We start from the raw sequence: 56,565 nt of genomic DNA on the forward strand, positions 1-56,565 counted from the left end.
TGCCGCCAGCGTTCAATCTGAGCCATGATCAAACTCTTCAATTTAAGATTTTGTTCGGCTCAATGAATACTGACTTCAAAACTACTAATGTAATTTTAAAGCTATTATCGTTCCAACAGAACGATAATGAATTGACTGTGCTGAATCTTTCGATTCAATGGTCACTTCGTTTCATTGAAACCTAATTTGATACCGCTTTCCGTTAAAAAAGAAATATCTAATTGGATTATCACCAACGAGTGCCCACACAGATTGATAGGTCTATATTGTTAAAGAGCTTGCTTCGTAAGCTTTGCTATCGAAGCGGAGGCGTATTCTAAGGAATTAATTCTTAGTGTCAAACACTTTTTTAAATTAATTTTTAGAAGCTTTTCTTTCGCCTCATTGCCAACCGCTTTTGCGTTTCCGCTTTGCCCTGACAACGGAGGCGCATTATAGGGAGATGATTTTTCTTGGCAACCCTTTTTTAGAAAAAAACTTAAAAAAAAGCGTTGAGTGATGAAATCTCACTCAAACGCTTATTTTTAGCACTTAGTTGTTAACTGCAAGTAGCAAATAGGCAATCAATATGTGTCTATCCAAGATTCTTCAAAGCTCGCGATATCCAGACCCAGTGACTTCGTCGCTTCGATTCGCTCAATTGCCTCTAATTCTTTATTTACACTGCTCATCGTTAATGTGTTGTTGTCTAACTCAAACACCTGACTTTGAGTCATATAGTAGAACTTAAGTATCGTCAGCGCTTTTACGTCGTGCTCAGCAGAAGCGGCTTTAATGCTTTTCAGTTTGCGAAAGATCTTGTTGTGCAGTTGCTTGAGTTTCCAGACATACAACACTTCTTCCATATAAAGGCGTGTTTTGAATTGGTTCAACAAAGACAGTGAAGTAGCTAAGGCAAGTACAACACCAATTAAGTTCCAATGAAAGTTCCCCGTCGACTGTTCAGGTACTACATCTGTATTACCGAACAAAACGATCAATAGCGTACTAAAAGCAAGAGAAGAGATAGCAAGCAAGGCAACAAAGCCACCAATCACTAAGTTGACCTTCTTTCTATAGACTTGTTTGTTTATTTTTTTGATTTCCATATACCGCTCCTAACAGGTTGCCTCTATTCTAACCAGCACACTCCGCACGACAATCGAAGCTTTGTAAGTAAGTTCACATTTGCTATTAAACTCGCATCCCTTCCCTGCTTGGGTATATACTTCCGCGCATTCACTCTTCTTATATAGAGGCTAAATTCATGCGCTCTTTTGTTTTACGAGCTCGCGCGGCGCCAACCACCAGCAAAGCACTGTTAGAAGGTGTTGGTAATGAAGCGCATACAGAGATTCTTGCTCATACTATGATGAACACTATGTTCGTTGCTCAATCACACCGTGAAGATGTGGTTGTTCACTTGGTTTTAGAAAGCACAAAAGATTTCTCACGCACCATTACTATTCGCTCCAACGACATCACCAACATTGGCGGTTTCCATGAGTCAACCTTGATTGCAGCAGTGGCTCGCGCTTTGGATGCTTCGGTTGGTATGGGCAAAGAGCAACTTCGTGAAGTCGAACCTGGAATCACCGTTCGTACAGTCAGCTTTGAACGCCTAGTGCAAGAACTGGCAGAAGATCACCAACTATATATGTTGGATAAAAAAGGCGAATTTGTTCGTGATGCAGAAATCGGTGGAAACCCATGTTTCTTGCTAACTGACCATATTCCGATGCCGAAGAAGTCTTTTAACAGCTTAAAGCGCCTTGGCACAGAGAAGATCAGCCTAGGTCCTAAGATGCTTTTCGCTTCTCAGTGTGTGGTATTGATCCACAATGAGTTGGACATCCGTGAATTTTAATTCTCGCGAGTTAATCATTCCATAAAAGAAAGAGGACTCCATTGAGTCCTCTTTTTTGTTTCTATAGGAATGCTAAGTTTACTTACCGCCAATGCTCAAACGAGCAAAGCGAACGTCTGGCGAGAAGAAAGTTCGGCTATCGTTAATCAGCTGAGTATCACCTACTGCCTCAACTTCTTGCAGCATCTTGTAGAAGTTACCCGCTACAGTGATACCACGTACTGGTTGAATGCGCTCACCATCACGGCACAAGAAACCACTCGCACCAAATGAGAAATCACCACTCACTGCATCCGCGCCAGAATGGACACCTTGAAGTTCGACTAACTCTAGGTACTCACCCGCTTTTACTTCTGACGCACTGCTGTTACCTGTCGCAATCACTTTGTGATTCGCTGATACGTCTAGGCTCGATTTTGCACCGCGAGCGGCACTTGCTGTCGAGACTGCGCCCAAATAACTTGCGGTCTGGCTGTTGTGTAGCAAGGTTTTCAACTCACCATTAGCAATCATCACATTATCTTGAGTAGCGAAGCCTTCACTATCAAAACTCGCGATTGCCATACCATTTAGCATGTAAGCCGTATCAGTAAAGGTAATCAAATCACTCGCAACACGTTGACCAAGCTTGTCACCCAGTGGCGTAATGCCTTTCATCGCGCTTACGCCAGAGAAAGCACTGCCAAAAGCACCGAATAAACTTGCTAGCGCATTAATGTGGAAAATAGCAGGGTAGTTACCTGTCGCAACCGGTGCGCCTTCAAGAAGATCACGAGCAAGGTTGTAGCCACCTTCGATACAGTAAGCTGGATTCAACTCATCAAAACGGCGACCCAGTGACATTCTCCCCGCCATTGACTGTTTGCCGTCTTTTTCAAACAAGGTATACGCGTAACAAGTGAACGAGCGCTCGAAGTGTTGACACAATGTGCCTTGAGTATTGGCAATGATCAGCTGTGTTTCGCCATCGCTGTAACCATTGTAAGGTGCGCTAGAAGCGTGAGGCAAAGCCACTACGCCTTGCTCAAGAGCGAGAGACAGTTCGATTTTTTCGTCAACAGAAGTTGTATCTTCTTGCGCAATCTCAGCAACATCAGTCGCGATTTGGCTGTTCACGCAGTTAATAGTCTGATGTTCATCTTGCTTGGAAAAGCGAGCGCTTTGCAGTGCGTTGGTCAACATCAAATCTAAGCTTGGTTGCTCTAGCGACTCAGAATAGCTTGTTGCAACGCGCGCATCTTTCACAACACGAACACCCAGAACTTGGCTTGAGCTTACTTTGTACTCATCCAGCTTTCCTTGGTTCGCTTTCAAAGAAAAGCTACTGTTGCGGTTTACAATGACGTCCGCTTCTGCACCTTGGCGTTTTGCTTCTGATAGGACGTAATCAACCGCATTAAGAAGTTGTTGTTCTTGGCTCATTAGTTACCGCCTCCTACCAGAATGTTATCGACTTTCAACGTTGGCTGACCGACTGTTGTTGGCACTGAACCACTCACGGAACCACACATGCCCGGCGCAAGCGCCATGTCCTTACCAACCATGCTGATTTCTTTCAACACTTTTGGCCCCGTGCTGATCAGCGTTGCTGTTTTCAGAGGCTTGGTGATTTTGCCATTTTCAATGAGATAAGCTTCACGAACAGCAAAGTTAAACTCACCCGTACCCGGTTGAACCGAGCCACCGCCCATCTTCTTCGCATAGATACCACGCTCGATGCCTGCCAGCATGTCATCAAGTGAATGCTCGCCTTCTTCGATAAAGGTGTTACGCATACGCGAGGTTGGTGCGAACTTGTAGTTTTGACGACGACCAGAACCAGTAGGTTCGTAACCTGTCTTCATGCCACCCATTTTATCGACCATAAAGCTGGTTAGCTTACCGTCTTTGATCAATTGAGTGCGCTGAGTCTTCATGCCTTCGTCATCAACATGAATCGAGCCCCATTCGTTGGTCATGGTGCCATCATCGACTGCATTCACTGCGGTGTGAGCAACCATTTCGCCCATCTTGTCGTGGAATACTGAAGCTTTCTTCGCAACCGAAGTGGTTTCTAGCAAGTGGCCACACGCCTCATGGAAGATTACTCCGCCAAAGCCGTTACCAATTACCACTGGCATTTCACCCGATGGACAAGCATCCGCGCCAAGTTTTACTAGCGCTTGCTGCGCGATAGTTTGACCTAGCTCTTTCGCATCAAGTTGTTCACTGAACTCCCAACCAGCAAGTGCACCAGGGCCTTCCATACCAGAAGATTGCTCATTACCTTTTTGCGCGACAGTATTACCAGCAACACGAATATAGTGGCGAGTATCGTCTACGTGTAAACCCTCTGAGTTGAAGATAGACACTTGTTGTTCACGCTGAAGCACGCTGCCGATGAACTGGCTGATATGTTCACTCTCTGCACGTGCTGCTTGGTCAACTTGCAATAGGAAAGCAATTTTAGAATCTAGGTTCGCGTCTTTGCCAAGTGGCATACGACAACCATGTTGAATTGGGTAGCGGTTCAGATTGAGAGAACCAACTGATGCGATTTGCTCACGCTTGTCTTTTGCAGCAAGCAGTGATGTTACGCGTTTTAGTTCGGTTTCATCGGTGCTGTTGGTGTAACCGTAAAGCACTTTATGACCGAAGAAGAGACGAATACCGATACCAAAATCGATACCCGAGTTAACCTTATCCACCTCACCAGATGCGATCTGGACAGTGTTGGTTTGATGATGTTCAACGAATAGCTCAGCGAAATCAGCCCCTAAAAAGAGGGCATGATCGATCACCGCTTTCGCTGTTACAGAATTAAGCATGAAATCTCCTTGCTCGTTGATCGTCCTAGCCTTCCCCATCTTTGAGTTAGACCCTGTTTATTAAAATCATGACCTAAATCGGATGACTCAAAGACATATTGGCAACGCGTTAAATGTTAACACTTTTTTAACCTTGTTTTGTACTAATCCTTGCTAAATCAAAGAACGATCCGTTACGTATTATGTCGATATATCACTATTAGATAGTGTCTTGGACTGCCAGTTTCAATGCAGCACGTCATTTACACTAAATTCTGCCACCACATTGTTGTTGGATTCACAAAGTAATTAGGGTTCCAGCTAGACAACAAGCGAAAGAGTCCCATGAGCATAGTTAGCCTATGTGATTGGGCAAGTAAGCGCAGTTAACAACGCTGGAGCTCTAATTACGAAGAGAATCCAGTTCTCATATTTAAATGATGACTCTCTCTTATTATGAAAAAACACGTGCACCGTAACTGAGTGAACTGCTATTATCTTGACGAAATAGTCGGGGGGCCCTTGCAGTTTATGCATCGGCTGAGATCGAAATTCGAGACCCGTTGAACCTGATTCAGTTAGCACTGACGTAGGGAACTATCATCACTTTGCTACTAGCCTGCTTGAGTTTTATCGTCGCAGCTAGCCTCAATGGATCCGATCACCGATCTTTCCTTGCGATGGCCAAGTCAGTTCCTATACGTCTGTAATAGGAGCGACCATGGCGCAGCAGTCAAGCCAAGAAAAACCATCAACACAACCAAAAACAACTTCATCAAACACACCCATTGTGTTGACGATCGCAGGTTCTGATAGCGGTGGCGGCGCAGGCATTCAAGCCGACATAAAAGCGATGTCCGCAACCGGCAGTTTTGCTTGTTCGGTGATTACCGCAATCACTTCGCAAAATACCCAAGGCGTTTCTGCGATTTTCCCCATTCCTCTCGACCATGTAGAGAGCCAACTCGATTCGGTATTTACCGACCTCAACATCGTTGCAGTCAAAGTGGGCATGTTAGCCGACTCCAACATCATCAAAGTCGTTGCCAACAAAATTAAACAATACCAGCCAAAACACCTCGTGATTGACCCTGTCATGGTGGCCACCAGCGGCGATCTATTACTGGAACAGTCGGCAATCAGCACTTTAAAAGAAGAATTGATTCCGCTCGCAGACATCATTACCCCTAACCTACCTGAAGGTGCTGCATTGACAGGTAAACCAGTTCCTCAATCAGAGTCTGAAATGAACGATATGATTGCTGACTTGCGCGCATTAGGGGCAAAAGCGGTGCTGTTAAAAGGCGGTCATCTGGAAAAGGACGAAAACAGCAACGATCTACTGATCATGCCAGACAGCTCTGAACTGATTAGCGCTAAACGCTTTCCAACCAAAAACACCCATGGCACAGGCTGCACACTGTCTTCTGCTATCGCGTCTTACCTTGGTCAAGGCAACAACCTGCACAAAGCGGTGCACCTAGGTAAGCAGTACATCAGCCAAGCTATCGCACACGCTGACGAATTGGATGTCGGTAAAGGTCATGGTCCTGTGAACCATTTTTTTGCAGGTCACACGCATGTGCGCTAATGCACTCGGCATTCAGCTTACCGAAGCAAGTCTGCAATACAAAGACAGCCAAACACCAACATTAGCAGGGTTGAGTATGACCATCCCTGCTAATCAATGGACGGTGTTACTTGGTCGCAGTGGTTGCGGAAAAACGACGATCCTTCGTTATCTAGCTGGGTTGTTAGACGACAAAGTCGAATGGCATGGCGAGTTAACCACCACGGATGGCATCACCTTACACAAGCGTATTGCCTACATGGCGCAGCAAGACTTGTTGCTGCCGTGGTTAAATGTGTTAGACAACGTCTGCCTAAGTTCTCGATTTTCTCAAGACCAAGCACCAGAACAAAATAAACAACGTGCACTGACTTTACTCAGCCAAGTGGGACTCGCCGATTACGCGGATGCTAAGCCAGCTCAGCTCTCTGGCGGCATGAGACAACGTGTTGCCCTTGCTCGCACTCTGATGCAAGACAAGCCTCTAGTTCTGATGGATGAGCCTTTCTCTGCGTTGGATGCGGTTACTCGCCATAAGTTGCAAACCTTATCTGCCGAATTATTGAAAGATAAGACGGTTGTTCTGATTACCCACGACCCACAAGAAGCGGTGCGATTGGCTCACCAACTCTATGTACTGCAAGGCACACCTGCACAAGCTCAGCACTTGGTTGTTCCGGATTCCAAGCCGCCACGAGTTCTCGATGGAGAGTGCGCGGCGCTACAACAAGCGATTTTGGATCAATTGGAGAAAGACTATGAGTGATATGACTCAGTACAACTCCGTTTCGGCACGTATTAGTAAAAAAGAACGCGTGACCCATCCAGCTCTGCGCTTAGTTATCAGCACAGCGGTGATCTTGGGATTGTGGCAGTTGGTTGTTGTGGTATTCGATATGCCAAGCTTCATCTTACCTTCACCAATTGAAGTGCTGGATAGATTAGTCACTCGTTACGATGTCTTGCTTAAACATACTTGGGTTACCGCGCAAGAAATCTTACTTGGTTTGGCGCTTGGATTATCGATGGGTTTGCTGTTCGCATTGCAAATGCTGATGTTTGAGCCACTGAAGCGTTGGTTACTGCCTATTCTGATTGCTAGCCAAGCGATCCCTGTGTTCGCCATCGCGCCAGTGCTCATGCTTTGGCTCGGTTACGGCATTGCATCGAAAGTAGTCATGGCAGCGATCATCATCTTTTTCCCCGTCACGACATGTTGCTACGACGGCTTACGCAATACACCAACAGGTTACCTCGATCTTGCCAAGACCATGGGCGCGTCTAAATGGCAGCTACTTCGTCATATTCAATTGCCAGCCGCACTACCAACTTTAGCCTCAGGTATTCGTGTTGCCGTCGTTATTGCGCCAATTGGAGCAGTGGTCGGTGAGTGGGTAGGTTCAAGTGAAGGCTTGGGTTACCTGATGCTCCAAGCTAACGCTCGCATGATCATTGATGAGATGTTTGCGGCGCTGTTTATCCTCGCCGTGCTGTCTATCGCACTCTACTTCATCACCGATAAATTATTGAAAAAAGCCATCCCTTGGGAAAGCAAGTAATTGCCGAAAATAACCAAAGGAAATTGGGAAAGAAAGGAAAAGCCCCGTGAATAAAAAAAAACTTATGAGCGCTGCTGCTCTACTCGCTTCAGTGGTATCAACCAACGTCCTTGCCGCTGAAAAAGAGATGACACTGATGTTGGATTGGTTCGTCAATCCAAACCATGGTCCTATCGTGATTGCCAAAGAGCGCGGTTACTTCAAAGAACAAGGTTTGAAGGTCAACATTCAAGAGCCTGCAGATCCAAGCACACCACCTAAGTTGGTCGCTGCTGGCAAGGTCGACATGGCGATTTCATACCAACCGAGCCTAACTATCGATGTCGCAGCTGGTTTGCCACTAATCCGCTCTGCGACTTTGATTGCTACGCCACTCAACACGCTGATGGTGTTGGACAACGGTAAGAATGAAAACCTTGGCGACTTGAAAGGCAAGAAGATAGGTATTGCGATCGCAGGCAACGAAGAAGCGACAATCGGCACCATGCTAGCTCAAGAGAACGTGAAGTTTTCTGACGTACAAATCATTAACGTAGGTTGGGCACTGTCTTCGTCTCTTGCGTCTGGCAAGGTGGATGCGATTTGGGGCGGTCTACGTAACTTCGAAACCAACCAACTTGCATTAGAAGGTTATAAAGCTAAGGCCTTCTTCCCTGAAGAACACGGCGTGCCAGCGTATGACGAGTTAGTCTTCGTAGCCAATGCAAAAACCTACGACAAAGAAGCCATCAAGGCATTCAACAAAGCGCTAGAGCAAGCAACCACTTACATCGTTAACCATCCAAAAGAGTCGTGGAAAGAGTTCGTGGCTTATTCACCAGACACCCTCAACAACGAGCTTAACCAACGCGCTTGGAGTGACACGCTAACACGTTTCGCTCTTCGTCCATCTGCAGTAGATCTGAAACGCTACGATGATTATGCCGAATTCATGTATTCACAAAACATCATCGAAACACTGCCAAAAGCGAAAGACTACGTACCGAGCTTTGACTAATTCTACTGACCTTAGGATCTAAGCCTAGGGTCTTTTGATAACGAGATACCCATAATGAAATACCAAGATTTGATCGACGCTTGCCGCCTAGATTGGCAAGAATACACTGAGCATGCTTTCGTGCAGCAATTGGCACAAGGCACTCTGGCTCAGCCTTGTTTTCTGCATTACCTAAAACAGGATTTTCTTTTCCTAAAGCAGTACGCCCGAGCTTACGCATTAGCGATCTACAAAGCGCGTACTTTGGATGACATGCGCCGGGCGCTCCCAAGCGTACATGCATTGCTCGATTCTGAAATCGCCCACCACGTGACTTACTGTGAGCAATGGGGACTGACAGAATCCGACCTAGAAAACGAGCCAGAAGATTTCGGCACTGTGGCTTACACCCGCTACGTATTGGATGCTGGCATGACGGGCGATCTTGTTGATCTTTACGCAGCACTTGCTCCTTGCTCTATCGGTTATGCCGTTATCGGTAAGATGCTGATTGAAGATGAAAAGACAGTACTCGAAGGCAATCCATACGCAAGTTGGATCAACCTCTACGGTGGTGAAGTGTTCCAATCTGGTGTCGCAAAAGGGGCAGAACACTTTAACCAGTTATTGGCGGAAATCGATATCAACAGCCAACGCGGTCAAAACCTGATTCAGGTATTCAAAACCGCAACGCGTATGGAAGTGGCATTCTGGCAACAAGGTCTGAACGCTCAGCAAGATTAATCGGAGAGTCTCATGTTAATTGAACAAATCACCCAAGCATTAACCGCAGTACGCCAGCAAAAGCCATTAGTCGTCAACATCACTAACTACGTGGTGATGAATAACACAGCAAACGCACTATTAGCGATCGGCGCTTCTCCAATCATGGCGCACTCCAAACAAGAGATGGCAGAGATGATGTCGTTCGCTGGCGCACTGGTTATCAACATCGGTACCCTAGACAGCGTTTGGACACCGCGTATGAGCTATGCCGTAGAGCAAGCCAATGCCAATGGTAAAATCGTTGTACTCGACCCTGTCGGTTGTGGAGCAAGCTCACTGCGTACCGAGACATCACGTGAGATCGCACGCCTTGCAAACAAGTTGATCATTCGTGGTAACGCTTCAGAAATCATTGCTCTCGCTGGCGAGCAAGCACAAAGCAAAGGCGTCGATGCACTAGACAGCAGCGACGCAGCACTTGGCGCAGCAAACTTCTTAGTCTCAGAGTATGGTGCGAGCGTAGTGATTTCTGGCGAGACTGATTACATCGTCACGAAAGGGCAAACCGTGCAGCTAAACAACGGTCACGAGATGATGCTATACGTAACCGGAATGGGTTGTACACTAACGGCTCTGACAGGCGCTTTTGCTGCTGTTGGTGATAACACCGGACTTGCTGCAGCGGCGGTACTGGGCGTTGTTGGCGAGATTGCAGCGGAACAAGCTCGCGGTCCAGGTAGCCTGCAAATGAACCTGTTGGATGAGCTTTACCAGTTGAATGAAGAAACGCTGGCCAAACGCCTAAAACTGCAAGTGAGCTAAGCTTTTCTCTATCAAATACCGGCCTCTCATTCCATCTAGATGAGAGGTCCAAAGGAAACAGAATGAACGCCTATCGTTTATATTTGGTCACCGATGACCAACAAGATTTAACCACACTAAAACGTGTCGTGAGAAAAGCCGTGGAAGGTGGCGTGACCATGGTACAAGTCCGCGAAAAACACGGCGATGTGCGTGCATTTATCGAACGTGCTCAAGCTGTCAAAGACATCCTTAAAGATACCGATGTGCCTTTGATCATCAATGACCGCGTAGATGTTGCACTGGCAGTTGATGCTGATGGGGTTCACCTCGGGCAATCAGATATGCCAGCAACCGTTGCTCGTGAGTTGATTGGACCAAACAAAATTCTCGGCTTATCCATCGAGAATGAACAGCAGCTCGCAGAAGCGGACTCTCTGCCAATTGATTACATCGGTTTGAGTGCGATATTCGCGACGCCAACCAAAACCAACACCAAAAAACACTGGGGTATTGACGGTTTGAAGATGGCGTTAGGGACCACTTCGTTACCGATTGTTGCCATTGGCGGCATTAACGAGAGTAACATCCCGCAGCTCAGTATTACAGGTGTTCACGGCTTGGCTTTGGTTTCAGCAATTTGCCATGCTGAAGACCCAAAAACAGCATCGGAATATCTGTTGGGTTTGATGAGTTAGAGACTCAGCCCATAGAAAAATAAAGCGCTTACGGATGAGTGCATTTGCATTTTAACACTTCTTAATACCAACCATCAGCGATGGGTCACATCAATACCAGTTTCACATTCGAATTGACACAGCGTTGATAAGTTTTTCACATCAATTGTCGTAAGATAGCCGCCTATTATCGACTGCTATATAACATTCTATGAAAACAAAAAAATATGGTTTGATGATGCTCGCCTTGTTCATTTTTGGCATCATCCCGCTTTCTCTGTTTGCCTCGTATCACGATCTTACTTCTCACGTTTCTGATGGCACTGGCATTTTCATTACGCTACTAACAGATTCGGCAGGTAGTAAAGGCTTTTTAATTACCTTGACGTTGTTGGTGTTGTCCCTTTATCGCTTTAAACCATCTCGCACCGACTTGATGCCAAAGCTTGCTATGTTGGGATTATTGTTGGTGATTGGTTTTGCCAGCAAAACAGGCTTAAAGCTGATGACAGAAAGCCCACGTCCTTACACAGAACTATTAGCAGCTGAGCAGTTAGTTGAAACTCCAGAAGCGTTTTATCAACTAGAAGCAACCCAGCAAGCCGACATGATCGGACAGATTTCAGAACAAGTCAGCGAATGGCGCACTCGCCACTGGCAAGGTGAAACGGATTACTCTTTCCCATCAGGCCATACGATTTTCGTTTCAATCTGTTTAGCCTTCTTCGGTGGGTTATTTTTACAGAATAAGTGCTATTTTTCTGCTGCAACTTTGTGGGTGTGGGCAATGGGCGTAGCATACAGCCGTTTGTGGCTCGGCATGCACAGAATTGAGGATTTGATCGGTTCAGTGGTGTTTGTCGCTGTAGTATTTACATTGCTGCCCACATTTCAAATTACTAAAAAAGCGCCTTTTGTTAGCTTAGCGACCAAGTAAAAGTCTTAAAAATAGATAAAAAAGAAGCCAGCAACTTGCTGGCTTCTTTCATTTTAGACATTGGGTTTTAAGCGTTCTTAGGCGGTGTAAATGCCGTTAGTTCTAGGATTGGCCCTTCGTATTTCTCGATACGAACCAACGCAGAGTTTGCCGCGCAGCCGTTCGAAAGACGAGAAGTTGGAATGTCTAACGTTAGAACATTACAACCACCATTTTTACAAATGCCTGTTTTAGGATCCAGATCTGGCCAACCACCTTCGTGGATACATACTGAGCCTTGCTTGATACCATCAGTCACCAATGCACCAACCAGAACTTGACCACGGCCATTAAAAGCACGAACAAGATCACCAGTCTTAATGCCACGCGCTTTTGCGTCTTCTGGGTGGATAGAAATCGGCTCACGGTCTGCAATCGCGTACTCTTCACGAATCTTCGCGTAGTTGAACTGGCTGTGCAAACGATGCGCCGCGTGCGCCGTCATTAACTGAAGCTCACCATTCGTTGCATTACCCGTGTACTCTGTTGGCTCCATCCATGTTGGGTGTGGAGGACAATCTTCCAGTTGGTAACCCTCGATAGTACGCGAGAAGATTTCGAACTTACCACTTGGTGTACCTAGCGGGTTCATGATTGGATTCTCACGGAACTCGGCATAACGAACAAACTGAGCGTTCTTCTCGTTCCACTTCATTTCGATCAACTGGTTATCTTCCCAGAATTTGCTGAAGTTTGGCATTGCGATACGCTGCGCACGGCCACCTTGTTGCGCGACTTTGTAGAAGCCGAACAACCACTCCATTTCTGTCTTGCCTTCGGTGTAAACGTCACGACCGCCAGGAGCAAGCAGCTCTGACATATCCGCAAAGACATCGAAGTCGTTACGCGCTTCACCTTGAGGCTCAACCACTTGTTTCATTGGCACTAGGTGTTGGTTACTGTAGTCACCTGTCATGGTCATATCGTTACGCTCGAACGAAGTGGTGATAGGCAGAACAATATCCGCATGCTTCGCTGCCGCTGTCCAGTATGGTTCAGAGATAACAATAAGCTCAGGTTTTTGCCACGCGTTGATCAAACGGTTGGTATCTTGGTGGTGAGTAAAGTTCGCACCGCCTGCCCACCAAATCATCTTGATCTCAGGGAACGTTAACTCATGACCATTATGGTGGTAGCTCATACCTGGGTTTTCTAGTGCTTCAACAATACGTGCCACTGGGAACGCGTTAACAGAACCAGAAACCGCCCAGTCGTTACCAGCAGAAGAACCGCCACCTAGTGATGCTGAAATCGCAGGAAGCACACCCGCATCACGTGCAGGGTTACCACCGTTTGAGTAATGGTAAGAGAAACCAAAACCACCACCCGGAAGACCAATTTGACCCAGCATAGTTGCTAGCGTCACCAACATCCAGTGACGTTGCTCACCGTATTGCTGACGCTGCATACCCCAGCCCGCCATCAGCATTGTGCGGTTTTTGCTGAAGATGTCAGCAAGCAGCTCAAGTTGCTTAACTGGCACACCACAAATATTAGATGCCCACTCTGCAGACTTCTCAACGCCGTCTTCTTTACCCATTAGGTAAGCTTCGAATACGTCGTAACCTGTGGTGTATTTCGCTAGGAATTCTTTGTCGTGTTTACCTTGCTTCACAAGCGTATGCGCGATACCCATCATCATCGCCACATCCGTCATAGGGTGCGGAGCGATCCACTGTGCGTTGTCGCCGAAGAACTCAATAGTCTCCGAGCGCATCGGGTCGATAGCGATAACCGTCTTACCCGACTTCTTAAGCTGATGGAAGAATTCAAGACCCGCACAGTCTGTTGAGCTCCAAGCGATTTTTAGTGTGTTGATTGGGTTAAGACCCCAAAGCACCACAACGTCACTGTGCTCAAGAACCACAGGGTAAGTCGTTTGCTGTTCATAAACTTCGATAGAGCCCACTACGTGCGGCATGATTACCTGTGCAGCGCCCGTAGAGTAGTCACCAAGGTGGCCCGAATAACCGCCAGCCATACTCATGTAACGTTGTAAAAGCGTTTGTGCTTTGTGCAGTACGCCACTTGAGCGCCAACCGTAAGAACCTGCGAATACAGACTCAGCACCGTGCTCTTTACGAATTCGCATGTGTTGTTCGTGAATCAGTTTGTAAACCTCATCCCAAGAGACGCGAACGAATTCGTCACTACCACGCACACCCTCAGGTGCTGATGGATTCGCTAAGAAGCCTTTACGAACCATTGGGTATTTAACACGAGCCTTAGTATGAACTTGGTCAGGGCCTGTCGTTTGTAGGCTATTCGGTACCGTTTGTGGCAATGCGTTCGTGGTTGAAACCAGCTTACCGTCTTTCACTTCACATAGCATTGGGCCCATGCGACCCGCTGTTAGTACACCTGAACCACGCTTATCAGAAGCAAGTGCGCTCATTGGCGTCAATGAAGTGAAAGCCAGAGCACCAGCAGTTAGACCAGTGCCTTTTAGAAATCCGCGACGAGTTAAATTAGTCATAATCTTATCCTTCTATTTCTCTATTAGTGACCAACCACATCTTTCGCGTGGTGCTGGAAGAACTTAGTCAAAATTTCTAGGTTTTCAGCTGAAATATCAGTGCGATCACCCATACTCTTCGCTACAGGACCCCATGCGTTCACAGTAAAGTGATTTGAAGGAATTTTCGCGTGACAAGTTGCACAGTAAACGTTGTCCAACTCTTCTGCGTATGACCAAACCGGTTCTAGCGTATCAACCACTGGAGAATCAATCGTTGCCGTTAGAGAAACAGGACGCCACTCGTTGCCGTACACGTCTGCTTTAAACTCGCCAGCTTCAACTGCTTGTTGGCCTTGTTCAGATAGTGTCGCAACAATCGCGCGTTGACCTTCACCCATGTAAAGCACTTGCTCTGCGCCTTTCATTTGGAATGCGTTAATCTTAACCGTGCGGTTTTCACCTTCCGCTTTCACAACGTCCAGCTTGGTTGTTGGGTTCACCGTACCAAAGTCGCCCATGCTGATAGACGTCACTGGGTAAACCACTTTCGCATCGGCTGCTGTTTTGGTTGTGAAGCTCATGAGTGTTTCAAACGCTTTGCTATCAAGTTCCGCTTCTGGAGCGAAGTGCGCTACGCCTTTGTGACAATCGATACACGTTTGGTCATTCGCTTTGCCGTATGCGTGCATCTTCGCCGCATCACGTGATTGTTCGAACTCTTCCATCGCATCGAAATCGTGACAAGAGCGACAGGTTGCCGAATCATTTTCACGGAACTGCTCCCAAACCATCTCTGCAAGTTCAGACCGGTGTGCTTCGTACTTCTCAGGAGTGTCGATCTTGCCAGTGACAAACTCATGGTAAATGTCTTTTGAAGCTCGGATCTTAGTGATCAAATAATCCATTGGCTCTTTCGGAATGTGACAGTCCGAACATTCTGCACGAATACCTTTAGCGTTACTGAAATGCACTGAGCCTTGGTACTCTTTGTAAGGGATTTCCATAGAGTGACAAGAGAGACAGAACTCAGTGTCCGATGTGTAATGCATCACTGCTGCGGTACCACCTAGTGTTAGCCAGCCCACACCAACCCCTGCAGCAACCAGCAAAGCGATATATCTTTTTTTAATCGACATAATTAGAAACAAACTCTCACATTTAGTAATTTATTTTCGTAATTTACCTCTTTAGTAGTACGGATTATTGATCCACATCATGCGTGTATTACAACTTATGTCTCAGGCATGAAATTCTGTAATTTTCGTTCTGTATTCGACTTTATCAAAATCTTATTTCGCTCCAAAAGCATTCGTCAGACAAATAGAACAAAGGAATGCAACGACTTGATTATATATGGCAATGAGTGACACACTGAGGAGAAAATACATAAAAGAGAGCGACATAGATAATGTTGACAACACCAAGACTTGCACTAAAGCCACTCCAACCTAAACACTGGTCGCACTTCCAACGTTTACTGCACGATCCACAAATCATCTCACTCTGTTTCGACCCGCCGACCGAAGAGGAAATGCGCCAAAAATTCGAATCACGCCTGCCAACATGGACACCGCAAAGTGAACATTGGTTATGTTTGGTGATTTATGAAAAACAAAGCTCGCGACCAATTGGTATCACAGGCTTTGTCTTACAAGACGGTACGGCGGAAGTGGGGTATTTACTTCTGCCAGAATTTTATGGCCAACAATTTGGCACCGAATCCCTTGCCGGCGTGATTGAGTGGGCAACTAACAAACACAGAATTTCCACATTTTCGGCCACCGTAACAGAAGGCAATATTGGATCTGAGCGAGTGCTGGAAAAGTGCGGATTCAAACTTGTCAAAACCATACCTGAAGCCTATGAAATAGGTGGGAAAAAGTACGCTGATAGGCTCTATTCATTACAAAAATAATATTAACGATAAAAACAAGGACGTATTTTGCAGAAAGTAGTCATCATCACAGGAGCAAGCCGAGGCATCGGAGCCGCGACCGCCAAATTACTCGCCAAACAAGGTTATGCCGTATGCGTTAACTATCGCGTTCAAGCCGATGCTGCCGCGCAAGTTGTTCGTGACATTGAGGAAAGTGGCGGTAAAGCCATCGCCATCAAAGCGGACGTCTCCAATGAGCAGCAGGTACTCTCATTGTTTGAACAAACCGAACAAGCACTAGGCACAGTGACTCACCTCGTCAACAACGTTGGTATCTTATTCACTCAATCTCGTCTTGCGGACATGAGTCTTGAGCGATTCCAAACCGTGATGAAATCCAACGTCACAAGCTGTTTTCTCTGTTGCCGAGAAGCAGCAAAACGATTTGAATCTGGCAATGCGATTGTTAATGTTTCTTCTGCGGCATCCCGCTCCGGCGCGCCGTTTGAGTACGTTGATTACGCCGCCTCTAAAGGCGCAATGAACTCTCTCACCAAGGGGTTATCTTTAGAATTGGCCGAGAAGAATGTTCGTGTAAATGGTGTTCGCCCCGGCTGCATCTATACCGATATCCATGCCGATGGCGGCGAGCCGAATCGAGTCGACAGGCTCAGTGAAAAAATCCCTCTCAAGCGAGGTGGCACGGTAGATGAAGTGGCCAATGCCATCGCGTGGCTACTCAGTGATGAGGCTACTTATGTAACAGGTTCGTTCATCGACCTTGCTGGCGGAAACTAAGGGACAATAATGAAAATCAGATCAGCGACACCCGACGATCTCAACGCGCTCTTTATATTAAACACGCAAATTAGCGAACTTCACTTTCGTCATGCGCCACAAACTTTTGTACCGCCTTCTGCAGAAGACAAAACCTTTCTCGCAAATGCGCTGGCCGATGATGGTCGATTGGTACTCATTGCAGAAGAAGATCAACAAGCACTTGGTTTTATCACTGCGACCATTACCCAAAATGAAACCATCAGCTTTTTAATCAAAGACCCGATTTGCCGTATTGGCACCATCGTCGTCGATGAAAATCAGAAGTCAAAAGGCGTTGGCCGAGCCTTAATGACGGCCGTTGAGCAGTGGGCACGCGAGTCAGGTGCAACTCAAGTCCGCTTGGAAGTCATGGAGTTTAACCACAATGCGCAGCAATTTTACGACAAACTGGGCTTTGTTCCCAACTCCCGTCTTATGATGAAATGTTTGTAACGATCACGGCATTTAAGCGTATTTCACCGTTAAAGCTAACGTGAATCGCATTTATCTTTCTTACTTTTCTTCCCTTTTCGAAAAGACGATATGATGTACGGATATACCCAAGTGACTTCAAGATGCAGGATTCAGAGCGTTGTCATTGATTCGAGGTCAAGGAAAATAACGCAGCTCTTTCCAAGTTGTTTGAAGCAGAGATCGAGTCAATGACACGCTCCCAAAGAGCGAGTTGTCTTGGCTTGTATACTTTGTTGTCGATTCTTGATTTGGGCCCACCAAACCTTTAAATCGCCGCCGCGTCTACAAACCAAGTCATTCTCGCTGGACCAAGCATCTCGAGGTTACTTGGGTATAAAGGAGATTCGAACATGATTTATCTTTTCGATTGGGGAAACACCTTGATGGTCGATTTTCCTCACGCACAAGGAAAAATGTGCGATTGGGAACACGTTGAAATCGTTCCTCAAGCCAAAGAAACTCTGGCGGAGCTCACACAAGATCACGAGGTTTATATCGCGACCAGTGCATCAGACTCCGCAATGGAAGATGTGCAAAAAGCCTTTCAACGAGTTGGACTCGACCAATACCTCTCTGGCTATTTTTGCTTTGCAAACCTTGGTATTGCCAAGAATCAGCCTGATTTTTATCTTGCGGTCGCAGAGCAATTGAGCGCTGAACCAAGTCAACTCACCATGGTTGGTGACTTGCCCGAAAAAGACATTTACCCAGCAATGGACGCAGGCTTAAACGTCATTTGGTTCAACCCTAAAAACCTCCCTGCGCCAAGCAAACCAATCCCAAATCAAATACGTTGTTTGTCCGAGTTACTACGCACCTGATCAACATACACGCAAATACACTTAAGCCGCTAAACTTTATGCACCAATCAAGGAAGATGAATGCAGATTAGACCGATTACAGTCAACGACATTGACCACTTTATTTCGCTCTGGAATCGCGTTTATGAGGAAGGCGAATACTTACGCTCACCTGCGCCGGACAAAGCGATGCTGAGTGAGGTAATCACTCGTGTAGAAAAAGAATCCATTCCCCAATTTGTGGCCTTCGATGGAAAACGCCTAGTTGGCAGTATCGAAATCTTCCCGGCCGAAATGTGTGGCTACGAAGGAGGAGAGTTCGCTAAAACGGGCATTCTCGGCATTCATATTGACCGCCACTATCGAAACCAAGGGTTAGGAAAGAAGCTAGTCACCACCGCCATTCAAAGTGGCTGGGGATATGGCTATGACACCATTGCGCTTCACGTTTATAAGAGCAATCGGCGAGCGATTACCTTGTATGAAAAATTTGGCTTCGAGCATTGTGGCGAGTTAGGTGAAGTGCTGCTGCCCAACGGCAAATATCTGATGAGTCAGAAAATGGTCTTAAAGCACCCGTAAGTTGATTCTAGTAGCAAGACAACATTTCCTTTGCGATATACTGACCGGAACCCAATATTTACCGCGCATTTGTGATGATTGAATATAAACCCTTATCGCCAAATCAAATCCCGATGGCTTTGCTATTAGAAGCCGATCCAGACCGAGACAATGTAAATCGCTATCTTGCCAGTTCATTGAGCTTTGTTGCGGTGGAAGAGAACCAGATCGTTGGCGCATGTGTGGTGTTACCGCTATCAGAAACGCTGGCTGAAATCATGAACGTCTCAGTGGCACCTTCGCATCAACAACGTGGTATTGGCTCAGATTTATTGCGATTTGCCATTGAAGAGTTAAAAGGCCAATCTTTTCAAAAGTTGATATTAGGAACGGGGACGTTTGGTTACCAACTGACTTACTATCAACGTTTGGGTTTCAGGGTAGAGAGCGTGGATAAAGATCACTTCTTACTCCACTACCCAGAACCAATTTGGGAGAACGGTATCCAACACAAAGACATGCTGCGTCTGTATCTAGACCTTTAAACATAAAGGCTTAGTTAGCTTTTCATATCCAACTTTTTACCCAAATATTCAATCTCAAAAGTCGCATACCCAAGCTGTACCGCCTCAAAAGAGTACATCAGGTTTTGCGCCTGCTGGGCATCTTTCGCCAATACGGCGACGGAGTAAATCGGACGCTCAACACCATTCTCCAACACTTGGGTATTGATGTAAGACGACGTGACCAAGCCAGAGTTGTTCAAGCTGATCACTCGCTGCAAATCGACTCCTAGTACACGGTCCATTTCTAACGCCTCAATGCCCTCTTTCCAACGTAACGTCACACTGTAGTTGTCACTTTCTGGCGTGTTGTCTAACCATTTGGCGCCTAGTGGTTGAATGCTCGCGATCTTCACCAAATCTTGCTGATACATAGGTAAGTCCTGCAATTTAGTGGCGACTTCTGCTTCGTTATCTGCCGACAACACGAAACGCAAAATCTGTACTGGTTTACCATCAATACTGCTTGGTAAAACAAACATGTCTTTCACGTCACCTTGTTCGATCAGTTGGCTAAAGGCGGCTTTCTGCTCTGGCAGTGTTTTGAGAACCTGCTCCGAATCATTGGTGTTCCAAGCCAGTTCCACGCCGTAATCAGCAGCAAAGCTAGAGAAAGAGGCCGCAGTCAGCGTGCTTAATAGAATGAGTTTTTTCATAAGGTTACCTTTCACTTAACGATTTTCTTTTTTGCTTCAATATAAATTCAATGTTGTGGATCGCTTGATTACCAACGACTGCGGTATGCGCGATGGCAGCTTCGGCAAGTACTCTGAGCTTGCTTAAGACCTGCCTCAGCCGATGAAACTTGTTGGTTCTGCGCAGCTTGATACAACTGTGCAAACCCTTCATCCATTTGCAGCATCAAGCGATTGAAGTTATCTGGTTTGCTCCACACTTCTTTCTTCGCTTTGCTATCAACTTGGCTTCCCTCTGGGAACGCTTGTTTCAGTTGCGCGCTGTGACGAGTGAGTTCAACACCAATCTGTTCTAGCGTGAACCAATCGGTATTGCTGCCTTTCAATGTCTTACTGGCTTGTTTCGACAGGGACTCTATTTGCTCAAATGCATTCTGACGCGATTCAATTTGAGCGCTGAAGTCTTGGGCAAACACTGTTGTTGATACAAAGATGGTCGGTAAAAGTGCAATCAGTGCCAATATCTTTTTCATTTCATACTCCTGGTTTTTCGTTCTTGCTGTGTGGCTGCAAATAAATTTACACAACAATCATTGCATACGCAACTATTGTTGTGTAAATTACCGTAAAGAAGATCATCACACCGAGAAAAGATCGAGGTAATTATGAAAATTTGGGATTTAGCAACGCGACTTTATCACTGGGCTCAAGCCTTACTGTTTATAGCCTTGATGGCATCTGGATTGTCTGGCAATGGGCCCCATGTTCAATTGGGGTTAGCGTTATTCACTTTGTTGTTATGGCGATTGACTTGGGGAGTTATCGGCAGCGAAACCAGTTTGTTTCGACAGTTTCTCCGCTCGCCTAAAGGTGTCATTACTTACTTAAAAGGTAAATCGGCGGCGACTGTGGGTCATAATCCTGCAGGCGGCTGGATGGTGGCGACATTACTGACGACATTGCCGCTTCAATGTATCTCGGGAATGGCGCTGGGCGGCTTATTCGATGCGTGGCCGTATTCCGATGTTTGGCTTAACGACAACGTATTTGCAGGGCTTGAGTGGTTACACCTGACCTTGGCCGATCTTTTGCCTTTACTGATCGCCTTACATGTTGGTGCGATCCTTTTTTATAAACTAAGAGGTAAACCCTTGTTGAAAGCGATGATCACCGGTAAACAAACCCAAATGAACAAGCAGGCGCTCATCACCGAACAGAAAATTGTCTATCTCGCGCCGCAAAGCCGTGCTTTAGGGGTGCTAGTTGCTGCAACATTGGTTACCATGGCAATCGTTGCTTTATCATAAGAGTAAGAAAATGAGCGAACAGTTTGACAGACAAGACAGCTTTGGCTGGATGATCAATGTCGTTGCACACGATGCAGCGAAGCGATTTGAAGCCGAGCTCAAAAAGCACGGACTTACCGTTGCACTTTGGCCGACCATGATGTGCTTGTGGGAAGAAGAAGGCGTGACACAGCGCGATATCGCAGCGAAATCTAAGGTAGAAAACTCGACCACGACTCGTACCTTAGACAAGTTGGAGAAGTTAGGTTTAGTAGAGCGCCATCCCGATCCAAACAGTCGCCGCTCGTTCCGTATTTATCTAACGGAAGAGGGACGAAGCCTCAAAGAAACCTTGCTGCCAATTCCACTGGCCGTCAACAAAGAGTTGATGAGCCCGCTAGAGCCAGCAGAACAAAATGAGATGCTTCGCTTGCTAAAAAAGTTGGTCGCAGAGATTTAGTTGTAGACTAAACCAGTAGCTGGTTTCTGTACGACCAGCTACTACTATGAGTTTACTGAATAAATATGCTTGAGATTTAATCGGGCTTAATAATGAGTGGATGATTAAGCAATAAAAATTGTAAAGACATAGAGTTTATGCATGAGATTCTTCTTGTCTTTATTCATCGTCGAGTTGATAAAGACAAGGTAACTAAGAGAATGTCGAAAAAGTGTTGGTCAGGCATTCAACAAAGGCACGTTATTGCGGATTAAACCTCGGCGTACGCTGGTGCACATTTTGCCGAATCGGCGGATTTCATCAAACTGAGGCGTGATACCGCGATCCATTGCAGATTCCCAATAGCTCAGCTCAGAATCGACCATTTCCAACAGTTTTTTAGGGCAGCCAATGCATTTACCCTCAGGGCCACAAACAAAGGTCTCCGATTCATAAATCGGCAATTCTGCTTTCACTTGTTCAATGATATTGCGCATCGCGCTCATTCGATCTGGCTTGACGGTCATCATCCGACTCCACAAACATATAAGGAGCCGGATTGTACTCTCTGGCACGCAAATGTCCCTACCTAATTTAGGTATATTTTACGTTTCTGCTTTGCACCCTTTGATTTAAACATTGGTAGCTCAGGCTTTTTCACCACTAAGTAGACCGCCGTCGCCGCCAATACAAAGCCAACAATGCCCATCCAATCAAACGACTCACCAAAAGCAAACCAAGCTTGAAGCGCCGTGGTCGGAGGCACAAGGTAGAACACCGAAGCAACACTCGATGCCGCACCATTCTTCACCATGTACAGCAACAACAAAATCGCCACACAAGACAGTACGACCACGAGCCAGACCAAAGTAAGAATGAATTCCGTCGTCCATTGCACCTGCATGGTTTCAAACTGCATCGCGATGGGCAGGAACATGGCCAACGCTGCTAAATACTGCACGGTCGCGCCGCCTACCATATCCACTTGTTGGCAATATTTCTTTTGATACAAGGTGCCAAGCGTAATACCAAACAGCGACGATAAGCACACACCAATCGCTAAGGTTTTGTGTAAATCTGATTGCCACTCCATCTTACCCATAAGCACCATAGCAATGCCGACAAAACCCAAGGACAAACCAATCCACTGTGATGGTTTGAACTGCTCAGAAGCGAACGCCACCAGCAACACGGCAGTTAAAATAGGTTGTATCCCTACCAATAGCGAACTTAAGCCCGCCGGCATCCCCAAACTGATGGCAAAGTACGTCCCGCCGAGGTAAAAACCGTGAATCAATATCCCGACAACGCAGCTGTGCCAAAAGTCTTTTCCCGTTGGAATGCGACGGCGCAGAAAAGCCACAATCACCAAAAACAGCAGGACATTAAACGCCATGCGAATCGACAACAAGGTCGCAGGCTCGGCATATTGCAAACCAAATCGCGCACCAACAAATCCAGAAGCCCAAAGGATCACGAATACAAAAGGAATGGCTCTGATTAACATGATTCGTCCTCACTCTACTTATTTTTAAATCTTGAATGTTTTTAAATCTCGAATGTTGCTAATGTAGTTAGGTACAGAGTTTTCAAAAAGTGACAGATGGAAGTGTTTTTATGGGTACAGATTTAGGAAGTACGCTTGATGCCAATAAGTATTTGATCGTCGAGAAGCATCTCAAACAAGCGATCAGCAATGGGGTTTATCAACAAAACGACAAGTTGCCTTCCATCCGTCAATTGAGCACTGAACTCAAGGTAAGTAAGAACACGGTGATCCGCGCTTATCAGGAGCTAGAAGCACAAAGCATGGTTTACTCGGTGCCAAAATCCGGTTATCGAGTAAAGCCAACTGAGCGACATGAAGCCAAGATCACAAACCCTACGCGCGTGGATTTGCTCTCGGTGTGTAAACAAATCCTTACTTACCCCGAGTATCAAGAGCTGCTTCCGACGGGCTCAGCACACCCGAACATTGACGCGCCAGCCATCAAAAGCCTGTACGCCGAAATTGGCCGCCAGAGTCGCCAACAGAGTCATATTTCCAGCCATTATCAACTGCCACCGGGTGATGACTTGTTGGTCAAACAACTGGCGAAGATCACCCAAGACCTGGGAACGCCAGCAAACGTGGATGATCTTTTGGTCACCCATGGTGCACAGCAAGCGATCAGTCTTGCCCTTAGAGCAACAACACAGACTGGAGATATTGTGGCGGTGGAATCGCCCTGCTATTTCGGCAACTTATTGATGCTCGAATCGCTCGGTTTGCAGGTGGTCGAGATCCCTAGCTGCCCTCGTGATGGTATGGATCCAAACGCGCTAGAAAAAGCCATGGCAACGTGGGAGATCAAAGTCATTATTGTCACGCCAAACTTCACCAACCCAACAGGTTCAATGATGCCCCTTGAAAGGCGTGAGCAACTGCTTAAGGTTTCTGGAGATATTCCAATCATTGAAGATGACGTGTTTGGTGCGTTGAGTTACGACGAACCCTTGCCAAGCTTGCGCAAATTGGACGAGAAACAACGAGTGATTTACGTCAACTCCTTGTCGAAAACGCTCGATTCACGCCTTCGTATTGGTTGGATGTTGGCGGGACGTTACCGCGCTCAAGTCGAGCAATACCTATTATGTGAAAACATGGGCAGTTTGAACTTGATGCAATCAGCGGTAGGCACTTTCCTAACCTCAGGTAAGTACCGCACTCACACTGCGCGTATGTGCCGTGTTTACCAAGCCAACGTGAGACGATATTTGCAGATGCTCAACCAATGCTTGGATGCACACTTTGAACTCAAAAACCGCTACCAAATCAATGCAGTACAAGGTTCATTCTTGCTTTGGTTACGCTTACCGCCTAAGACTGACAGCTATGCGCTTTATCAAGCCTGTAACGAACACAAAATCAGTATTCTGCCCGGCTCGGTATTTGGCACTCAGGGACAGTATCAAAACTGCATTCGTCTCAGCGTCGCGAACTTTGGAGCAGAGAAAAACTGGCTCCCTGCGATGGAAACGCTGGCAAAACTGATTGCTCAACACGCCAAATAGTCGCACCAGACATTTCGTTCCAAGCATTCCGTCACAAACATTCAGCACCAGAAACAACAAAGCCTCCACAATTGGGAGGCTTGATATGGGTTCTCTGGGCTATCTGCTCAATCAAACACAAAGTGTCAGCGAGGCATTTGCCACAATCTCGCGACGTTTTCCGCTAAGTTCGCAAGGTTCACGTCGGCTTCTTCCAAAGCTTCTTGCAAGCTCATTGCGCGTGGTACACATACGAATACCGCGTCAATGCCGCACTCGTAGACGGCTTGGAAGTTATCACCTGAACAGCCTGCTAGGGCGATGACTGGCAAATCATACTGTTTCGCCACTTTTGCCACTCCCATTGGTGTCTTGCCGTGCACGGTTTGATGATCGATACGACCTTCACCAGTAAAGACAATATCAGCGTTCACTACATGTTCTGCTAGTTTTACGGTGTCGAGCACAATCTCGATACCCGGCTTAAGTCGTGCTGGCAGGTAACCAAGCAACGCTGCGCCCATACCACCTGCTGCACCTGCACCTTTTTGAGTCAGCACATGCTTGCCCGTCACTTGCTCAGTCAGTTCACCGTATTTGCTGAGAGCAGAATCTAACAGCTCAACATCCGCCGGCGTTGCGCCCTTCTGTGGGCCAAAAATCGCCGACGCACCTTTCTCGCCACACAATGGATTGTCAACATCGCATGCCACCAGCACTTCGCAGTCCGCTAAGCGAGCGTCGAGCCGAGACACATCAATGCTTGCTAGCTCAACCAAACCGCCACCGTTGGGTGTGATTGGCTGACCAGCACTGTCCAGAAACTTGACACCTAAAGCCGCCAGCATACCCGTGCCGCCGTCATTGGTCGCGCTACCTCCTAAGCCGATGATCAAGCGTTGAATACCGCGATCAAGGGCATTCAAAATTAACTGACCAGTACCAAAGCTGCTGGTGTTTTTTGGGTCACGAAGATCACTTGGCACAAGATGCAAACCACTTGCCTCTGCCATCTCGATCACTGCAGTTTCACCATCACCTAGAATGCCGTAAAACGCCTCAACATCATCGCCAAGTGGGTCTTTTACTGTCACGAAAACCTGCTCCCCCCCAGTCGCATCAATCAAAGATTGAACCGTACCTTCACCACCGTCAGCAACAGGTACCGTGACGAACTCGGCATCTTGCCAAACACGGGACAAACCCGTCTTGATAGCTTCGCTCACCTGCTTGGCAGTCAAGCTCTCTTTAAACGAATCTGGGGCAATCACAACTTTCATTTCATTCTCCTGGGAACTCGGTATCTCCCTGTTTTCCTAAACCTTAGTAGGTAAGAGATCAATTAGTCACTCTTTACTTCCTGTAATCATGAGGTAAAACCACATTTCATGCTATGGATCCTCCCTTCCATGTATCCGCAACATTTTTATGGTTTTAACGCATCACCCTCAATAAAGGGATATATACTTACTACTGAAACTGGTACCGGAGGGAGACTTATGGAACTACGCAACAAAGCAGGGGATACTGCAAAAATTGCAGATAACCTCACCCTTAAAGAGCTGACTGAAATGGGTTATACCGTCGATTTATGTGACGAAGCATTTGATCCAAACGAACATTGGAAAGCAGAAGGAAAAACTCAAGGCATGGGTGAATACCCAGAGGAATAGTACCCAACTGTATAGAAGATCACACTTCAAGCCGAGTGGTTCTACACTCGGCTTGTTCATTTATTTATTCGAAGCTTGAGTTTCCTTTACAAACAAATACATCTCTTCTAGGTAATTACCGTTTGCGCAACCCCAGTCACTCACTTCAACAAATTCCTTTATTAGTTGACCACTTTCATCATGTATCACTTTTTGACGAAAGGAGTTCCAACGCGCTAGTTCAAGACGATTATTGTTGTCCACATAATAGTCCCCATAACTTTCAATAAGCTTATTATAAGCATTCCAACGCTGCTCCGGCGTCACGCCTTCACTCATGATGACAGTACAGTTCGTTTCGATATTTTGTACTTGAACATTAGTTGGTGTCGTCGTTGAACATCCCGCTAAAATCAGCCCCATCAAACCTACTGCTATTCTTGTTTTCATTATTGTTTCCCTTACTTTCAGCACCACTGCGAAAGACCGAATTTTATAAACTGCGCTCCACGATTTCTAATCAAAAACGGAAAAACTTTGTGACTGACGTCTGCACATGTAAAAAGTGCGGTAAATTACTGTTTACAAGCCATAAAGAAGACAAATGGATTTCGCATTCCTTTCTGCTACTTAGACGTGCCATAATCAACGACGATAAAAACCTCAATAAAGCAAACATTTGAAGGATCAAAATGACTGCAACGGAATACCTAAACGACCTAAACCAACGTTACCTCGCTATCCATCGCACCAAAGAAGATTTCTTTTGGGAGACGTACATGGGCATCAGCGACGACCACGATGGTTCGACAAAAGCACAAACCGCTTGGACCAATTTCTTAAGCAACGCCGAGCAAATCTCTGCTATCAAAGTGCAACTTGAAGCGGCTGAAACGATCGCTGATCCACAAGAGAAACAGCAAACGCAAATTGGTCTGCAAGGATGGTTGGCAACATTTGAGTCGCATGCGATTGAAGGCGAACTAGCTCAAGCCCAAAAGAATGCTCTGATTGCATTCGAAGCCGAGTTGTTCGAGAAAAAGCAAAAACACGTTCTGACGTTTACCAATGAAAACGGTGAACAAACAGAAGGCTCTTTACCAGTATTATCTTCGACTATTCGCGCCAATAATCACGAAGAAGTGCGTCAATCCGCACACCAAACACTGCTCGACCTTGAGCAATGGTTACTGCAAAACGGCTTTATTGAGCTGATCAAACTGCGTAACCAATTCGCACGCTCTTTGGGCTACGAAACCTTCTTTGACTACTCAGTGAAGAAGACGGAAAAGATGAGCTCCGAGCAACTATTCAGCATCTTAGATGACTTTGAACAGCGCACGCGCGATGCTCACCTAAGCAGCTTGGCAAACCTTGCTGAGCAGAAAGGTCAAAGCGCACTGACTGGCTATAACTTTGTGTACTCGTTCGCCGGTGACGTCATGCGTGACTTAGACCCATACGTTCCGTTCTCAAAATCACTACGTCGCTGGGTAGAATCATTCGGTCGCCTAAATATCGAATACTCAGGCGCAGAGCTGACGCTAGACCTGCTTGACCGCAAAGGCAAATATCCGAACGGTTTCTGTCATGGTCCTATCCCATCGTTCTACAACCAAGGTGAGTGGATTGCGGCGCAGGTGAACTTCACCAGTAACGCCAAGCCAGACCAAGTCGGCAGCGGCTACGACGGCATCAATACCTTGTTCCACGAAGGGGGGCACGCAGCGCATTTCGCTAACGTGAAGATGAATGCGCCGTGTTTCTCTCAAGAGTTCGCACCAACTTCCATGGCATACGCAGAGACACAATCCATGTTCTGTGACAGCTTGTTGACCGATGCCGATTGGCTAAAACAATACGCGTTGGACGCAGAAGGTAATCCAGTACCGGATGAGATCATCCAAGCGATGATCAACAGCCGTCAGCCCTTCAAAGCGTACGAAGAGCGTAGCATTTTGGTCGTGCCGTATTTTGAACGTGCGCTTTACCAATTAAGCGATGAAGAACTGACGCCAGAGCGCATCACTAAGCTGGCGCGCGATTGCGAAAAGCAAATCCTTGGTTTGGAATGCAGCCCACGCCCATTGATGGCGATTCCACACCTTCTGTCTGATGAAGCAGCGTGTGCCTACCACGGTTACTTGCTAGCACACATGGCGGTTTACCAGACTCGAGCTTACTTCCTCGACAAGTTTGGCTACCTGACTGATAACCCAGAGATTGGTCCGCTACTGGCGAAACATTACTGGCATGCAGGTAACCACCTATCGCACAACGAGACTATCGTTAGCCTCACGGGTGAAGGCTTTAACGCTAAGTATCTAGCAGATGTGTGTAACCTATCGCCAGAACAAGCGTGGGAAGTTCAGCAGAAGAAAATTGCCTCACTGCAAACTCGTGAACGTGCCCCAGTGGCGTCTTTAAATGCCAGCATCAAAGTGGTGGATGGCAGCAAAGAGCTTGCAAGCAACTCAGTCTCAGACGAACAGATGTGCGAGCAGTTTGAGCGCTACATCCAAGAGACTTACGGTCGATAAGCGAAGCCAAGAGCTAGGATATTATATACCCCTAGCTCTTTTTCTATCAGGGAAGCAAACATGTACCAAGATATCCTGACTTTCTGGTTTGAAGAACTGGAACCAAAAGATTGGTTTGTGAGTAACGCCGACGTCGATAAACAAATCGAAACCCGCTTTCTCATCACCTTAGAACAAGCCGCTCAATCTGAGTTGTTTGACTGGCGAGATACGGCACAAGGCCGCCTCGCAGAGGTCATCGTGCTCGACCAATTCTCTCGCAACGTTTACCGCAATACACCGAAAGCGTTCGCTCAAGATGCTCTCGCGCTTGCCCTGGCACAAGAGGCAATTCGTCTAGGCTTCGACCAAGAATTGACGGAAGTTGAACGCAGCTTCTTGTACATGCCATTTATGCACAGTGAGTCCAAACGGATTCATGAAGAGGCGGAGAAGCTGTTCAAAGCTCTAGGGCGAGAATCTAACTACGAGTTCGAGCTAAAGCATAAAGTGATCATCGATCGCTTTGGTCGCTACCCGCACCGCAATGCGATTCTAGGCCGAGATAGCACCGCAGAAGAAGTGGAATTCTTACAGCAGCCGAATTCCAGCTTTTAAGCAAGCACACCTGCCAACTGAAAACCAACTATTGCACCACGCATAAAGCCTTTTGCTCTCTTAAGGCTTTGTGTATCGTACTTACCTTACGCTGCTTATTTAGCTCGTACACGACTTCAACTAACCAACCCCCAATATCTAAGGTAAAGCAATGATCACATGGCCTTGTTTGCTCAAACTCGATGGCGCCGATGAACTGGTGTATTTAGCTTCACCAGAGCAGCTTAATGCAGAATGCCAAGCATTGATTTGGGGTCAAGATGATATAGTGATAGATACGCAAGGTCATTGCTATGCATTACAAACGGGCTCTAACAACGTGGTGGAATTAAACCTTTTGCCACAAACGTTGAACGTGCAAGAAGTGACAGAGCTGATTCAAAAACATGAGTTTGCCCAAGCACAGCGCTGCATCATCAAAATCCATTTTTTGTCTGTCCAACAAGCTATTGAAGCATTGGCTGATTAAGGTCTAGAAAACTCAGTTACCGACACAGCATCATACCCACTGACTTCTTTTTCTCACCGATTCCTAATTGCACAGAAAAAGGGAAGCTACCGCGCCTCGGCCTTTGGATTCTTTAAAACAACAGGCTTTGCGATATTTCTAGCCAAAACAAGCTTAGTGATATAACTTCTGGCAATGTACCTCCGTTAGTGAGTTGAACAAAAGGAATATCATGATTGATTTATCCCACTTAATAAAAAATGATATGAACCTGCTGATTTGCTTGTACGTTTTATTACAAGAACGCAGTGTTAGTCGCACAGCAGAGAAGCTGTTCTTATCTCAATCGGCGGTCAGTAAACAGCTAACTAAGCTGAGACAAGTCTTTGATGATCCATTATTTGAGCGGGAGTCAAAAGGATTACTACCCACCCCAAAAGCCTTGGCATTAGAAAGCAAATTACAGCAGATACTGATACAAATTGATCAGCTTCGTGAACCTGAGGAATTCGATCCAGAAAACTCAACACGTGTTTTCCATATCGATCTGATTGAAACGGCTTACACTACTATCTATCCACGTTTTCTACCTCAAGCTTTATCTTGTGCGCCTAACATCACTCTCAAGAGTAATGATTGGAGCAACAATAGTATCGCACGATTGCAGAGAAGAGAGGTCGATTTTGGGGTAGGCATTTTTGAGTTTGACGAGCGTGCTAAAAAGCATGTGGAAACGATACCTGCCTCGCTTAGCTACACGGAATTAATGCGTGATACTCCAGTGTGCATTATGAGAAAGGGACATCCCGCATTAGAGGAGGAGTGGAGCCTCGACACTTTTTTAAAATATCGACACATTCTAGTGGTAACCGGGGGGATTTCTCGTTGGTTGTTGCACGAGGTACTAGAAATGCAGCGTCTTCATATCAATAATGCCGTCAACATGTCAGACGTATCCAGCGCGATAAAACTCTGCGAAAAAAGTGATTTATTACTCACCTACCCGTATAGATGCATCCGCATCTTCGAGGAAACCTCTAATATTGTCATCAAACCGCTACCATTCGCACTAGAGCCTGGGGCATTTTTCTTGCTCTGGAACAAACAGCTGGATAATGATCCAAGCCATAAATGGCTCCGTGAGTTAATCGTCAGCCAGTCCTATACCTAGTTAGAAGTCATGATGCCCACATCTTCTAATAACAAAAAATTATTATTATTAGAATAATTGATAATTTCATGAGATTGATAATTCTCCATATACTCTCCTCCATCGAAACGAAACACGAATTAATCATCACAGTTTTTGGAGCAGAATTATGAAAATGAATCACGTAGGCATCATGGTTGGCGATATGGACAAAGCAGTAGAGTTCTACACTAACGCGCTTGGTCTTCGCATCGTAATGAACAACACAAAAGTTATCGAAGAGCGCGAATCGGCAATAGGTCGTATGTGTATCGCCGTATTCGGTGAAGGCTTCAAAGGCTTCAACATCGCTCACCTAGTTACATCTGACGGCATCGGTGTTGAGCTGTTTGAAATGAAAGAGCGTCAAGAACGTCACGAACTGGATTTCTCTCGCCTAGGCATCTTCCACTTCTGTCTACAAACAGACGACTTTGAAGGCGTGATTAAGCGTGTTGAAGAGTTCGGCGGTAAAACACGTATGGACATTATGCGCTACCACCCAGAAGACGATAGCAAGCCTGCACAGATGGTTTACCTAGAAGACCCGTTTGGCAATCTGTTTGAGCTTTACTCACACACTTACGAAGAAACTTACGCGTCTGATTACGAGTAATTAAACGCTTAAGAATCAGAAAGGGTTGGCCTAGTGCCAACCCTTTTTTGTTTTGAAACAACCCCTCCTAACCTCCCCTTGGTCTCAGCTTCGGCGATCAAAATACATCGAGAGCAAAGGGGAGGAACTGTCCGAGTGTGTTAACACTAGATTCCTGATGTCGCCTAGGCTCCTCGGAATGACGAAAAATTGGGAGTGATTGAACCCACCATTCCAGAGAAAAACCCTCCCCCTTAGAAACGAAACTCCAATGCCGAGCAAACCATGTCAATACAAGGGGGAGTTGGAGGGGGTTGTGAACACGAAACAACAAACTAGATCCCTAAGACCAAACCCATCTTTAAACTGCGTGCACAAAAAAGGCTTGGTATCAGCCAAGCCTTTCACTTATGAGATTACTTTTTAATGCGGCATGCGCTTTCGGAGAGCTCGTTGACGATCAAAATGGCTTCGTCACCTTTGGTGTGAAGGACCAACATATGATCATCGGATAGGTACCTCGCACCAGAAGCTGAGCGAACTTGTTTTAGTTCGATTTCTCTTCCGTGGTTGGTTTTGATTAGCGCTGCATCTTGAGTAAAACTGGCAGCGAACTGTTGACCATCATCGCATTGATATTGATATTCAGGTACGGGCGACGAACAACCAACTAACACTAATAAACCACCGAACACCAAAGCCGCTTTGCTAGAGTTCAAGATCATTCTTCAGGAGCCCATACACGGATATCGACGTCCAAATCTGCTGGCGCATAAACCACCACAGGCAGCTTGCTGTTATAACGGTATAAATCGCGAATCGGCATTTGCACGAACGTTTCTACCTTCTCGATATCTTCTGGACAAGCCATCAACGTAGAGATAGTACCAGCTGCTGACGAATCAACTTGGTAGTAGGTGTAACCCCAGCCCTCCAGTGTATGCTCCTTGACAGAACCACCCAGAGATACACGGTTACAGTCTGTTTCCATCATTTTACCAACCACAAGTTCCACACGCTTATCGGCTTCATTGCTTACAGGATCGACATAGAAAACATGCTTTGTCATGTTCTCCATTTCTGGAAACATCTCTGCTGATGGACGAGATACATCGTTTGCTGAATTCATTGCAGAACATCCGCTCAGTGCCATTGCACCAGCAACTAACCAAACTGCTTTCATCGTTTTTTTCCTTTTTCATATGGATGAGCATATTGTAACTGGGAACGCCAGATTAAGGTAAATACACAATGCAAATTGATGGCTACTCTCACAATTACGACATCTCAACGCCATCAAACAATTTTAGTAAGTCTCTGTTCTGTACCTTACAGCAATTTGCCGACAAGGTTATGGTTTAAAGCCCTGTTCGGTAGATGTTCAAGGAAGAGAATTCGTATTCTTTTTCAGCCTAGGCTATGGCGCGAAATTATTGATACCCATTTTTAAACATGCTCGTTCTTGGCAGATTCTGGAGTTCATTATTGGCTTTGTCATGCTGGCTCTGGCGATCAGCTTACTGGTTTAGTGCGTATACTATTCTCAATGCTCGAAAAAGGAACACGTCATGGTAAATCACCGCAACCCTATTAATATCAAAGCACTCGATCACGTGGTACTGAGAACGGACAATCTCGACGCGATGCTGCACTTTTACCGAGATATATTGGGGTGCCCGATAGAACGTGAGTTACCTGATTTAGGCTTAACCCAACTGCGTGCAGGATTAGCAATCATTGATTTGGTGATGGTCGACAGTGAGCTTGGGAAGTTGGGAGGTAAATCGCCAAGCCAAGATGGACGCAACCTCGACCATTTCTGCCTGCAAATTGCGCCTTTTGAAGAGTCTGAGTTGCTTGAATATCTCCATCAACATAACGTCTGCGTCGAAGAGTTCGCCGAACGATATGGTGCTCAGGGCTTTGGGCGATCTGTTTATATCAATGATCCAGAAGGCAATGTGGTGGAGCTTAAACCTCAAAAAGATTGCCAGTAAAATACATCGTTAAACGCAACTAAATGAGTGAAGAAAAATGACCGCTATTTATCTGATTAATGGGGACATTACCAAAGCAAAGGTCGATGCCATCGTCAATGCAGCCAATACACGTATGTTAGGCGGCGGCGGTGTAGATGGTGCGATTCATAAAGCCGCGGGGCCTGAACTACTGCGCGCGTGCTATGACATGGAAGAAGTCAATGGAATACGTTGCCCATGGGGTGATGCTCGAATTACAGCTGCTGGCCAGCTAAATGCTCGCTTTGTCATTCATGCCGTTGGCCCAGTTTATAACAAATTTTCTGACCCTAGGGCTGTTTTAGAATCAGCTTACCAACGCGCACTAGACTTAGCGCTAGACAACGATTGCCAAACCGTTGCACTACCAGCTATCTCATGTGGCATATTTGGTTATCCGCCTCACGAAGCCGCAAAAATTGCGTTGGCAGTTTGTCACCGAAAAGAGTACCAATCGCTTAGTTTGTACTTCTATTTATTTGGTGAAGAGATGCTTGATATATGGCAACAAGCACAGCATAACTTCTCTCAATAAAACAAAAAAACCGAACAGTTTTCACCGTCCGGTTTGATCTTATTGAGCCTAATTGAAAAGAGTTAAGCAGTTGCAGATGCTAGGGGGGTCATCTGCAACGCTCAAATCTTCACGCTGTAAGTAACAAGCTAGCCTTACTTGCCTACAAAGCCGTTGTACAACATGTATAGGTGTGCGGCACTCCACGAGAAGTTGTTTGCACCTTGTACTGCGCCAGTTTCAGGGTTGTAGTTTTCCTGAATTGGTGTGGTTTCAGTCAGTCCTTGTGCGTTTTGGAATAGCTTATCCACCATTTGACGCGCTTCTACACCGTAACCGTAGTTGTCCATACCACGTACACCAAAGTAGAACTGATCCAGCCACACACGACCACGCCAGTAAATATCAGGACCGTAAGCCGGGTTATCCATTGACGCTGTACCTAGCGGGATCTTAGGCGAGTTAAACTTGCTGGTATCGAGCATATTCTTCACCACTTTATCTGCGTGCTCTTGCGTCGCGGCATTGTTGAATAGCGGTGACCAACCCTCAGGTCCCATACCACGCTTCACCAGCACAGGGCCTGCACACTGGTTGCTCAGGCCGCCAGGTACCACTTCAATATCGTAGTAGAAGCCTGTCGCTTCGTCGAACATACAGCGGTTGATGTACTCTTTGGTGTCTTCTGCTTTAGCTTTAAACTCCGCCGCTTTATCTGCTTTACCTAGTACTTCTGCAATTTGCGATAGGTACAGGTTGTCAGAGTACCAGTACGACGCTTGGTCAACCGATTCCTGCATTAGCGAGTAACCAGATAGATTGTTTGAATCATCCGTGTTCTCGTTGAATTTCACTTCCCAATCTTTCTTCGCCTGAGCCAGTTTATCCATGTTCACAGCCGAATCATCACGGTAAGTCACAACAGAACCATCTGTACCCATTACCATGTCGTAGGTGTTGTCGAAACCGTTGGTATTGTGTGCGTAGCGCCCCATTTGGTCGATCACTGCAGCTTCATCTTGAGTTGGCAACTCAGACATACCTTGAAGGTTGTCAATGGTGTCGATAAAGCCAAATACCCCTGCGTTGTCACGGCCAGATTCCCAACCCGCAGCCACTTTCGCAGGGATGCTCATCGCAGTGTAATCACCAGACGTTAGTAACTCGTTGTACTTCTCGATACCCGTTTCACCAATCCAGTTCGCACCACTCGCTTCATCTTTGTAATAGAACTTCATATCATCGATTGAAGCATCTGATCCCCAAGATCCATCGTTCAGATCCTCTTCAAATACAGTGTGAATTGGGTCTTTTGCTGCACCGTATTCAGGGATGCCGTTTTTGTTTGTATCGCGAGCACGTAGCCACCAATCGTGGAATGCTACCAATTTCGGATACATCTCTTCTAGCCATTTTTGGGCTTCTTCTGGACGGTTATGCTCATCTTTTAGCGCGGTATAGACTTCCCAAACCGCCCATGCAGCAAGAGATGGCTTAGTATTACGCTCGTTCCAGTTCAGGCCATCAGTCGCTTGAGGGAACACTTTTTTGTACTCCGCCGACATACCTTCCCAACGCTCTGCTGGTAGGTTGTATGTCACTACGTCAAGTAGGTAGCCTTCATCCCAAGGACGAACAGGATCATCAGACTGTATTTGATATTGGAATACAGTGCGGATGTTTTCCATCGCCACATCAGGGTTGAAGTGTGACATTGCGTAAGCTTGCTTCCACGTGTCCCACGGCCAAGTCATGTTACCTGAGAAATAAGGTGCTGTTACCGATGGTGTCACCGTGTCATGATCAATTGCACCCGCTGCACCACGCCAGTTTGCATTAAGTGTTTCCATTGCTTTTACTGCAACGAACTCATGCTCTTTAGAAGCGGCACCGTTGGTCAAACCATTTTTCAGGTACTCTTCCCAACGCATTGCTGACTCATGCATGTAGCCTTTCGGATCTGCCATCACATCATCCAGTTTTGCAAACTCAGAAGCCTGCTCTTTGGTGTTTTGAACGTGAGTGTATGCGGTATATAGCGTGATCTCTTCGCCATCACCAAGAGAAGCTGTTTGCACAAAACCTTTCTTGTCATCATCGATAGTTGATGTTTCTGGCTTGATAGAGCGCGTCACTTCAAACTTAGAGTCACCAGAAGTCAGCAAAGACCAAGAATCACGCACTGCACCAAAAGAGACTTCAACGCCGTTATCAGTCGCGGCAATTTCACGCGAGTAAGTTGGGTAAGCTTCTTCAACGCTGCGCACCGTGCTGTCGCTGTTTTTGTACAGCTGACCGTCGTCGGCGCGGTAATCCGTCATCAACTCACCGTCCCACTCACCTTGAATAGCCAGCTTGTTCGGGTTCTTGATCGTCGTTTTCACAAGAGACGTACGGTCCGTCACAAAACGCATTTCCAGTTCTGCTTCGATACCATCATCACCCGTGTACTTTTGAATCAGCGCGCCAGGTTGTGAGTACGCTTCTGTCAGCTTAAGCGGCATAGCTTCGCCATCCACCGTTAGGGCTAAACGGTCGAAACGTGCAGCCATGAATGACACGTATTCTTCGGTAAGTAGTGCTGTACCACCTAGAGCAATCTCGCCACCTTTGGTATCTAGTGTATGACCATGCCAAGAACCGTTATCGAACATAGGAATGTAGCGAAGATGACCACCATGCAAATCACGCAGTGCCACTGGTACACCTGCACGGTCGATGGTGTTATGGAATTCAGCCGCTTTCAATGGTGCATCCACGTTAGAATCATTATCACTACTGTTGCATCCACTAAGTGTTAGAGCAACCCCGACAGCAATCGCACATAAAGAAGTCTTAAAGTGCATGTTATATCCCTCATTTATTGGCTTTTGGTCCTGATCAGGCGAAAAAAGGTCGAGACGTGCCCTGCCGAGTTTCGATGATGAAGATTCAGCCTTATTTATTTCACTTTTGGATTTGAGAAGAGATCGATTAATTTGTCTCTTCTTCGTTTGACTTATTTAAATAACAAGTCATTAATTTTGGATAAAAATGGGTCTTTGATGCATTCTTATCAAATTGCACCCACTTAATATAAATTCTTTAATTTATGGCAATAACACCACTATTTATCGTTCGCCATCGATATGGCTTTTAATAACTCACCGTCAATGTTTGGAATGGTATCTGAGAGAAAAATTTGGTTACCTGGCGTGTAGGTCATCAATACATTTCTCAGCCGTTTACTGCCTTCCCCACTCTTGTTCTGTACATCAAACTCAATCAGCTTGTTGTATACCTCGTTAGCCAGTTTCTCTTCTTGTTCTTCAGTAATGGCAATGCGTCCCATGCAGATTGGTGGTCGTACGTCATGACTAAACACTTCGTCTCGAAAACGCTTAGCAAACAAAGTATCAAGTTTTGAGCCTTCCTCGAAAATAAAGCGACCTTGCTCTTTAAAGCGATATTGATCGTCACCTTTTAGCTCGATATAGCCCATCATTTCTAGGGCTCTTAAATACAGCGTCAGTGATGTATGTGTAAGCTGGTATTTACTTGCAATATCGTGCAATGACGATTCCTTGCGACGCAACAAATATAAGAAATCAAACAAATATGGATACTGATTAAATATCTCACTATTAATATCCGTAATGAATTGCTCGTTCTCTTGTTGAAGTTGTTTAGCCCGCATAGATAGTTCGACTAAATCCGTATCTAAATGAGTAGCAAACGAGAGTATTTTATCCAACCCAAGCGACGTGTTATGAAGTTGTCTTTTGATGGTTGATAGAGGAATCCCCATTCCAGCAGAGAGATCGGAATAACAAATCCCTTTCTCTTTTATTTTTTCTCGTAAAGCAGCAAGTAAATACGTTGCAGAATTATTCATCTAACAATGCCTGTTTATTTTTGTCAGCATCCCTGATGATATATTCAAGAGAGTCCTACTCTTGTGATGCCGGTTCCAAATATTTCCAGCATTCTTTATTAGTTAAACTTGTTTCAATAATGAGAATTTTACCTCTTATTAACTGAACAAGTTTTACTCATCAAGACTAAGTCTTAGCCATTATGTTTAAGCTGTCTTGGTATGACGATGAGTATAATTGTTTTGATGCGTAAAATTAAGTTAGCTGTGTTTTTTAGTAAAATTTTTCTATTAAAAGGCTATTTTATTAGGTGGGAGGTATCAAAAATTTATACCCAAAAAATTAGTCACGCGAGAGATCACAGAAAAATAGTGATTGACTGGCATTATAATAAATAAATGACCAGTAAATATCTTGTTATAAGGAGCAAGAGACTTGGTTAAATAGACAGGAACATTATTGAAGCATCGTCATATTATACCCCTCTTTTTCTAGCTTGGTCACATATTTTTCTACTTCTAAAACCTTTATATCCATATGCAACATTAAGAGCACTCTTTATATAGCTAATGAGAACAAGGCGCTCTATATTTGGGGACACTCCCAATAAGGCGTATGATAGAAGTTAGGTTTCAAAGGTAGGTTCCTTTCCTTCATCAGTCTGGTGAGGGTGAACGCAAGGAGAAAGTTATGGTGACCTGTAGCCAATATGATGTAATTGAAATCGCCTGTATGTTTAAGTTACCTGTTGAGATTACGTTGAAAAATGGAGAGACGCACCAAGGTAACGCATTCGATACCGGCTACGACATGGAACGACAAGAATGTTTGTTTTTGGAAATAGAGGGGGAGCGGACTTCGTTCCCAACTGAGCAGTTAATCGCAATGAGAGCACTCAAAGACAACCCGCATTTTAGCGAAGTGACCTTCGGTTAATGGCCCTCTATCTCTTACTACGAACAAGACTAAAAATAAGCAGATACAAAAAAGCGCCCTTAACTGGTGGAGTTAAGGGCGCTTTTACTTATCTCTAAAGGTTTACCTTGAGCGGATAAATATCAGCATCGGCATCATGATAACGAACATCACCCCAACCAACTGGAAGGTATGCACAAAGGCTACCATCTGCGATTGTTGATGAAGCATGTTCTGATATTGCTCTAACGCCGCAGGATCGGTGACCGCTAATCCCTGTTTTGCAGCCCAATCATGCAACACTGGGTTATAAGGGTTAAAACCTTCACCTAGTGCATGCCATTGCTGCTGACTATCGCGATACTGATACGTAGTTGCAACGGAGATACCAAATGAGCTGCCGATAGTGCGGAACAAGTTGAAGATACTCGCCCCCGCTACCGACTGCTCTTTTGGCAACGTCATATATGCCAGCGTTGACAAAGTCGAGAAGGTCAAACCTAAGCCCATACCTTGAATCATGCTTGGCATCACGATCCAGAAAGTGTCGATTTCGGTCGAGTATAACGTCATCAAGTAGCTGCCGATCCCGATGCAAGTTAAGCCAAAAACAATCTTCAATCTTGGATCGAATTTTGGATTAATCACGATAACCAATATCAACATACAGGCAGACGCTAACCCCCTTGGAGCCATCAACATACCCGTTGTCGATACTGGATAGTTCAACAAGCTCTCAAGCAACATTGGCTGTTGGGTGGTCAAACCAAACATCGCCATCGAGACGACTGCGATCATCAAAGACGATACCATGAGGTTTTTATCTTTGAGTAGCCACAGCGGCGCAATGGGACTCTTGGTCTTCCAACTTCGGTAGACCCACATGATTAACCCCATGATCGCAAGTAGTGCTGCGGTTTGGATAATGCGTGAGTTGAACCAGTCTTCGTCGTTACCTTTGTCGAGCACAAACTGCAGCGCTCCCACCCCGAGCGCCATGTAACCGATAATCCACCAGTCGAAGTTCGGTTTCGATTTGTTACTGATGTGGATGTAGCGATAAATCAGCGCAGCACACACCAAACCAAATGGCAAGTTAACGTAGAAGATCCAACGCCAGTTGATGTTATCGGTAATCACACCACCCACTACTGGGCCTAAAATAGGACCCAGCAAGATACCGATGGAGAAGATCGCCATCGCCTTGCCTTTTTGTTCTGAAGGGTAAATCTGAACCAACGTCGATTGCGCCAGTGGAATAACCGAGGCACCGAATGCGCCCTGAATAATACGGAATATCACCATCTCTTCGAGTGAGCCTGCTTGGCCACAGAAAGCACTGGCAATCACAAAGCCAATCACCGCCACCAGCATAACTTTACGTTCACCAAAACGTGATACCCAGAAGCTGGTCATCGGGATAAAAATCGCCTCTGCCATACTGTAACCGGTCAGAACCCACGTGATTTGGTCTGCCGTTGCACCCAACGCTCCCATCATGTGCGAAAGCGACACGTTGGCAACGGTCATGTCGATCAGCACCATGATGGCAGAAAGCATCACGGCGACGGTGGCGACACCCCGTTTGTCTGCCGTAATTTCGTTACTCATTGTGCGTTACTTTTTAAATCAACAGTGACTTCAGAACTCGCACCCACACGCAATTGTGGCGTACCTTCAGGTGCCTCTAAGGTTAAACGTACAGGGAAGCGTTGTTTGATTTTTACCCAGTTGCCGGTTGCGTTTTCTGGTGGCATCAATGAGAAAGACGTACCGCTCGCTGGCGACAGTTCTTCAACTTTCGCATTCCAAACTACGTCTGGATACATGTCGATCACCACTTGCGCGCGCATGCCTGCTTTGATGTGAGTTAAGTCAGTCTCTTTGAAGTTTGCGCGTACCCAGTAGCTGTCTTTAATAATCACGGGAAATAAGGTCTGACCAATGCCAACAACCGAACCTACATGGGTGTTGATTTCACCCGCTATACCATCGACCGGAGAAGTGATATCGGTGTAGCTTAAGTTCAATTCTGCTTGTGCCAATTGTGCCGCTGCTTGTTGAACAACCGCCGCCTCTGCGCCTTCTTCACCACGGTTTGCGATCGCTTTTTCTACCGTTGCACGCGCTTGTTCTAGGCCTGCTTGCGCATTAGCGAGTTTGTTCTTCGCGGTGTCGAGATCTTGGTCAGACGCTAATTTGCGTTTCACTAACGAGTTAGTGCGTTTGTACTCCAGCTGTGCTTCTGTCAGGTTCGAACGGGAGGCATCCAAACCTGCCACAGCTTCGGTCACTTGCTTATCAGCCACATCGTGCTGTTGAACCGCCAATTGGTATGCAGCTTTGGCTTGTTTTACCGCCAATAAGTAAGGACGAGAATCAATCTTCAGCAGCAAGTCACCTTTATTGATGACTTGGAAATCTCTCGCTTCTACTGATACCACTTGACCTTTAACCTGAGGTGCAACAGATAGGATTTTTGCTCTTACATATGCATCTTCCGTACTCGGGTGACTGTCAGAATATTGCCAAGACCAGTACATCGCACCAAAGGCGATCGCACAAACGAGAAGAAAAAGGATTTTGGTCAGTTTGGATTTCGAAGAAGATTTCTTCGCGATATCATCGCTCATTTATATTGTCCAAGTGTTCAATTTTGTGATCAGTGTAGGATTTTTCTATTTTCGGACAATAAGATGATCTGCAAGGTTAAGATCCAATTTTGAGCGTTGAAAATTTGCTCAGATGGTGCGCAAAGATATTCACACCCAAAGCATTGAATAGGTCAATAAAGTAACGATACGCCCTATAAAAATGGCAAATATTATGATTAACAAAAAGCCCCGTCAGTCTTAGCTCTAACGGGGCTTTGTGGCTATTTATCCCTAACTATCAATGTGCTGTGGCAAGCTGCATTGTCAAACGTCGACGTTGCAACCAAATCACGACACCAAACAGCAACATTGCCGGAATCCACATCCACTCTTTGCGATAACGCTCGACTGGCACACGCACATCGACAATTTGTTGGTCGAACTGCAATCCCGCCGCCTCTGCTGGACTAGCAAAGCTGACAATATCGACTAGGGTTTGCTCACCTTGCTGATAAGTCACTATGCCAAGTGCGTCCAACTTGTCTTGCCCGGTTTCCCCTTCAGGAACCGAAAACAGCACCGAGAACTCACGCATCTTACCTACCGCATCTTCACCATGGATACGCATTCTTAGTACACCGCCCTCTTCAAGCGGCTCAAGCGTTTGTGCCAGCTGAGCTGGATTGCTCGATTGGTACGGATCCACCACCATGTCGATCCAGAATCCTGGACGGAACAAGGTAAATGCCACGAGCAGCAGCAACACGCCCTCGTACCAACGGTTACGAGTCAGGAACCAACCTTGCGTCGCCGCTGCGAATATCAACATCGCAATGGTAGAGATAATAAAGATGGCGATGCCGTGCGCCCAATCCACGTCAATCAACAACAAATCCGTATTGAAGATAAACAGGAACGGCAAAGCTGCGCTTCTTAAACTGTAGTAAAACGCGGTTAAGCCCGTCTTGATTGGATCCCCTTTCGACACCGCCGCAGCAGCAAACGAAGCCAAACCCACTGGCGGCGTTACATCCGCCATGATGCCGAAGTAAAACACAAACAAGTGCACCGCAATCAATGGCACAATCAAACCGTGTTGTTGACCCAGCGTGACGATAACAGGTGCTAGCAAGCTCGATACCACGATGTAGTTCGCCGTGGTTGGTAAGCCCATGCCTAGAATCAAGCTCAATACGGCGGTAAGCATCAGCATGAGTAGCAAGTTGCCCATCGACAACATCTCAACCAAATCAGCCAAGACTAAGCCAACACCCGTTTGCGATACCGCACCAACAATTACGCCTGCGGTGGCCGTCGCGATACCAATGCCGATCATGTTACGCGCGCCAGCAATCAAGCCTTCACGCAAATCAATACAACCGTCTTTAAAGTTGCCGTAATCGTGTTTGCCGTCTTTACGCATCCAAGTCAGCAAAGGACGTTGAGTCAGAACGATCACCACCAGAATCACGCTGCCCCAAAAAGCAGACAACCCCGGAGACAAGCGCTCGATCATCAAACACCACACCAACACCACCACAGGCAGTAGGTAGTGCAAGCCAGACAACAAGACTGCGCGCGTATTTGGTAACTGTTCTAGCGGAGCATCTGGATCTTCTTCTGGTAGTGGCTCATTACTTGCGGCGACTTTTAGCAGCGCCAAGTACACCACCGCAAGAATCAATGCCATTCCCGGTAGAACAAAGTCACCCAATACCGGCTTCAACCATCCTAAACCATAGTAGACCGCCATCGACAAACCAGAAATCAACACCGCACCAAATGCAAAACCCGTGAGTCTTGCTAGCCAAGGTTTTGAACGTGCAGCATCAATTGGCTGCATGCCCAACTTGAGCGCTTCTAGATGAACAATATAAAGAAGGGCGATGTAAGAAATTGCGGCAGGTAAAAATGCGTGCTTAATGATCTCTACATAAGGGATGCCGACGTATTCCACCATCAAGAATGCTGCGGCGCCCATAACAGGAGGCATGATCTGCCCATTCACCGATGACGCCACTTCCACCGCACCCGCTTTCTCAGGAGAGAAGCCGACTTTGCGCATCATCGGAATGGTGAACGTACCTGTAGTCACTACGTTGGCGATGGACGAGCCCGAAATCAAACCCGTTAAGCCCGACGCAACAACCGCAGCTTTTGCAGGGCCACCACGCAAGTGCCCCAACATGCTAAATGCCAATTGAATGAAGTAGTGCCCTGCTCCAGCGCGTTCTAACAACGCACCAAACAGAACAAACAAGAATACAAAGCTGGTCGACACGCCAAGTGCAATACCAAACACACCTTCTGTAGTGATCCACTGGTGGTTAGCCAACGCATCCAACTGCACGCCTCGGTGGGACAATAAACCCGGCATGTATGGGCCTGCCAAGCTGTAGCCGATAAACACCAGCGCAATCACAGGCAATGCTGGGCCCAATACTCGACGCGCCGCTTCTAAAAGCAAAGGCAAACCAATCAACGCGGTAACAAAGTCTTCCGTGGTTAAGCTGCCCGGACGTTGTGCTAGTGCTTCGTACATAACAAACAAGTACAGCGAAGAGGCACAAGCAATCAAACCCAACATGATGTCGAAGGCAGGAACACGGTCGCGCGGGGAGCGCTTAAAAGCGGGGAAGACAAGAAAGGCAAGCAACAAGGCAAAGCCAAGGTGAATAGCGCGCGTTTCGGTGTCGTTCATCACACCGAAGCCAACAATAAAGGGCAGCGGAGACGCTATCCAAAGTTGAAACAGAGACCAGAGTAACGCCAAACCCACAATCAGCTTTTCCATGATTCCGGTTGGCAGGCGAGCACCCACATCTTGGGCAATAAGTTCTTCTGCCGACAGCTCACTCGGATGCGTGTCAGCATGGGACGTGGAGATCGTCTTATCCATAATTTTCTCACAAACAACAGAGAAGCAAGCGCTGCGAACCCATCACAGCGCTTGCTAAAAATTGAAGGTTCTAAGAGTTACTTACAACCAGCCGCGCTCTTTGTAGTAGCGCACCGCACCCTCATGCAGTGGTGCAGACAGACCCACTTCAATCATTTCTGATTCTTTCAGGTCTTTAAATGCTGGATGCAGACGCTTGAAGCGGTCTAGGTTGTCGAACACAGATTTCGTCAGTTGGTACACCAACTCAGGATCGGTTTCTGCTGTGGTTGAGAGCACCGCTTTGCCGCCGATAGATGGCGTATCGTTCGGGTTGCCACGGTACATTCCGCCCGGAATGGTTGCTTTGGTGAAGTAAGCACGCTCAGCAAGTAACTTGTCGATTTCAGGACCAGTCACTGGTACTAGCACCGCATCCGTTGTGGTTGAGGCTTCTTGAATCGCGCCGTTTGGGTGGCCGACAAAGTAGCTCATTGCATCGATGTTGTTGTCACTCATTGCAGAAGCTTGTTCTGCTGGTTTTAAGTCGGACACCAAACTGAATACTTCTTGCGACCAGTCTTTCGCTTGCATCACTTGTTCAAACGTATCACGTTGACCAGAACCAGGGTTACCAATGTTGACGCGCTTGCCTTTCAAGTCGTCGAAATTGATGATGCCTGCGTCTTTACGCGCAAGAATAGTGAACACTTCACTTTGTAGTGAGAAAACGGCACGAATGCCCGTCATAGGTTGGTTATTTTGGAAAGGAGCCACACCTTCTAGGGCTTTGTACTGGTGGTCTGACTGCATGATGCCGAAGTTGTACTCGCCACTGCGCAAACCATTGACGTTTGCCACGCCACCACCACTGGCTGGTGCATTACATTTAATGCTGTGGTCTGCAGCGCCGCGGTTGACGAAACGACAAATCGACTGGCTTGCAACGTAATAAACGCCCGTTTGACCACCCGTGCCGATAGTAATAAATTCCTCTGCCGCACTTATTTTCTCACTGTACGAGAACAGTGAAACTGCCGAAGCAAATACTGCAATGAGTGTGGTTCCTTTCATTTTAAGTTCTTCCTGTCTATCGATTGAAAAATAAAGACATTTTTCTCAGCTAAAGGCAGCAAAACCCAAAAATACTCGTGTAAAAATCCATACTTTACGAGCAATTTTCCTTAGTCAGCCAATCCTTAGCTTCATTTTGTAATTTTTATTTCCGTATTAGATTAATAATTAACCGAACACTTCCAATCGAATTTATCAGAACAATTTCAAAACCTAGCTATGGTAAATTTGCGCCTTTCTCAGCAATTGAGAATTAACAGAAAGTTCATCTTTTAAGCCATGCGTTTACAAATGCCAAAATGGAGCATCACTGGCGTAGTAATATGAGGAAAGAAAACAGATATGAGGAAGGAAAAGAAACCCAGAAAAGATAGACAAAAAAGAGGGGCAATCCCCGCAACTGCCCCTAAAAGTCATGCCAATAATATTATTGTTCTTTTGCTACTGCTTGTTCTTAGAACTTGTAACCGCCACTGATCATGAACACCCAAGGGTTGATCTTCACATCAGTTTTTTGTGCTGTGCCACCAAACTTGTACGTCGCTTCTGTTTCAATGTTTGCATACCATGCAGATGCGTTTAGAAACCAGCTTTCGTTGATCATGTAATCAACACCCACGTTAGCCGCTAGGCCAAATGAATCATCCAATTTGAGATCCGTAAGACCTACATTTTTCGCCTTGCTGTTGAAGCCTTCGTCAAAAAACATGGTGTAGTTTAGACCTGCACCCACGTAAGGGCGGAACTTACTTTGTGCATCGCCAAAGTAGTATTGCACCATAAACGTTGGCGGAAGGTGCTTAGTATCAGCAATGTTACCTAAGCCGAGCAAATCAGTAGAAATGTCATGACTAAATGGCGTCGCTGCTAATACTTCTAAGCTGATGTTGTCGGTAAACATGTAGCCAAACGTCAAACCTAGTTGAGTATTTGAATCTACTTTAAGTTCTTCTTGAGAACCTAGAATTTTGTCACTGCTGTCGTTTGGCACAACCGACGCAGCACCGACACGTAATACAAAATCACCTTCTTTGTGAGCTAATACTTGAGGTGATACTAACGCAGCAACCACTGCTAGACTGCAGATTGTTTTTTTCATTGTTATTTCCTTTTGTAGGGCTTATTAGTTTTTATATTCTTGAGCTGCGCGCAATCTAGCACATAGAAACCCTACTTTTTTGATGGAAATCAATTTGTAAAAAATATGACTTTTTCGTATACAAAACCGCCATACCGATCAACAAATCATGCAAATAGGACACAATCCTGTAATGCAAATTGTGCGTGTGAGAAGAGTGCATCGCACTTCAAAAAGTATTTCTCTTGTAAGCCTCTGTACTAAACAAAACTTTTTTCTGAATAGACTCGTTTTATTTTTGAAAAACCTAAGCCTTAAAACGCCAGTTTGACCGCTTAAATTGGCGATTTTCGGCCTTTGTAAAGCATTGAAATACAACAAGTTATATTTCTGGAAAATCATTCACTTAGAGTGGTAGTCTGCTTCCAACGAACAAAGAAAAGATAAATAGCCATGATTAAGACCGATCTCACTTTCGAACAGGAAGACTTTTCTCACCAAGATTTGCAAAACGCCACTTTTGAAAACTGCCGCTTTTATCAGTGCAATTTCGACCATGCTGATCTCAGTGATGCAAAGTTTATTGATTGCCGCTTTATCCAATCGAGCGACATAGAAGGCTGCAGTTTCCGCTATGCCAAACTCAAAGATGCAAGTTTCAGCAACTGTATGTTGGCCATGTCTCAGTTCAATGGTGCAGACTGCGTCGGCATCGAACTGCGTAAGTGTGATTTGAAAGGCGCAAACTTTCAAAGTGCTAACTTCGCTAATCGTGTCAGCAACACTGTGTTCTTTTGTATCGCTTACATTACGGGCTGTAACTTGGCTTACACCAACTTTGAGCGTGCATTAATCGAGAAATGCGACCTGTTTGAGAACCGATGGAACGGCGCCAATCTGATGGGCGCAAGCTTTAAAGGCTCTGACTTATCGAGAGGAGAATTCAGTCGAGAACAATGGGGCAGCTTTAATATAGAGGAGAGCGATCTTACCCACGTCGATTTAGAAGGCTTGGACATTCGCCGCGTCTCTTTATACGGTGTTAAGATCTGCGACTGGCAGCAAGAACAACTGCTCACACCATTTGGACTGATCGTTATTTAGGAAGCGCTATGAATCTGTTTAAAGACCTGCCCAGTGATCTGAGTGAAGAAGTGTTCGAAGATTTACTCACACATAAACAACTGCGCATCGAGCGTATTGTCTCAAAAGGGCAAACCACGCCAGAGGGCGAATGGTACGATCAAGAAGAACATGAATGGGTATTGGTTCTACAAGGCGCAGGCGAACTGACTTATGAAGATGGTTCTGTAAAACGTTTAGAGACGGGCGATCACGTCAACATTCCTGCCCATACCAAGCATCGCGTGAGCTGGACTGATCCCGAGCAAGAAACAATTTGGCTGGCGGTTTTCTACCGCTAGATTTTCGACTTCCGTGTTATTCCGAGGAACAAGTTAAGAAAAACGGGGAAAAGAAATACTAACTTTCCCCATGTGCGCAATAAAGGGTCTAGGTGAAGCGCAAAAGAAATTGAAGTCATGGCCTCTGAGCGAGTCTCCCAACTGTTACTCAGAAATAGATCTGACCATGACTTCAATAATTCATAAAAAACTATTGGATTGAGAGGGTGTTCTGTTTGCGATTGTATTCAAATAGTTCACGATGAGAGATAACATCATGATTCTGCCATCCATCATAGGTGCTGCTCCCTTTCTCCAGTCGTACAGTATCCCCATTTAGCTCGATGGAGACTTGTTCAAGCTGACTTTTCCCATCAACTTCCTTACTTTCAAAACGGAGTTGGTAGGAATCGCTACCTTCAAAGTAATGTGCTCGGTACAACTCGCCAAATATCTCTAAAGAGACACCCTCGGCGTACACAACGAGAGCAATGTCAGTATCAGCCTCACTCAAATAGTACTCACTTATTCCTTTTCGTGATTCGATGATATTTGCCGAATACTCTAAATGAGCCACCTGTTGATTTGTGGAGACATAAATGACGTCTGGTGTAATACGCATCAACTGATAACCCATTATTGACGCACTTACTGTGTCTCCGACTTCAGGGACTAACTGCCCCAAGTGAATAAGATCTCTTGCGTTAAAAGACCACAAAATATTGGTTGTGATCTGATCGATGGTAAATGTAACCTTCCTCGATAAGTTCTCAACTTCCCAACCTCGTACGTCCAAGCTGATGGCATCAGTAATTGAAGCAGTCAGAAACTCCACGGACTGCAATTCATAATTCGCACGAGGATCGCGAAAGTTATCTAACTTTTCTGTTGTAAAACCATCATCATCACAACCGGTCACGACTAACGCACATATTATGGAGAACCACAGTTTTCGCATCCATTTCTACCCTATAACGAATTGAAGTCGGGCAGGAGTGTATCTTCTGATCTCGTCTTGAGTTGTAAGCGTATGTAATCTTGATTATTACAAATGGGTAAAAGTAATTTGATAATCGAGAGGATTATCATTCTAGAAGTCATCAATATACTAGCCGTACTCCACAACTACCGAAGACGAATGATAACAATGAGCTGGTTTTTCTTACTTTTAGGCGTGGGCGCAGAAGCCCTTTCACATGTAGCACTTAAGGCAACCGATGGTTTCAGCAAACCACTACCTGCAACGCTTGTTTTACTGGGGCACTTGGCTGCATTCGTTTGTTTAGCCCAAGCAATGAAAGGGGGTATGCCCGTTGGTATTGTTCACGCACTTTGGGCAGGACTCGCTATTGTGTCTGTCACCTTAATTTCTCAATTGGTGTACCGCCAACATATGGATACCAGCTTGTGGATTGGCATGGCACTTATCGCTGCGGGCGTGATGGTGATAAACTTCTCCCACGGACACGCACATTAAACCATAAGGCAACAGATTGTCAGACTCTCGAAAGCCCGCTTTAGCACTGTTTGATTTTGATGGCACCATCACTGACGAGGACATGTTTAGCGCATTCCTTCACTATGCAGTCTCTGGCCCGCGTAAGTGGTTCGGGAATGTGGTGATCATGCCATTTTACGCCCTTTTCAAGACTGGAATTATTCCGGCAAAACGAATGCGACCTATCGCCAGCTTTATTGCTTTTTCAGGGCGCAGTACCGAACAAGTCAGTGCTTTGGGGGCACAATTCGCACAAGAGGTGATCACTCAACACATTCGTCCCGAAGCTCAAGCCCGACTGGACTGGCATCAAACACAAGGTGATACCATTGTCGTGGTTTCTGCTTCACTTAACGCCTACCTAAGCCCTTGGTGTAAAAGTCTGGGTTATCAATTACTTTGTAGCGAATTGCTTGGCGATAGCAAACAAATTAGTGGCTTCTACTTGAGCGGTGATTGCAGCTTGAGTAGAAAAGTGGAACGTGTCAAAGCCGCTTTTGATTTAAACAAGTATCAAGCGATATATGCGTATGGCGATACTCATGAAGATATCCCAATGCTCAAACTAGCAGACCATAGGATGATGAACTGGCAACCTTGGCTTCCCGATAGTCTGAAAAACAAAAGTGTATAATCAGAAGCAAGAAACCCTTCTCTATCTAGAAGGGTTTTGCTATTTGGAATGGAAATAAATTAGCGCCAAACGCCCCATTCACCCGTGGTACCAGGCTCTTCGCCACGCGTCCACCATTGTGCTGTCCATTCACGACCGTTGTGCGTCACAACATCACCTTGGTTGTAAATAGCATCTTTGCTCCAAAGATTGGTCGGCTCAACTGGTGGTGTGGTATCACCTTTAATCAATGACAGCGCATAACTAAAATTGACATTCGGCGCCAGTACTTGGTTCGCGTAGATATTATTAGTATCGAACATGTAATGTTTCATCGCTTCATGCCAAATGCCTACGTACCAATCGCCCGTTTGTTGTGAGTTAAATTGATCCGCTAACTCTGCTGCCCACGTTGTGGTGTTGTTTGCACTGATGGCAAGCGAAAGATCAACGATCTCAGAGCCTGTTGCACTAAAGGTACGGAAACGTACGGTATCGCCCAATTCAACAGGACCAAAACCTTGCGCCACAAAATAGCCTAAAGAAGTCAGGTTGTTTGCCGGATCAGTTGGTTCGACTGGGTCAGTCGGAGGTATTGTCCCATTTCCGCTTAACGTAATATCACTACAGTTGTAGAAACCCTCACCCGCGACATCAATACGCTGCCAACGGGTATAAAGAATGGCATCACCTGAGCGATCGGCTGGGAAGGTCACTTGAATTCGATAACGTTTTTCGGCATCAACATACACATCACCCGCGGTATCAATCAGTTCTAAATCATTCCAAGTAAGAGGCTGTGTATCATCATAAGTTGGTTTGGAAAGATAAAACTCCCAATAAGATGGGTTATGTGGCGCTTTACCAAAGAACACCATCTCAATTTGGTTATTGGTATCTAGCGTTACATTGGTACGCTGCCAGTTTGACGATGGGATATTTAAACCTTTCTTAGCAGCATCACCCGCCGAACAAAGCTCACCGTCACGTACGATAGCTTTTACATGGGCCATATCGCGGTAATTTGGCACATTCGCGGCAATTTCACTGCGCTGCACAAATGGGTATGCACCCGATTCGTCATAAGCCGCCTGACAAGCTTGGTTTGGAATTTCATTGGTCCAAAATCCGCCATCTAAATAACAGGTGTTTTGGCGTGCGCTTGGAAACTCGACCCAGCCATGGGCATTGACATTAAAAGAGCTTAAAGCCGCGACTGCGCCCAAGCTCACCAGAGGGAGGGTTACGTATGATTTCATCATTCATCCTTAAATTTGCTGATTCACTACTCGCGAACCAAGTCGCGATGTAGCAAAGCTAGCAGGATGAGATTATTTAGACGGTGAGAATTAATGCTGGCTGTGTCAGATTGCTGGCTTCTTTCCAGCATTCAATGTTAACCACCACCATACTCGACGTAGTCTTTCGACGCACTTCAAATATACGTACTACAACAATGGGTAGCCTAACGTTGGTCCTTCGGAGTATCCATCACTACCATCGTCGTGATCGCTTTAACATGTTCACACTCCCCTAGCACATCGGCATGAAAAGCTTTATAAGATGCCAAGTCTTGAGTTTCAACTCGTAGCAAGTATTCGTTCGCGCCAGTGATGTTATGGCACTCCACAACTTCATCAACAAAGCGGACGTGATCTTCAAAACCAAGCTGAGCCTGCTTCGAGTGGGATGCTAAACCAATCGATACATAAGCGACAAAACCAACGCCCATTTGCTGGTTATCCAACACCGCACGGTAACCTTTGATCACCCCCTTACGCTCCAAATCTTGCACTCGACGTAAAGTCGCAGATGGTGATAATCCCACACGTTCAGACAGCTCCACGTTGGAGATTCTTCCGTCCAATTTCATTACTTGCAATATTCTTTCGTCAAACCTATCCATGGTGCTCTTTTATTGTTTAATGGGCGTATTTTAATCAAATATAAGCACAAAATTGATAGCAGTTCTACCTATCATTGTTCTCGACCGGTCAGAAAATGTAATCCTTTGCCCCAATGAGTGGCAGTAACAAAAATTCAGGAACACACTATGGAATATCATCAACTTGGAGCGTTGGCGCTATTTGCGTTTGTCTCGACCTTCACACCTGGCCCGAACAACATCATGCTTATGACCTCGGGCGCTAACGTCGGCTTTAAACGCACTATCCCTCATATGTTAGGTATTACTTTGGGTTTTGCCGCGATGTTGATTTTAGTTGGTATTGGTTTGATGGGCTTATTCCACGCTTACCCAATCACACATCGTGTTCTCAAAATTTTGAGCCTGACGTACTTGTTGTACCTCACGTACAAAATTGCCACCAGCAGTAAAACCGAAGTCAAAGACAATTATCAGCCAATGAGCTTTTTAGGTGCGGTGGCCTTCCAATGGGTGAACCCAAAAGGTTGGTCTATGGCACTTACCGCCATCACGGTTTATAGCAGTGGTGGCTCTTGGCTTGAACTCGCTTTCATTGCAGGTATCTTTTGCTTGGCGAACTTACCATCCGTTACTTTTTGGACTGCCGCTGGCATGCAACTTCAACGTTGGTTAACCACATCCAAGCGAATCAAAAGCTTTAACTATTCCATGGCTGCTCTTCTGCTTTTGTCGACTATCCCAATGATATAAATGACAAAAAGCAAGGATAAGTGTGATTTATACCAAGTTTTGGCTAGTCCTTTGTTCGGTAAGTACAAATAATCGCCACTTATAGAGTTGGATTGGGTCATAGTAGCAATGGCAGTGAAAGGAATATTAAAACCATCAAACATAAGCTTTATCGATACATTCGATTTTGGCTTCTCTTTCACTGCTTTGTCGCTTTTCTTTCTTAACCGCGACACCCCAATCATTCTGACCGACAAGCACGATGCTGACAGGTCCGTCACACAAGGAGCGTTATACCATGCGAACTCGCAAGCTCATTCTTGCTACCGCTTTTGGCTTACTCGTCTCGGGTTGTAGCCAAACCTCGACCACCACTATTGCAGAAGTGGTTCCACCAGAATATCCGGTTGATTACTTCTTCCGAAATGCTGAAGTCTCTAGCTACCAAATCTCCCCCGCTGGCGATTACATTTCAATGATGAAACCGTGGCAAGACCGTAAAAATGTGTTTGTTCATCCTGTTGGCAAGCCAGAGGAAGTTAAACGCATTACATCAATTACAGGCCGCGATATCGCTTACCACTACTGGGTTGGTGATGACACCATTATTTACTCCCGCGATACGGGCGGTGATGAAAACTTCTATCTCGTCACGGTCAATGTGAAAACTGGTGAAGAGAAAACCATCACGCCAACGTCTGACGTTGTGGCTTATGTCATTGACACGTTGGAAAACCAACCAGATGACATTCTCCTCTCAACCAACGAGCGGAATCCTCAAGTGTTTGATGTTTATCGTCACAACTTGAAAACTGGTAAGAGCACGCTGGTTGCACAAAACCCTGGTAACGTACGCGACTGGGGGACAGATCACGATGGCAATATTCGATTCATTTCAACCTCCGATGGCGTCAATACAGCAGTACTCTATCGTGATACGGTAGATGAAGAATTCCGCCTATTGAAGAGTCTGACTTTTAAAGAAAACTTCTCTCCCATTTCCTTCACTCCAGACAACAAGAACCTGTATGTCGCTTCTCGTATCACACGCGATAAATCTGCGATCATCGAATACGATGTAAAAGCAAACAAAGAGGTACGCGAGATCTTCTCTCACCCAGAAGTTGACGTGACCAACGCTAGTTACTCTAATGCGCTCAATAAATTAGCGTCTATCTCTTATGTGACAGACAAGCGTCAGTACCATTTCCTTGATAAGGGCTACGAAGAAACCTTTGAACGTCTACAAGAGCAACTACCAGGCGTAGAAATCTCCGTGAATAATATGACTCGTGACGAAAGCAAGATGATCGTCGTAACCTACAGCGACGTCGACCGTCCAAACTACTATTACTATGACAGAAATACTGACACGTTAGAAAAACTGGCAGAAAACGCCCCGTGGCATAAGCCAGAATACATGGCGAAGATGAAGCCAATCACTTATACCGCTCGTGATGGTGAAACCATTCATGGCTACTTAACGTTACCAAAAGGTCGTGAAGCGAAAGACTTGCCACTGCTTGTACTGCCACACGGCGGTCCTTGGGCTCGTGATCACTGGGGCTTCCAACCAGAAGTTCAGTTGTTTGCTAACCGCGGTATTGCCATACTGCAAATGAACTTCCGCGGCTCAACAGGTTATGGCCGTGAGTTCTGGGAAAAATCATTTAAGCAGTGGGGTCAGTCGATGCAAGATGACATTACTGACGGCGTTAAATGGGCGATTGACCAAGGTTACGCCAAAGATGGTGAAGTGTGCATCTACGGCGCATCATACGGTGGCTATGCCACATTGGCCGGTGTGACATTCACGCCAGATCTATACAAGTGTGGTATCGACTACGTTGGCGTTTCGAACCTATTCACCTTCATGGATTCTATTCCACCTTACTGGGCACCATTCCTAGCCATGCTGCATGAACAAGTTGGCGATCCGAATAACCCAGAAGACGCAAAAATGATGAAAGCATACTCGCCAGTGTTCCATGTAGACAAAATCAAAGCACCATTATTGGTTCTACAAGGCGCGAAAGACCCACGTGTTGTGAAGAGTGAATCTGACCAGATCGTGGATGCACTACGTGACCGTGGCGTTGAAGTGGAATACATCGTCAAAGAAAATGAGGGACATGGTTTCCGCTCTCTCGAAAATCGTCTTGATGGCTACCAAGCGATGGATCGTTTCCTGAAAACGCATCTGCTCGAACAAACCCAATAATCCCAATATGGGCACTTCGGTGCCCTTCTTTAATCCTACATTCCTCTCCAGTGTGCAACTAACTGCCTACCTATCTTTTCCCCATCGCCTGTCGTAGGTTCTGCTTACTGAACCTCAATTCACAGTGTAAATTTACTTAAAGACGCTATCTGAAGCAGCAAGATACCGCCAAGCTAGATGAGAAAGATAATAATTATCATATAATTAAAGTGTGAACTAAAATGAAAAAGAAACCACAACCAAAAAGCCTCGTTGTTATCAACACACAAACTGTAACGCCCAACATGCAGCGTATTACCCTGCAAGGTGAGGCACTAAGCAACTTCCCACGAGATTGCGAAAGCAGCTACATCAAGCTGCTGTTCAACAAAACCGGCGGTACGGACATTCAAGGCTTCACTGAAGAGAATCGCCCAGTTATGCGTACCTACACCATTCGCCGCTTCGATCCACAAGCATGCACGATTCAAGTCGACTTCGTACGCCACATCACTCAAGACTTACAATGTGGCTTTGCAGCACGTTGGGCAATGTCGGCAAAAGAAGGTGATAGCATCAACATTGTCGGTCCTGGCAGTATCTCAAATCTAAACACTGAAGCGCACTGGTTCTTTATGGCTGCGGATATGACAGCGTTGCCAGCACTATCAGCGAAGATTCGCACTCTGCCAGAAGACGCAAAAGGCTATGCCGTGATCAGCGTAATTTCTGAAGCAGATATTCAACCTCTAGAAGCACCACAAGGTATGGAGATTCATTGGGTCACCGAACAGCCTTTAGCCGACAAAGTTCGTGAGCTTGAGTGGCAAGCTGGCGAAGCCGCGGTTTGGTGTGCTTGTGAGTTTGACTCCATGCGTGCTCTGCGTCAGTACTTCCGTAATGAAAAAGAAGTCGACCGCGAAAACATCTACATCAGCAGCTATTGGAAACAAGGTGTATCAGAAGACGGTCACAAGGTGATCAAACGAGAAGATGCCGAACAGAATGAGCAGTAATTCCTGTTGGCAACAAAAATAAAAGCCAAGTCGCTTATAGCAACTTGGCTTACTCCACTCATTTAATCTGTCTCTTAGCTCATGTTTTCGGCTAAGAAATCAATCAGCAGACGAACTTTAGGTGACAGGTTTCGGTTTTGCGGATAGAGCGCCCAAATACCTTCTCGGTCATCTCGGTAGTCGGTTAATACTTCCACTAACTCACCGTTATCCAATGCTTCTTGTACGTAATAGTCAGGCAGTTGCACTAAGCCTAAGCCTCTTTTCGCTGCATCCACCAAGGCAAAGCCACTGTTGCATTTAATACGACCAGAAACACGAAGAGACTTCTCGCGCTTTTGCTCTTTGAAGTGCCAATAGTCAGCGGTACCCACCAAGCATTGGTGATGACTCAGTTCAGACAAGGTATGC

General features: G+C 45.9%; 59 protein-coding genes, 1 pseudogene and 1 riboswitch (1 of these 61 only partly in view). Of the genes and pseudogenes, 36 read left to right on the top strand and 24 right to left on the bottom strand.

The window, feature by feature from the left end; all coding sequences use genetic code 11:
• The coding region (locus ACTS60_RS04920) for a hypothetical protein (protein WP_440887351.1) at positions 1-185 on the top strand (185 nt) is incomplete at its 5' end.
• Positions 186-563: 378 nt separating this feature from the next.
• Here ACTS60_RS04920 and ACTS60_RS04925 read toward each other — a convergent pair.
• Positions 564-1,088, bottom strand: a complete 525-nt coding sequence (locus ACTS60_RS04925) for a DUF3087 domain-containing protein (RefSeq protein ID WP_440887352.1) — start codon at positions 1,086-1,088, stop codon at positions 564-566.
• 158 nt (positions 1,089-1,246) lie between these two features.
• Between ACTS60_RS04925 and trmY the strand changes: the two genes are divergently transcribed.
• Complete coding sequence (gene trmY / locus ACTS60_RS04930) at positions 1,247-1,846, top strand: tRNA (pseudouridine(54)-N(1))-methyltransferase TrmY (RefSeq protein ID WP_005374282.1); 600 nt, start codon at positions 1,247-1,249, stop codon at positions 1,844-1,846.
• Between the two features lie 78 nt (positions 1,847-1,924).
• Here trmY and ACTS60_RS04935 read toward each other — a convergent pair whose 3' ends face one another.
• Complete coding sequence (locus ACTS60_RS04935; protein ID WP_440887353.1) at positions 1,925-3,268, bottom strand: TldD/PmbA family protein; 1,344 nt, start codon at positions 3,266-3,268, stop codon at positions 1,925-1,927.
• Positions 3,268-4,653, bottom strand: coding sequence for a TldD/PmbA family protein (locus ACTS60_RS04940; protein ID WP_440887354.1), 1,386 nt, complete (start codon positions 4,651-4,653; stop codon positions 3,268-3,270). The genes ACTS60_RS04935 and ACTS60_RS04940 overlap by 1 nt, the downstream gene beginning before the upstream one ends.
• Positions 4,654-5,134: 481 nt before the next feature.
• Positions 5,135-5,245, top strand: a riboswitch (TPP riboswitch).
• 108 nt (positions 5,246-5,353) lie between these two features.
• On the opposite strand from ACTS60_RS04940, the gene thiD reads away from it, so the two are divergent.
• From thiD to ACTS60_RS04980, 8 genes are all read left to right on the top strand, one after another.
• Positions 5,354-6,223 (top strand): bifunctional hydroxymethylpyrimidine kinase/phosphomethylpyrimidine kinase, encoded by an 870-nt coding sequence (gene thiD / locus ACTS60_RS04945; RefSeq protein ID WP_440887355.1) that lies wholly within the window; start codon positions 5,354-5,356, stop codon positions 6,221-6,223.
• On the top strand, positions 6,213-6,968 hold the full coding sequence (locus ACTS60_RS04950) for an ABC transporter ATP-binding protein (protein WP_017189900.1): 756 nt from the start codon (positions 6,213-6,215) through the stop codon (positions 6,966-6,968). The genes thiD and ACTS60_RS04950 overlap by 11 nt, the downstream gene beginning before the upstream one ends.
• A complete protein-coding gene (locus tag ACTS60_RS04955; RefSeq protein WP_050918773.1) occupies positions 6,961-7,761 on the top strand; it encodes an ABC transporter permease in 801 nt (266 codons plus the stop codon). Before ACTS60_RS04950 ends, ACTS60_RS04955 begins: the two co-directional genes overlap by 8 nt.
• A gap of 46 nt (positions 7,762-7,807) precedes the next feature.
• Positions 7,808-8,758, top strand: a complete 951-nt coding sequence (locus ACTS60_RS04960) for an ABC transporter substrate-binding protein (protein ID WP_440887356.1) — start codon at positions 7,808-7,810, stop codon at positions 8,756-8,758.
• A 54-nt stretch (positions 8,759-8,812) separates the two neighbouring features.
• Positions 8,813-9,481 carry a thiaminase II gene (tenA, locus tag ACTS60_RS04965; RefSeq protein ID WP_440887357.1) on the top strand — a complete coding sequence of 223 codons (669 nt, stop codon included), beginning with the start codon at positions 8,813-8,815 and terminating at the stop codon, positions 9,479-9,481.
• A 12-nt stretch (positions 9,482-9,493) separates the two neighbouring features.
• Positions 9,494-10,285: a hydroxyethylthiazole kinase gene (gene thiM, locus ACTS60_RS04970; RefSeq protein WP_440887358.1), complete on the top strand. Its 792-nt coding sequence runs from the start codon at positions 9,494-9,496 to the stop codon at positions 10,283-10,285.
• Positions 10,286-10,347: 62 nt separating this feature from the next.
• Positions 10,348-10,962, top strand: coding sequence for a thiamine phosphate synthase (thiE, locus tag ACTS60_RS04975; protein ID WP_440887359.1), 615 nt, complete (start codon positions 10,348-10,350; stop codon positions 10,960-10,962).
• Between the two features lie 190 nt (positions 10,963-11,152).
• Entirely contained in the window at positions 11,153-11,878 is a 726-nt protein-coding gene (locus ACTS60_RS04980; protein ID WP_440887360.1) for a phosphatase PAP2 family protein, read from the top strand.
• A 67-nt stretch (positions 11,879-11,945) separates the two neighbouring features.
• Here the strand turns inward: ACTS60_RS04980 and ACTS60_RS04985 are convergent, their stop codons facing one another.
• Together ACTS60_RS04985 and ACTS60_RS04990 are read right to left on the bottom strand one after the other, a co-directional pair.
• On the bottom strand, positions 11,946-14,393 hold the full coding sequence (locus ACTS60_RS04985) for a molybdopterin guanine dinucleotide-containing S/N-oxide reductase (protein WP_440887361.1): 2,448 nt from the start codon (positions 14,391-14,393) through the stop codon (positions 11,946-11,948).
• A gap of 23 nt (positions 14,394-14,416) precedes the next feature.
• Entirely contained in the window at positions 14,417-15,511 is a 1,095-nt protein-coding gene (locus tag ACTS60_RS04990) for a NapC/NirT family cytochrome c (protein ID WP_440887362.1), read from the bottom strand.
• 272 nt (positions 15,512-15,783) lie between these two features.
• Between ACTS60_RS04990 and ACTS60_RS04995 the strand changes: the two genes are divergently transcribed.
• The 6 genes from ACTS60_RS04995 (at position 15,784) to ACTS60_RS05020 (ending at position 19,450) form a co-directional block, all read left to right on the top strand.
• Entirely contained in the window at positions 15,784-16,290 is a 507-nt protein-coding gene (locus tag ACTS60_RS04995) for a GNAT family N-acetyltransferase (protein ID WP_440887363.1), read from the top strand.
• Between the two features lie 27 nt (positions 16,291-16,317).
• Positions 16,318-17,049, top strand: a complete 732-nt coding sequence (locus ACTS60_RS05000; RefSeq protein WP_440887364.1) for an SDR family oxidoreductase — start codon at positions 16,318-16,320, stop codon at positions 17,047-17,049.
• 9 nt (positions 17,050-17,058) lie between these two features.
• Positions 17,059-17,523 carry an N-acetyltransferase family protein gene (locus tag ACTS60_RS05005; protein WP_440887365.1) on the top strand — a complete coding sequence of 155 codons (465 nt, stop codon included), beginning with the start codon at positions 17,059-17,061 and terminating at the stop codon, positions 17,521-17,523.
• Positions 17,524-17,894: 371 nt separating this feature from the next.
• Positions 17,895-18,365 (top strand): HAD family hydrolase, encoded by a 471-nt coding sequence (locus ACTS60_RS05010; RefSeq protein WP_440887366.1) that lies wholly within the window; start codon positions 17,895-17,897, stop codon positions 18,363-18,365.
• 60 nt (positions 18,366-18,425) lie between these two features.
• Positions 18,426-18,926: an N-acetyltransferase family protein gene (locus ACTS60_RS05015; protein WP_440887367.1), complete on the top strand. Its 501-nt coding sequence runs from the start codon at positions 18,426-18,428 to the stop codon at positions 18,924-18,926.
• Between the two features lie 74 nt (positions 18,927-19,000).
• Positions 19,001-19,450, top strand: coding sequence for a GNAT family N-acetyltransferase (locus ACTS60_RS05020; protein ID WP_440887368.1), 450 nt, complete (start codon positions 19,001-19,003; stop codon positions 19,448-19,450).
• A 14-nt stretch (positions 19,451-19,464) separates the two neighbouring features.
• Here ACTS60_RS05020 and ACTS60_RS05025 read toward each other — a convergent pair whose 3' ends face one another.
• The gene (locus ACTS60_RS05025; protein ID WP_440887369.1) at positions 19,465-20,124 is read right to left on the bottom strand and encodes a hypothetical protein; all 660 of its coding nucleotides are present in this window, start codon (positions 20,122-20,124) and stop codon (positions 19,465-19,467) included.
• A 68-nt stretch (positions 20,125-20,192) separates the two neighbouring features.
• Positions 20,193-20,636, bottom strand: coding sequence for a c-type cytochrome (locus ACTS60_RS05030; protein ID WP_440887370.1), 444 nt, complete (start codon positions 20,634-20,636; stop codon positions 20,193-20,195).
• Positions 20,637-20,768: 132 nt separating this feature from the next.
• Between ACTS60_RS05030 and ACTS60_RS05035 the strand changes: the two genes are divergently transcribed.
• Together ACTS60_RS05035 and ACTS60_RS05040 are read left to right on the top strand one after the other, a co-directional pair.
• Complete coding sequence (locus tag ACTS60_RS05035) at positions 20,769-21,410, top strand: cytochrome b/b6 domain-containing protein (RefSeq protein WP_440887371.1); 642 nt, start codon at positions 20,769-20,771, stop codon at positions 21,408-21,410.
• 10 nt (positions 21,411-21,420) lie between these two features.
• Positions 21,421-21,849: a MarR family winged helix-turn-helix transcriptional regulator gene (locus ACTS60_RS05040; protein WP_071235850.1), complete on the top strand. Its 429-nt coding sequence runs from the start codon at positions 21,421-21,423 to the stop codon at positions 21,847-21,849.
• A gap of 218 nt (positions 21,850-22,067) precedes the next feature.
• Here ACTS60_RS05040 and ACTS60_RS05045 read toward each other — a convergent pair whose 3' ends face one another.
• Positions 22,068-22,355: a hypothetical protein gene (locus ACTS60_RS05045; RefSeq protein WP_009706824.1), complete on the bottom strand. Its 288-nt coding sequence runs from the start codon at positions 22,353-22,355 to the stop codon at positions 22,068-22,070.
• A gap of 62 nt (positions 22,356-22,417) precedes the next feature.
• Complete coding sequence (locus ACTS60_RS05050) at positions 22,418-23,335, bottom strand: DMT family transporter (protein WP_440887372.1); 918 nt, start codon at positions 23,333-23,335, stop codon at positions 22,418-22,420.
• Between the two features lie 110 nt (positions 23,336-23,445).
• Between ACTS60_RS05050 and ACTS60_RS05055 the strand changes: the two genes are divergently transcribed.
• Entirely contained in the window at positions 23,446-24,882 is a 1,437-nt protein-coding gene (locus ACTS60_RS05055; RefSeq protein ID WP_440887373.1) for a PLP-dependent aminotransferase family protein, read from the top strand.
• 125 nt (positions 24,883-25,007) lie between these two features.
• Here the strand turns inward: ACTS60_RS05055 and ACTS60_RS05060 are convergent, their stop codons facing one another.
• Entirely contained in the window at positions 25,008-26,141 is a 1,134-nt protein-coding gene (locus tag ACTS60_RS05060; protein ID WP_440887374.1) for a glycerate kinase, read from the bottom strand.
• A 219-nt stretch (positions 26,142-26,360) separates the two neighbouring features.
• On the opposite strand from ACTS60_RS05060, the gene ACTS60_RS05065 reads away from it, so the two are divergent.
• Positions 26,361-26,534, top strand: a complete 174-nt coding sequence (locus tag ACTS60_RS05065; RefSeq protein WP_010453386.1) for a hypothetical protein — start codon at positions 26,361-26,363, stop codon at positions 26,532-26,534.
• 60 nt (positions 26,535-26,594) lie between these two features.
• On the opposite strand, the gene ACTS60_RS05070 is transcribed toward ACTS60_RS05065, so the two are convergent.
• A complete protein-coding gene (locus tag ACTS60_RS05070) occupies positions 26,595-26,963 on the bottom strand; it encodes a hypothetical protein (RefSeq protein ID WP_010453388.1) in 369 nt (122 codons plus the stop codon).
• Between the two features lie 242 nt (positions 26,964-27,205).
• Here ACTS60_RS05070 and ACTS60_RS05075 point away from each other — a divergent pair, with 242 nt between their 5' ends.
• The 5 genes from ACTS60_RS05075 to ACTS60_RS05095 all read left to right on the top strand — a co-directional run bounded on the left by ACTS60_RS05075 (position 27,206) and on the right by ACTS60_RS05095 (position 31,903).
• A complete protein-coding gene (locus ACTS60_RS05075) occupies positions 27,206-29,053 on the top strand; it encodes a M3 family metallopeptidase (RefSeq protein ID WP_440887375.1) in 1,848 nt (615 codons plus the stop codon).
• 60 nt (positions 29,054-29,113) lie between these two features.
• Positions 29,114-29,650 carry a DUF924 family protein gene (locus ACTS60_RS05080; protein WP_440887376.1) on the top strand — a complete coding sequence of 179 codons (537 nt, stop codon included), beginning with the start codon at positions 29,114-29,116 and terminating at the stop codon, positions 29,648-29,650.
• A gap of 151 nt (positions 29,651-29,801) precedes the next feature.
• The gene (locus ACTS60_RS05085; RefSeq protein WP_440887377.1) at positions 29,802-30,119 is read left to right on the top strand and encodes a DUF4144 family protein; all 318 of its coding nucleotides are present in this window, start codon (positions 29,802-29,804) and stop codon (positions 30,117-30,119) included.
• Positions 30,120-30,330: 211 nt separating this feature from the next.
• The gene (locus tag ACTS60_RS05090) at positions 30,331-31,269 is read left to right on the top strand and encodes a LysR substrate-binding domain-containing protein (protein WP_440887378.1); all 939 of its coding nucleotides are present in this window, start codon (positions 30,331-30,333) and stop codon (positions 31,267-31,269) included.
• Between the two features lie 148 nt (positions 31,270-31,417).
• On the top strand, positions 31,418-31,903 hold the full coding sequence (locus tag ACTS60_RS05095; protein WP_440887379.1) for a VOC family protein: 486 nt from the start codon (positions 31,418-31,420) through the stop codon (positions 31,901-31,903).
• A gap of 395 nt (positions 31,904-32,298) precedes the next feature.
• Here ACTS60_RS05095 and ACTS60_RS05100 read toward each other — a convergent pair whose 3' ends face one another.
• Both ACTS60_RS05100 and ACTS60_RS05105 read right to left on the bottom strand, forming a co-directional pair.
• Entirely contained in the window at positions 32,299-32,607 is a 309-nt protein-coding gene (locus ACTS60_RS05100) for an MliC family protein (RefSeq protein ID WP_440887380.1), read from the bottom strand.
• A complete protein-coding gene (locus tag ACTS60_RS05105) occupies positions 32,604-33,065 on the bottom strand; it encodes an ecotin family protein (protein ID WP_440887381.1) in 462 nt (153 codons plus the stop codon). The genes ACTS60_RS05100 and ACTS60_RS05105 overlap by 4 nt, the downstream gene beginning before the upstream one ends.
• A 211-nt stretch (positions 33,066-33,276) precedes the next feature.
• Here ACTS60_RS05105 and ACTS60_RS05110 point away from each other — a divergent pair.
• The 3 genes and pseudogenes from ACTS60_RS05110 to ACTS60_RS05120 all read left to right on the top strand — a co-directional run.
• Positions 33,277-33,411 (top strand): annotated as a pseudogene (locus ACTS60_RS05110) (amino acid transporter); the annotation flags it as partial.
• A gap of 39 nt (positions 33,412-33,450) precedes the next feature.
• A complete protein-coding gene (locus ACTS60_RS05115) occupies positions 33,451-33,879 on the top strand; it encodes a VOC family protein (RefSeq protein ID WP_440887382.1) in 429 nt (142 codons plus the stop codon).
• Between the two features lie 37 nt (positions 33,880-33,916).
• Positions 33,917-34,435, top strand: a complete 519-nt coding sequence (locus ACTS60_RS05120; RefSeq protein ID WP_440887383.1) for a macro domain-containing protein — start codon at positions 33,917-33,919, stop codon at positions 34,433-34,435.
• A 134-nt stretch (positions 34,436-34,569) separates the two neighbouring features.
• On the opposite strand, the gene ygjK is transcribed toward ACTS60_RS05120, so the two are convergent.
• Together ygjK and ACTS60_RS05130 are read right to left on the bottom strand one after the other, a co-directional pair.
• Positions 34,570-37,260, bottom strand: a complete 2,691-nt coding sequence (ygjK, locus tag ACTS60_RS05125; RefSeq protein ID WP_440887384.1) for an alpha-glucosidase — start codon at positions 37,258-37,260, stop codon at positions 34,570-34,572.
• Between the two features lie 260 nt (positions 37,261-37,520).
• Entirely contained in the window at positions 37,521-38,288 is a 768-nt protein-coding gene (locus ACTS60_RS05130; protein WP_440887385.1) for a helix-turn-helix domain-containing protein, read from the bottom strand.
• Between the two features lie 670 nt (positions 38,289-38,958).
• On the opposite strand from ACTS60_RS05130, the gene ACTS60_RS05135 reads away from it, so the two are divergent.
• A complete protein-coding gene (locus tag ACTS60_RS05135) occupies positions 38,959-39,204 on the top strand; it encodes a Rho-binding antiterminator (protein ID WP_440887386.1) in 246 nt (81 codons plus the stop codon).
• A gap of 102 nt (positions 39,205-39,306) precedes the next feature.
• Here ACTS60_RS05135 and ACTS60_RS05140 read toward each other — a convergent pair whose 3' ends face one another.
• The 5 genes from ACTS60_RS05140 to ompW all read right to left on the bottom strand — a co-directional run bounded on the left by ACTS60_RS05140 (position 39,307) and on the right by ompW (position 46,828).
• Positions 39,307-40,794: an MDR family MFS transporter gene (locus tag ACTS60_RS05140; protein WP_440887387.1), complete on the bottom strand. Its 1,488-nt coding sequence runs from the start codon at positions 40,792-40,794 to the stop codon at positions 39,307-39,309.
• On the bottom strand, positions 40,791-41,816 hold the full coding sequence (locus ACTS60_RS05145; protein WP_440887388.1) for an HlyD family secretion protein: 1,026 nt from the start codon (positions 41,814-41,816) through the stop codon (positions 40,791-40,793). Before ACTS60_RS05145 ends, ACTS60_RS05140 begins: the two co-directional genes overlap by 4 nt.
• Before the next feature lie 259 nt (positions 41,817-42,075).
• The gene (locus tag ACTS60_RS05150; RefSeq protein ID WP_440887389.1) at positions 42,076-44,676 is read right to left on the bottom strand and encodes a TRAP transporter permease; all 2,601 of its coding nucleotides are present in this window, start codon (positions 44,674-44,676) and stop codon (positions 42,076-42,078) included.
• Between the two features lie 81 nt (positions 44,677-44,757).
• Positions 44,758-45,729 (bottom strand): TAXI family TRAP transporter solute-binding subunit, encoded by a 972-nt coding sequence (locus tag ACTS60_RS05155; RefSeq protein WP_440887390.1) that lies wholly within the window; start codon positions 45,727-45,729, stop codon positions 44,758-44,760.
• 454 nt (positions 45,730-46,183) lie between these two features.
• Entirely contained in the window at positions 46,184-46,828 is a 645-nt protein-coding gene (ompW, locus tag ACTS60_RS05160) for an outer membrane protein OmpW (RefSeq protein ID WP_440887391.1), read from the bottom strand.
• Between the two features lie 432 nt (positions 46,829-47,260).
• Here ompW and ACTS60_RS05165 point away from each other — a divergent pair, with 432 nt between their 5' ends.
• A complete protein-coding gene (locus ACTS60_RS05165; protein WP_440887392.1) occupies positions 47,261-47,911 on the top strand; it encodes a Qnr family pentapeptide repeat protein in 651 nt (216 codons plus the stop codon).
• A gap of 8 nt (positions 47,912-47,919) precedes the next feature.
• Complete coding sequence (locus tag ACTS60_RS05170) at positions 47,920-48,231, top strand: cupin domain-containing protein (protein WP_440887393.1); 312 nt, start codon at positions 47,920-47,922, stop codon at positions 48,229-48,231.
• A gap of 190 nt (positions 48,232-48,421) precedes the next feature.
• On the opposite strand, the gene ACTS60_RS05175 is transcribed toward ACTS60_RS05170, so the two are convergent.
• Positions 48,422-49,168, bottom strand: coding sequence for a hypothetical protein (locus tag ACTS60_RS05175; protein WP_440887394.1), 747 nt, complete (start codon positions 49,166-49,168; stop codon positions 48,422-48,424).
• A 189-nt stretch (positions 49,169-49,357) separates the two neighbouring features.
• On the opposite strand from ACTS60_RS05175, the gene ACTS60_RS05180 reads away from it, so the two are divergent.
• Together ACTS60_RS05180 and ACTS60_RS05185 are read left to right on the top strand one after the other, a co-directional pair.
• A complete protein-coding gene (locus tag ACTS60_RS05180; RefSeq protein WP_005428450.1) occupies positions 49,358-49,687 on the top strand; it encodes a DMT family transporter in 330 nt (109 codons plus the stop codon).
• A gap of 16 nt (positions 49,688-49,703) precedes the next feature.
• On the top strand, positions 49,704-50,342 hold the full coding sequence (locus ACTS60_RS05185) for an HAD family hydrolase (protein ID WP_440887395.1): 639 nt from the start codon (positions 49,704-49,706) through the stop codon (positions 50,340-50,342).
• A 59-nt stretch (positions 50,343-50,401) separates the two neighbouring features.
• Here ACTS60_RS05185 and ACTS60_RS05190 read toward each other — a convergent pair whose 3' ends face one another.
• Both ACTS60_RS05190 and ACTS60_RS05195 read right to left on the bottom strand, forming a co-directional pair.
• Complete coding sequence (locus tag ACTS60_RS05190) at positions 50,402-51,580, bottom strand: lytic polysaccharide monooxygenase (RefSeq protein ID WP_440887396.1); 1,179 nt, start codon at positions 51,578-51,580, stop codon at positions 50,402-50,404.
• 206 nt (positions 51,581-51,786) lie between these two features.
• A complete protein-coding gene (locus ACTS60_RS05195; protein WP_440887397.1) occupies positions 51,787-52,227 on the bottom strand; it encodes an Lrp/AsnC family transcriptional regulator in 441 nt (146 codons plus the stop codon).
• 147 nt (positions 52,228-52,374) lie between these two features.
• Between ACTS60_RS05195 and ACTS60_RS05200 the strand changes: the two genes are divergently transcribed.
• The 3 genes from ACTS60_RS05200 (at position 52,375) to ACTS60_RS05210 (ending at position 56,154) form a co-directional block, all read left to right on the top strand.
• Complete coding sequence (locus ACTS60_RS05200; protein WP_440887398.1) at positions 52,375-52,959, top strand: LysE family translocator; 585 nt, start codon at positions 52,375-52,377, stop codon at positions 52,957-52,959.
• A gap of 277 nt (positions 52,960-53,236) precedes the next feature.
• On the top strand, positions 53,237-55,159 hold the full coding sequence (locus ACTS60_RS05205; protein WP_440887399.1) for a prolyl oligopeptidase family serine peptidase: 1,923 nt from the start codon (positions 53,237-53,239) through the stop codon (positions 55,157-55,159).
• 221 nt (positions 55,160-55,380) lie between these two features.
• Positions 55,381-56,154, top strand: a complete 774-nt coding sequence (locus ACTS60_RS05210) for a siderophore-interacting protein (RefSeq protein ID WP_440887400.1) — start codon at positions 55,381-55,383, stop codon at positions 56,152-56,154.
• Between the two features lie 74 nt (positions 56,155-56,228).
• Here ACTS60_RS05210 and ACTS60_RS05215 read toward each other — a convergent pair whose 3' ends face one another.
• On the bottom strand, positions 56,229-56,565 hold the final stretch of the coding sequence (locus tag ACTS60_RS05215; RefSeq protein WP_440887401.1) for a LysR family transcriptional regulator. The gene runs 533 nt beyond the window's last position; the window shows 337 of its 870 coding nt (coding positions 534-870); its start codon lies beyond the right edge, outside the window; the stop codon is at positions 56,229-56,231.

The organism is Vibrio sp. WZ-1 (assembly GCF_052037695.1).
Taxonomy (GTDB): Bacteria; Pseudomonadota; Gammaproteobacteria; order Enterobacterales; family Vibrionaceae; genus Vibrio.

Excerpts from the sequence above, each read along its gene's own strand:
- ACTS60_RS04925 (WP_440887352.1), bottom strand. The coding sequence starts at position 1,088 with ATGGAAATCAAAAAAATAAACAAACAAGTCTATAGAAAGAAGGTCAAC.
- trmY (WP_005374282.1), top strand. The coding sequence starts at position 1,247 with ATGCGCTCTTTTGTTTTACGAGCTCGCGCGGCGCCAACCACCAGCAAA.
- ACTS60_RS04935 (WP_440887353.1), bottom strand. The coding sequence starts at position 3,268 with ATGAGCCAAGAACAACAACTTCTTAATGCGGTTGATTACGTCCTATCA.
- ACTS60_RS04940 (WP_440887354.1), bottom strand. The coding sequence starts at position 4,653 with ATGCTTAATTCTGTAACAGCGAAAGCGGTGATCGATCATGCCCTCTTT.
- thiD (WP_440887355.1), top strand. The coding sequence starts at position 5,354 with ATGGCGCAGCAGTCAAGCCAAGAAAAACCATCAACACAACCAAAAACA.
- ACTS60_RS04950 (WP_017189900.1), top strand. The coding sequence starts at position 6,213 with ATGTGCGCTAATGCACTCGGCATTCAGCTTACCGAAGCAAGTCTGCAA.
- ACTS60_RS04955 (WP_050918773.1), top strand. The coding sequence starts at position 6,961 with ATGAGTGATATGACTCAGTACAACTCCGTTTCGGCACGTATTAGTAAA.
- tenA (WP_440887357.1), top strand. The coding sequence starts at position 8,813 with ATGAAATACCAAGATTTGATCGACGCTTGCCGCCTAGATTGGCAAGAA.
- thiM (WP_440887358.1), top strand. The coding sequence starts at position 9,494 with ATGTTAATTGAACAAATCACCCAAGCATTAACCGCAGTACGCCAGCAA.
- thiE (WP_440887359.1), top strand. The coding sequence starts at position 10,348 with ATGAACGCCTATCGTTTATATTTGGTCACCGATGACCAACAAGATTTA.
- ACTS60_RS04980 (WP_440887360.1), top strand. The coding sequence starts at position 11,153 with ATGAAAACAAAAAAATATGGTTTGATGATGCTCGCCTTGTTCATTTTT.
- ACTS60_RS04985 (WP_440887361.1), bottom strand. The coding sequence starts at position 14,393 with ATGACTAATTTAACTCGTCGCGGATTTCTAAAAGGCACTGGTCTAACT.
- ACTS60_RS04990 (WP_440887362.1), bottom strand. The coding sequence starts at position 15,511 with ATGTCGATTAAAAAAAGATATATCGCTTTGCTGGTTGCTGCAGGGGTT.
- ACTS60_RS04995 (WP_440887363.1), top strand. The coding sequence starts at position 15,784 with ATGTTGACAACACCAAGACTTGCACTAAAGCCACTCCAACCTAAACAC.
- ACTS60_RS05005 (WP_440887365.1), top strand. The coding sequence starts at position 17,059 with ATGAAAATCAGATCAGCGACACCCGACGATCTCAACGCGCTCTTTATA.
- ACTS60_RS05010 (WP_440887366.1), top strand. The coding sequence starts at position 17,895 with ATGATTTATCTTTTCGATTGGGGAAACACCTTGATGGTCGATTTTCCT.
- ACTS60_RS05015 (WP_440887367.1), top strand. The coding sequence starts at position 18,426 with ATGCAGATTAGACCGATTACAGTCAACGACATTGACCACTTTATTTCG.
- ACTS60_RS05020 (WP_440887368.1), top strand. The coding sequence starts at position 19,001 with ATGATTGAATATAAACCCTTATCGCCAAATCAAATCCCGATGGCTTTG.
- ACTS60_RS05025 (WP_440887369.1), bottom strand. The coding sequence starts at position 20,124 with ATGAAAAAACTCATTCTATTAAGCACGCTGACTGCGGCCTCTTTCTCT.
- ACTS60_RS05030 (WP_440887370.1), bottom strand. The coding sequence starts at position 20,636 with ATGAAAAAGATATTGGCACTGATTGCACTTTTACCGACCATCTTTGTA.
- ACTS60_RS05035 (WP_440887371.1), top strand. The coding sequence starts at position 20,769 with ATGAAAATTTGGGATTTAGCAACGCGACTTTATCACTGGGCTCAAGCC.
- ACTS60_RS05040 (WP_071235850.1), top strand. The coding sequence starts at position 21,421 with ATGAGCGAACAGTTTGACAGACAAGACAGCTTTGGCTGGATGATCAAT.
- ACTS60_RS05045 (WP_009706824.1), bottom strand. The coding sequence starts at position 22,355 with ATGACCGTCAAGCCAGATCGAATGAGCGCGATGCGCAATATCATTGAA.
- ACTS60_RS05050 (WP_440887372.1), bottom strand. The coding sequence starts at position 23,335 with ATGTTAATCAGAGCCATTCCTTTTGTATTCGTGATCCTTTGGGCTTCT.
- ACTS60_RS05055 (WP_440887373.1), top strand. The coding sequence starts at position 23,446 with ATGGGTACAGATTTAGGAAGTACGCTTGATGCCAATAAGTATTTGATC.
- ACTS60_RS05060 (WP_440887374.1), bottom strand. The coding sequence starts at position 26,141 with ATGAAAGTTGTGATTGCCCCAGATTCGTTTAAAGAGAGCTTGACTGCC.
- ACTS60_RS05065 (WP_010453386.1), top strand. The coding sequence starts at position 26,361 with ATGGAACTACGCAACAAAGCAGGGGATACTGCAAAAATTGCAGATAAC.
- ACTS60_RS05070 (WP_010453388.1), bottom strand. The coding sequence starts at position 26,963 with ATGAAAACAAGAATAGCAGTAGGTTTGATGGGGCTGATTTTAGCGGGA.
- ACTS60_RS05075 (WP_440887375.1), top strand. The coding sequence starts at position 27,206 with ATGACTGCAACGGAATACCTAAACGACCTAAACCAACGTTACCTCGCT.
- ACTS60_RS05080 (WP_440887376.1), top strand. The coding sequence starts at position 29,114 with ATGTACCAAGATATCCTGACTTTCTGGTTTGAAGAACTGGAACCAAAA.
- ACTS60_RS05085 (WP_440887377.1), top strand. The coding sequence starts at position 29,802 with ATGATCACATGGCCTTGTTTGCTCAAACTCGATGGCGCCGATGAACTG.
- ACTS60_RS05090 (WP_440887378.1), top strand. The coding sequence starts at position 30,331 with ATGATTGATTTATCCCACTTAATAAAAAATGATATGAACCTGCTGATT.
- ACTS60_RS05095 (WP_440887379.1), top strand. The coding sequence starts at position 31,418 with ATGAAAATGAATCACGTAGGCATCATGGTTGGCGATATGGACAAAGCA.
- ACTS60_RS05100 (WP_440887380.1), bottom strand. The coding sequence starts at position 32,607 with ATGATCTTGAACTCTAGCAAAGCGGCTTTGGTGTTCGGTGGTTTATTA.
- ACTS60_RS05105 (WP_440887381.1), bottom strand. The coding sequence starts at position 33,065 with ATGAAAGCAGTTTGGTTAGTTGCTGGTGCAATGGCACTGAGCGGATGT.
- ACTS60_RS05115 (WP_440887382.1), top strand. The coding sequence starts at position 33,451 with ATGGTAAATCACCGCAACCCTATTAATATCAAAGCACTCGATCACGTG.
- ACTS60_RS05120 (WP_440887383.1), top strand. The coding sequence starts at position 33,917 with ATGACCGCTATTTATCTGATTAATGGGGACATTACCAAAGCAAAGGTC.
- ygjK (WP_440887384.1), bottom strand. The coding sequence starts at position 37,260 with ATGCACTTTAAGACTTCTTTATGTGCGATTGCTGTCGGGGTTGCTCTA.
- ACTS60_RS05130 (WP_440887385.1), bottom strand. The coding sequence starts at position 38,288 with ATGAATAATTCTGCAACGTATTTACTTGCTGCTTTACGAGAAAAAATA.
- ACTS60_RS05135 (WP_440887386.1), top strand. The coding sequence starts at position 38,959 with ATGGTGACCTGTAGCCAATATGATGTAATTGAAATCGCCTGTATGTTT.
- ACTS60_RS05140 (WP_440887387.1), bottom strand. The coding sequence starts at position 40,794 with ATGAGTAACGAAATTACGGCAGACAAACGGGGTGTCGCCACCGTCGCC.
- ACTS60_RS05145 (WP_440887388.1), bottom strand. The coding sequence starts at position 41,816 with ATGAGCGATGATATCGCGAAGAAATCTTCTTCGAAATCCAAACTGACC.
- ACTS60_RS05150 (WP_440887389.1), bottom strand. The coding sequence starts at position 44,676 with ATGGATAAGACGATCTCCACGTCCCATGCTGACACGCATCCGAGTGAG.
- ACTS60_RS05155 (WP_440887390.1), bottom strand. The coding sequence starts at position 45,729 with ATGAAAGGAACCACACTCATTGCAGTATTTGCTTCGGCAGTTTCACTG.
- ompW (WP_440887391.1), bottom strand. The coding sequence starts at position 46,828 with ATGAAAAAAACAATCTGCAGTCTAGCAGTGGTTGCTGCGTTAGTATCA.
- ACTS60_RS05165 (WP_440887392.1), top strand. The coding sequence starts at position 47,261 with ATGATTAAGACCGATCTCACTTTCGAACAGGAAGACTTTTCTCACCAA.
- ACTS60_RS05170 (WP_440887393.1), top strand. The coding sequence starts at position 47,920 with ATGAATCTGTTTAAAGACCTGCCCAGTGATCTGAGTGAAGAAGTGTTC.
- ACTS60_RS05175 (WP_440887394.1), bottom strand. The coding sequence starts at position 49,168 with ATGCGAAAACTGTGGTTCTCCATAATATGTGCGTTAGTCGTGACCGGT.
- ACTS60_RS05180 (WP_005428450.1), top strand. The coding sequence starts at position 49,358 with ATGAGCTGGTTTTTCTTACTTTTAGGCGTGGGCGCAGAAGCCCTTTCA.
- ACTS60_RS05190 (WP_440887396.1), bottom strand. The coding sequence starts at position 51,580 with ATGAAATCATACGTAACCCTCCCTCTGGTGAGCTTGGGCGCAGTCGCG.
- ACTS60_RS05195 (WP_440887397.1), bottom strand. The coding sequence starts at position 52,227 with ATGGATAGGTTTGACGAAAGAATATTGCAAGTAATGAAATTGGACGGA.
- ACTS60_RS05200 (WP_440887398.1), top strand. The coding sequence starts at position 52,375 with ATGGAATATCATCAACTTGGAGCGTTGGCGCTATTTGCGTTTGTCTCG.
- ACTS60_RS05205 (WP_440887399.1), top strand. The coding sequence starts at position 53,237 with ATGCGAACTCGCAAGCTCATTCTTGCTACCGCTTTTGGCTTACTCGTC.
- ACTS60_RS05210 (WP_440887400.1), top strand. The coding sequence starts at position 55,381 with ATGAAAAAGAAACCACAACCAAAAAGCCTCGTTGTTATCAACACACAA.